Genomic DNA, 57,671 nt, shown 5'->3' with positions numbered 1-57,671 from the left:
TACATTGGCACATTCAATGCAAGACTTCAAAAAGTCTGAATTATTGTCTTTTATTAGCGATTTAAAATCATAATGACCACTAGTAGCTTTTAGTCCATTATCAGTAAGGATCTTTTTGAAATCTTTTGGCGAAGTGCCAAAAAATCCTTTTTCATTGGAAAATCCATAAGTTTCAACTTCTTTATACCCAGATTTAGCAACATGTTCCAAAACTTCTTTTACGTCTTTAGAAAATGCATCTCTCAAAGTGTACAATTGAAGACCAATATTTTTTGGTTTAGTTGAAAAGGCTAGGGAAGGAGCAATTGCCAATGCGCCTAAAGCCAAACCACTGTTAATTATAAAATCTCTACGTTTTATCATTGCTTTTATTTTTTAAATTATTAAATATCACAAATTGCAATTGCCTTTTATAGTGGTTCTTCTATCAAAACTTGTACTCATTTCTTCTATATTTAAATTACTTAAATTTTATTTACTGTTTTGTTTTTATCTTGAAATAAAAGAGCAAAAATCAAGAATACTGCAAAAGCAATTCCGGCAGGAATTATCCATACCATTTGCCAATTGATTGCTCCTTCAACAGTTTTATAATTATCCGTAATCCAACCTGCAACAGCAAACCCAATTAACATTCCAATACCATAAGTCGCTAAAGTAATTAAACCTTGAGCAGCACTTTTGTATTTTTCCCCTGCTTTTGAATTGGTATAAATTTGTCCAGAAACAAAGAAAAAATCATAACAAATTCCATGTAAAGCGATTCCAATAATAAGCATAAAACTCAAATCATCACCATTGCCATAAGCAAATAAAACGTAACGAACTGCCCAAGCAAGCATTCCCACCAAAATTGTTTTCTTGAATCCAAAGCGGGCAAAAAACACAGGAATGAATAATAGAAATAGCGCTTCGGATATTTGTCCAATCGCCATTTTTCCTGTTGGATTTTCAACTCCGGCTGCTGTCAAGAAAGGATGTGCGTTTTGATAATAAAAAGCCAATGGAATGCAAATTAGAATCGATGAAATGAAAAATATCAAGAAGTTTTTATCTTTTAAAAGTTTTAAAGCATCTAGACCTATAATATCAGAAATTTTAATTTTTCCCTCACTAACTTTCGGTGGTGTTTTTGGTAATGTAAAACTTAATAGACCTAAAACCAAAGCCGCAATTCCAGCCAAAAGGAAGGTATTTTTAAGTAATCCATTAGAAACAGCTTCAGTAGAATCCCAATGAAACAAGAAACTAATAGATAAACCTGCTAAAATCCAACCAATGGTTCCCCAAACTCTTATATTAGCAAACTCTTTCTCTGGATCATTCATTTGATTAAATGCCACTGAATTTACCAAAGCTAATGTTGGCATATATAAAACCATATAACTCAATACATAAACATAAAACGTCCCAACATCTGCTGATTGATACATTTGGTACATTAAAAATGCACCCGCCAAATGCAAGACACCTAAGATTTTCTCAGCATTAAAATAACGATCCGCAATCAAACCAATAATAAAGGGCGCAATGATGGCTCCCCAAGATTGGGTGGAAAAAACAGCTGCCGTTTCTGAACCAGAAGCTTTTAAATTGTTTCCTAAAAAAGTACCTAGAGTGACGAACCATGCCCCCCAGATAAAAAATTCCAGAAACATCATTACAGATAATTTAATGCGGATAGTTGTATTCATAAAAGAGGTTGATTTTTGGTTAGGTTAGTTTTGGAGCTATTATTTACAGCCAGTTGTGGTTTCCATCGTATTCCATTCTTTAATCATAATGTTACGATACCACACGTTATTCCCGTGATCTTGCAAAGCAATTTTCCCTTTTTTGAATGTTCCAAAAGCTGGCCAAGCAGCAAATTTACTTCCTGCAACCAGTGCTTTAAAATTATCGTCCCAAAGTACGGTTTCAACAACAATGACTCCGTTTAAAACGTAAGTCAGTTTTCCATTTTTACAAACAATTTCAGCGGTATTCCATTCTCCAACCGGTTTAACTGGTTCCGATTTACTTTGAATTAAATCATATAAATCTCCAGCTCGGTGTTTCGTTATTTTTCCATCCGGATGACCGTCATTATCCAAAACTTGCATTTCTAAACCAGTTTCATAGGTGTTTTTATATTTTTGCGCGTTTTCATTTATATAAAAAATGATTCCACTATTCGCATTTGGTGCCACTTTCCAGTCCACTTTTAAATGAAAATTTTCATATTCTGCATCAGTTACCAAATCTCCTCCTTGCCCATTTTTGGCTGCCTCTGGATCAAAATGCAAAACGCCATCTTCAACTTTCCATCCGGCACTAGCCGAAGTTTTTCCATAAGTATGCCAACCTGTTGTGGTTTTTCCATCAAAAAGAGGTTTGAATCCTTTTTGAGCTTGCATGGTTTGAAATAAAGTGAATACTAATACTGTTGTTATAATTTTTTTCATAATAGATAATATTTGTTTTTTAATGGACTCGAGCTATAGCGAACAGGCGAAGCAATATGGAATCGCCATTCTTTATTTTTGTATTTTAGAATCTTGGCGATTTCATGGGTTTACTATTTAATTTTATTTTTTTAAAAACTTAGGTTTTTCCAACCTTCTCTATAATTGCGTTTTACAAATTGATTGACATCATCTATATTGGTTACTTTCTTGGCTTCATTATCCCAAAGCAATTTTACTGAACGGCCAGGATAAACATCTTCACCTAAATACTCTTTGTGTAAATCATAACCTCTTACGGCAAGATTAGCCATTAATAAAGCTTCAGTTAAAGGGCCCGCAATTTCAAAAGGAGAACTCAATTCTTTTTTACCATATCCTGCAATACAACCTTCTATCCATTGTTTTTGATGACCACTGGCACCATCTTTTACTCGAGGATACTTCTCTGCAATTTTTAGATTTTCATTGCGACTTAAAGGCAATAGTCTTGGATTTTCACTATAAGTGTCACAAATCATTTTTCCTTTGGTTCCAATGAATAAAGTACCATTCCCACCATCACCAAATATTTCGTTTGCACCTAATTCTTCTGGACGTTCTGGTTGAATACCACCATCCATCCAATGCATTTTGATATCGCCTTTCGTTTTATCTGTTTTTGGAAATGTCAATACTACATGACTAGAAGGAGGACAACTTTCGGGGAAATATCCTCTTTTGAACTCATCAACATAAACGGAACCAACACTACATTGTACATCTTTGGCATATTTTAGATTCAAAACAGAAAAAGGTGCTTCCATCAGGTGACAGCCCATATCTCCTAATGCACCAGTTCCATAATCCCACCAACCTCGCCAGTTAAATGGCACTAATTTGTCTACATAATTTTTATTCGGAGCAGTTCCAAGCCATAAATCCCAATCCAATTCTTTAGGAATTTCTGTTTTTGCCGTTGACCATGGAATTCCTTGTGGCCAAACGGGTCTGTCTGTCCAGGCGTAAACCGTATGTACATCCCCAATTAAATCCGCATCGTGCCATTCTTTTAGGATTCTAGTACCATCATTGGACGAACCTTGATTTCCCATTTGTGTTACTACTTTATAACGAGCAGCCGCTTGAGTCATCATATGTGCCTCATAAATATCATGTGCCATTGGTTTCTGCACATAAACATGCTTGCCTAACTGCATAGCCGAAAAAGTTTGAATAGCATGATTATGATCGGGTGTAGAAACTGATACGGCATCAAAATTTTTATGCTCTTTGTCTAGCATTTCACGCCAATCCTTGTAAAATTTTGCTTTCGGTAAAGCTTTTACACTATCAGCGGCTCTGCGTGTATCGACATCACACAAAAAAGCTACATTTGCAAGTCCACTTTTCTCAAAAGAAGCAACATCTGACCTTCCTTTTCCACCAACACCAATACTTGCAATTAACAATCTGTCACTAGGAGCTACAAAACCTCTGCCCATGACATGTCTTGGAATAATCATAAAAGCAGCTGTCGCCAGCACACCTTTTTTTAGAAAATCCCTTCGAACAACCGATTCTGGTTCTTTATTTTTATTAAAGTCTTGATCCATAAAGTAGGTTTCAATTTATTTATTCAATGATAGAATGTATTTGGCAATTTTTTTAGCGTCATCTTTTTTTAATGCAGTATGGGCCGCCATGGGTATTGTGCCCCAAACACCAGAACCTCCTTTAATAATTTTATCCGATAAATAGTTGATGTTTTTGTCATTCATTGGATATTTTTTGGCAATATCCAAAAAAGAGGGCCCAATTACTTTTTTATCAATTTTGTGACAAGTGGCACAATCTTGTTTCTTCATTATTAACTCTCCTTCAGAAGCTTGAATATCTTCTTTACCACTATATCCTGTTGGAACTGATTCATAATTCGAGAAAGAACTCAAAGCTCCTAGAGCTATTATTGCAGCTAAAATTTTAATTTTCATATTGTATTAATTAAACAATTTATATTCCTAAATTTTTTCTATTAAGCTGTGAGTTTGTTTCAACAGCAGCAAAATCATCAAAAGCTTTATCAGTCACTTTGATAATATGTTTTTTTATAAATTCAGCTCCCTCACGAGCGCCATCTTCTTGATTTTTTAAACAACATTCCCATTCCATCACTGCCCAACCTTTATAATCATATTGTGCTAATTTGCTAAAAATGGTTTTAAAATCAATTTGACCATCACCAGGCGAACGATAACGACCTGCACGATTCAGCCAACTTTGATATCCTCCAAAAGTTCCTTGTTTTCCCGTTGGATTAAACTCGGCATCCTTCACGTGAAAAGCTTTGATTCGTTCATGATAAAAATCGATGTATTGAATATAATCCAATTGTTGAAGAACAAAATGTGAAGGATCATACAAAATACAAGCGCGTTCGTGATTGTTTACTGCTTTGAGAAACATTTCATAGGTTTCACCATCAAATAAATCTTCACCGGGATGGATTTCATAACAAACATCCACACCATTTTTATCAAATTCATTAAGGATTGGCATCCAGCGTTTAGCCAGTTCTTTGAAACCATCTTCAATTAAACCAGGTGGACGTTGAGGCCAAGGATGAAAATATTGCCACAATAGTGAGCCACTAAAAGTTGCATGCGCATTAAGACCTAAATTCTGAGAAGCTTTTGCTGCATAATGCAATTGTTGCACCGCCCATTCTTGTCTCGCTTTTGGATTTCCACGCAAGGCTTTTGGTGCAAATCCATCAAAAAAATCATCGTAGGCAGGATGAACGGCAACCAACTGACCTTGTAAGTGAGTAGAAAGTTCAGATATTTTTAATCCGTAGGAAGCGACAATTCCTGTAAGCTCATCAGCATAGGTTTTGCTTTCCGCGGCTTTTTTCAAATCAATAAAGCGGGAATCCAGAGTAGGTATTTGAATCCCTTTAAAATCCAGATTGGCAGCCCATTGGCAAATTCCTTCTAAAGAATTAAAGGGAGCTTCATCAGAAATAAATTGCGCTAAAAAAACCGCAGGTCCTTGCATTGTGGTCATTTGTTGTGATTTAAATTTTAAATTCAGTCCATTTTTGAGTTGATTTTCCCGAAGCGATAACATTTTCTATAAAAGCCATTCCTCGAACACCATCTTTTGCTGTTGGAAAATCAAGCATATTTGCAGTTGGTTCTTTACCTTCCAATTTTGATTGCAAAGTCAAAGCAAAGTTTTTGTATAGATTCCCAAACGCTTCCAGATATCCTTCTGGATGTCCACTTGGAATTCGAGTATTGAAAGCCGCTATCGGCGATAAATATCCGTTTCCAGTGCGATATAATTGAGTAGGGGAGTCTATCCACTTTACTACCAAAGTATTTGGTTCCATTTGATGCCATTCTAAGCCACCTTTTTCTCCATACACTTTAATTTTTAAGCTGTTTTCTTCGCCAGCAGCAATTTGGCTCGCTACTAAAATTCCATTAGCACCATTATCAAATTTAAGCAATACATTACCGTCGTCATCCAGTCTTCTCTTGGCAACGACAGTATTAATATCTGCGCAAAGTTGTGTGATTTTTAATCCTGAAATGTATTCTGATAAATGCGCGGCATGAGTTCCAATGTCGCCCATACAACCACTAATCCCGCTTTTAGACGGATCTGTTCTCCAAGCCGCCTGTTTGTTTCCACCGCTTTCAAAGTTTGTACTCAACCAGCCTTGAGGATATTCAACCATTATTTTTCGAATGTTTCCAAAATCATTCTCAGCTATCATGTTTCGAGCCTGTTTTACCATCGGATAGCCTGAGTAGGTGTGTGTCAAGCATAAATAAAGTCCAGTTTCTTTAACTTTTTGTTCCAATATTTTGGCTTCTGCTAAAGTCAAAGTCATCGGTTTGTCTAAAATGACATGAAAGCCATTTTCTAATGCCAGCATTGCAGGAGCAAAGTGGGCGTGATTTGGAGTCACTATAGAAACAAAATCCATTCTCTCATTTTTAGGTAATTTTGCTTCTGTTTCAATCATTTGGGTATAAGATCCATAACATTTATCATCTGCCAAACCTAATTCTTTACCAGATTCAAGGGATAACTCAGGATTGGAACTAAAAGCACCACAATGCAATTCGATTAAACCATCCATGTTGGCTGCAATGCGATGAACTGCTCCAATAAAAGCATTTTTGCCACCGCCAATCATTCCCATTTTTAATTTTTTCATAATCTAATACTCCAAAAATCTAGATATTTTTTTTCTTTAATTCTTTTACTGCGTAGTCACAAGCTCTGGCAGTTAAAGCCATGTATGTTAATGAAGGGTTTTGACAAGCGGTTGAAGGCATACAGGAGCCATCGGTTACAAATACATTGCTCACTTCATGCATTTGATTCCATTTGTTCAATACTGATTCTTTTGGATCATTCCCCATACGGGCAGTTCCCATTTCATGAATTGTCATTCCGGGATAGCAACCATTGTCATAAGGTTTTACGTTTTTCATACCGGCAGCTTCAAGCATTTCGGCAGCGTCATACATCATATCCTCACGCATTTTAGCTTCGTTTTCTTTGTATTCACAGTCGATAGCCAATACGGGTTGTCCCCATTTGTCTTTTTTTGAATGATCAATGTAAACTTTGTTTTCGTAGTAAGGCAGCATTTCACCAAAACCACCTAATCCCATTGTCCATGATTCAGCAGGCTTAGATAATATTTCTTTGAAATCACCACCAAAAGCTAATTCAGCCACTTCTTTGTGCCAATTTCCCCTACTTGCAGCGCCTTGATATCCAAAACCTCGTAAATAGTCTCGTTTATCTCCATTAAAATTTTGATATCTTGGAATATATATGCCATTGGCTCTTCGTCCGTAAGTGTATTTATCTTCAAAACCTTCAGCACTTCCTTCAGCTCCACATCTAAAGTGATGATCCATTAGATTATGTCCAAGATGGCCGCTACCATTACCCAAGCCATTAGGGTGTGCTTCAGAAGTTGAATTTAATAAAACAAAGGTTGAGCTTAAGGTAGAGCCATTTACAAAAACTATTTTGGCATAAAACTCCATACTTTCATTAGTCTCGGCATCAATAACCATTACACCTTTGGCTTTTTTGGTTTCTTTGTCATAAATAATATGATTGACAATAGAAAAGGGGCGAACCGTTAATTTTTTGGTAGCCATAGCTGCCGGTAAAGTCGACGATTGTGTACTGAAATAGGCGCCAAATGGACAACCTCTACTACATAAATTTCTATATTGACAATTCCCTCGTCCTAGATGGGGTACCGTTAAATTTGCAGTACGACCAATAGTCATAATTCTGGATTTATTATAATGCTTTTCAATGCGCTCCTTTACTGATTTTTCAACGCAATTCATATCCATAGGAGGTAAAAATTGACCATCTGGGAGCAAAGGCCAATTTTCATTTTGACCACTAATTCCAGCAAATTTTTCTACATAATCATACCAAGGCGCAATATCTTTATACCGAATTGGCCAGTCATTTCCGTGACCATCTTTGGCATTATCTTCAAAATTATGATCACTTAAGCGATAGCTCTGACGTCCCCACATTAACGATTTTCCGCCTACATGAAAACCTCTATACCAATCAAAACGCTTGTCTTCTGTGTAAGGACATTCTAAATCGTTTACCCACCAACTTTCATTGGCTTGGCTATAGGGATAGTCTCTGGTTTGTACTGGATGTGTTCGTCTTTGTTCTTCTGTCATTTTTCCAGCATAAGGTATTTCCCATGGAGCTTTCATCGCAGAATCATAGTCCTTAATATGCTCAATGTTCTTGCCGCGTTCTAACATTAGGACTTTTAATCCTTTTTCTGTTAATTCTTTGGCAGCCCATCCACCGCTTATTCCTGAACCTACAACTATTGCGTCATAAGTATTTTGTTTCTTTAAATCAGTATTGATATTCACGAGTCTCTTTTTTTGGATTTAATAAAAATATATTTGTAAACAACTTGACGTTAAATAGCAGCCCAAGCTTTTTGGCCTGGTTTGTATTCTGTAGCACCATCATATCGTCCTGGAATAGGCAAATATTCTCTAGCCATTGTACAACCAATTTCGGAAGAGAAATAACCTAATATGGTTAAATCTCTGGCAATCAAAAAGAAAGAAGGTTCTTTGTTGCTTTCGATAGCCTGTTGCGTCAATTCACTCATGAGTTGATTTTTTTCTTCAGTATTGAGACTCAAGAATTCTTTGTTGAATTTAGTTTTGCATTTGGCCAACATTTCTTCAAATCCATTTTTAAAGACAGCTTGCAATTTTGGAGGATAACAATCTTTTATAAGTAATGGTATGAAAGCACCAACGCCAGCAGCCTTTGCTCCTGGAGATGATGGAGTTGTCGGTAAAATAATTTCGGCAAATTCAGCCAAAATTTCTTCATCCGTGGCTGAAAAAGAATAGGTATTCCATTCGGGATCATAAACTGTAAAACTTTCAAATAAAACACCCATTGTTGTGGCAGAAATTGCTCCACCCATCAAATAAGCAATTTTTTTTAGTGCCTCTCGTCTTTCCATTTGCGAAATATTAAAAATATTATGTAATAGCTGTTAATAATGCAATTATCAATACATTACAATAATAAGCAAAAAACAAACATATTATTTTTTTACATGTTAATTAATTACAATAAATTAATTATTCGCAACTTTTATATTATTAAATCAAGTATTTAAAAAAATATAAAGCAGCAATCGACAAGAAGCAAGAAAAAATTCAAAGTTTTAAGAATGGATTTTTTAAATAAATAGGGTAAAATGAGAATTATAAGTTTTTTTACAACGTAAAAATCTTATTAAAAATAATGAAAAAGATCAAAATCTAATTTCATTGTGTTAAAACAACACAATACTAAGTTGTTTGATTCTCCGTATCGAATAACTGCACTTGACTTTTCAGTCTTTCAATCAATAAATTCATCATTCTTTTGTTCAAACTGGAAGAATTCTGAATATAAAGTGCATATTCATCAGTCGTAAAGAATGCGATAATCATTCCTTTCAAGGCATTTCGGAATTTAATGTCTTTTTGAATCGCATTTTCTATAATAGCCAATTTGTTTTCAACAGTTTTGGTATAAAAATCTCTTTTGTATTTGCTGATGTAATTCAAAAAGGAAGCGATAAACAAATCGTTCTGCAATTTCAAAATGGGCCTAAGTACTTCATTTTGAAACAACTCATCTGAAGACAATTGATTACTCACATTTCCCAATGATTCTCCTCGAATTTCTTTGATTAATTGATCTCTTTGATTCATCTTTTTTTCTTTAAAAATATAAAAATTACTGTTAGTAATGTCTTATTTTAGCATTATTAAATTAAAAAATATGCGCTTTCATACTAGAAAATGGGTAAAACCAGAGGACTTGAACCCTAACGGGACATTATTTGGTGGAAAATTATTGGCTTGGATCGACGAAGAATTGGCTTTATACACGATTATCCAATTAGAAAATTCCAGAATTGTTACTAAACACATGTCTGAAATTAATTTCAGAAGTTCTGCAAGACAAGGTGATATTATTGAAATTGGAATTGATGTGGTAAAATTTGGACGTAGTTCAATTGAATTAATATGTGAAGCCCGAAATATGATGACACGCGAAACAATCATTACCATAGACAGTACAACAATGGTAAATTTAGGCGAAGACGGAAAACCAAAAGCACACGGAAAAACCGAAATTGAGTATGTAAAAGACAGGATCGGTTAAAAGAGAGACTAAGTTTCTGAGTCGCTGAGTTTCTGAATCTTTAATAACTTTAAATAATTAATAAAATCTGCTTAAATCTATTGAATTTGCATTGCATTCAAATTCAGTAGATTTAAGCAGATTATTTTTTTTTAATTCGGTCTTATTCTAGGACTTAACAACATTTTCAGATGGCATTACAAAAATTTCCAAATCAAAGTAAGAAACTGAAGCAATAATATGATCAAATATGTCCGATTGGATGTATTCATAATTTTCAAAACGTTTGTCTTTAGAAAAAGCATAAATCTCCAGAGGAACACCATACGGAGTGGGTTGTAATTGTCTGCAAAGCATTAGCATTTCTTTATTCAATCCAGGATATTGCTGTAGGTATTGGGTAATGTATTTTCGGAACAAACCTAGGTTGGTTAAGTTGCGACCATTTATAGACAGAGTTTTATCAATTTTATTTCCTAAATTGTAGTTGTCAATTTCGCTTTTTCGAAGATTAATATAAGAAGTTAGAAGATCTATTTTTTTTAAATCAAGGAGTTCCTGATCTTCTAGAAAACGAATACTGCTTGCTTTGATAATAATATGTCGCTTGATACGCCTTCCGTCAGAGTTGAGCATTCCTCTCCAGTTTTGAAAAGAGTCGGAACTCAAACTATAGGTTGGAATCGTAGTGGTTGTATTGTCAAAGTTTCGAACTTTTACGGTAGCCAGATTGATTTCTATCACATCCCCATCGGCGCCATAACGATCCATCGTAATCCAGTCACCAATGCGTACCATGTCGTTTATTGCCACTTGAACACTAGCTACAAAGCCAAGTATTGTATCTCTAAAAACCAAAATAATCACTGCCGAAACAGCTCCCAAAATAGTTAACAATTCCTTTTGGTCAATATCAAAAAGCTTCGAAATAATCAGCGCAATTCCAAACATCCACAGCACAATCATGATAACCTGAATGAAACTGTCGATAGGCTTATCGCTGTATCTTGGCATTAATTTTAAATAATCACGTAGAGAATTAAAAATGGTTCTGATAATCCATAAAATCAGCAAAACGATATAAACCCCAACCGCTTTACCAAAGATGCTTTCCCAGTATTCAAATTTATCCAAAATCACTGGTACAGATCTAAATACAAAAAACAACGGAACCAAATAAGCAATATACTTAGCCGTTTTATTGGTCACCAATAAATCATCAAACTTCGTTTTGGTTCTTTGAGCGACAAGAGCCATGATAGTTACCAATATAAATCGGAAAACCACATACAATGCATAAGCTAAAAAACAAAGCAAAATAGTATTGAAAAACAAACTCAGATAAGTCGAAGAAGTTCTGCTCATTCCCCAATCTCTGAAAATAGGGTAGAGGAAGCTAAAAATGGAATGAATGAGTTTGTTCATATTTTACAAATATTTTTTCTCGATATAAAAAGTTCCAAACGGCAATAAAGATGCAATCAATATAATCCCAAAGACTTTATAATTCCAATTTTGAGACTTTCTCAACAAAAAAGCCAATAAAACATAACCTATAAATAATACACCATGACTCATTCCGATAGGATACAGCAATGTTTTGTAAAGTTCCATATTTGTTGGTTTAATAAAAAGCATATTCGAAAATAAAACCAAATAAGAGATACCTTCTAAAATGGCAGTAACCTTGAAAATTTTAAGCATTTGTAGTTGTTTTTGCAATTATAAGGGGCAAAATTAAGTAATAACATCCATTATTGCGGTATTCAATACCAAAGTAAATTACTTTTGTATTCTTAAACTTTGAAAATGAGCAAGCGCGATTTAAAAAAATATTTGAATGAACTCACTAAAGAGCAATTAGAAGAGCAAATTCTTGAGTTGTATGAAAAGTTCTCTCCCGTAAAAGTCTATTACAATTTTGTTTTCAATCCAAAAGAGGAAACACTGCTTAAGGAATGTAAACTCAAAATTTCGCATGAATATTTTCCACTGCAAACTAAAGGCAAAAGAAAAAAGCCAAAAATGAGACGCTCGGTAGCCCAAAAATACATCAAGCATTTTATACTTTTGGGTGTAGATCCCTTTGTTATTGCCGATGTGATGCTTTATAATATCGAAATTGCACAAACTTTTGCTTCAGAAAACATCATAAAGCAAGAATTATTTTATAAAAGTATGTTTAATTCATTCGAACAAGCCTCAAAATTCATCATTTCAAGTGGAATTTTCAATGAATTCAAAAATCGATTAATCGCCATTAGCGATGAAGCTTCAGATCAAAAATGGAAGAATGTCGCTGATTTCAAAACAAATATCGAACTTTTAGAGGACTAGATGTTAAATTTAGAAACAATCTTATTTAATCCTTCCTATATATTTTTAAAAAAAATTGGCTGAATAACTCTTTTTTAGGCGTATTTTTGCAAAAATCCAAAAATATACAATGCATCAAGAGACTTTAGAAATTGAAATTGAAGCCAAAAAAGAACTTTACGCTTACCAAAAAGGAGACATTGACGCCATATTTGAGCGTATCGACAATGCCCCTGCACAACATCATTTATTATACCAATTGCCTACTGGTGGAGGAAAAACTGTAATTTTTTCTGAAATCGTTCGCCGTTATTTATCCCAACACAACAAAAAAGTGGTGGTACTTACACACCGTATCGAGTTGTGCAAACAAACCTCTAAAATGTTGAAAGGATTTGACGTAAAAAACAAAATCATCAACAGCAAAGTAAAAGAACTTCCGGACCAAAATGACTATTCTTGCTTTGTGGCAATGGTGGAGACTTTGAAAAACCGTATCAATGACGAAAAACTACATTTAGACAATATTGGTTTGGTGATTATCGATGAGGCGCATTACAATTCCTTTAGAAAGTTGTTAAAATCATTCAAAAATGCATTTATACTTGGAGTAACTGCTACTCCTTTGAGTTCAAACATAAAATTACCAATGCACCAAAGTTATGATGAACTAATTGTGGGAGACACTATTAGCTCATTAATTGAAAATGGCTTCTTGGCAAAAGCCATTACCTATAGTTATGATGTTGGATTAACATCTTTAAAAGTAGGTATCAACGGAGATTACACCGTAAAATCTTCTGATGATTTATATACTAATATGGCGATGCAAGAAAAATTATTGCATGCATATACCGAGAAATCTTTAGGTAAAAAGACCCTGATTTTCAACAATGGAATCAACACATCCTTATATGTGTATGAGACTTTTAGAGAAGCAGGATATGGAATTCGTCACTTGGATAACACTAGCAGTAACGAAGAGCGAAAAGAAATTCTGCATTGGTTCAAGCACACTCCGGATGCAATTCTTACCTCGGTAGGGATTCTTACAACTGGTTTTGATGAACCAACTGTTGAAACGATTATTTTGAACAGAGCAACCAAATCATTGACTTTGTATTTTCAAATGATAGGTCGTGGTTCTCGAAAACTGCCTAATAAAGATGAGTTTTCGGTAATTGATTTAGGAAATAATGCCGCTCGTTTTGGATTGTGGAGTGATCCTGTCAATTGGCAACATATCTTTAAATCTCCTGAGTTTTACTTGGAGAATTTAAGAGACGACAGCGAAATCGAATTGCATTTCAAATACACGATGCCACCGGAATTGAGAGCCAAGTTTAGCAAAACAGCCGACGTAACTTTTGATGTAGATGAAGAACACAAACTAGCTATTGCTCAGAACTTAAGATCCAAAGTAGTTTTAGAAAAATCCATTGACCAACATGCCGCCATGTGTGTGGACAATACCGAAGAATTACAGGAAGCCAAAGCGCTTTCAAAAGAATTGGAAGCCGATATCGAATACCGTGTCAAACGTTTTTCAAAATGCCTTAGTCAATGTAGCAAGAACTACAGAGAATGGTTGATGGAGGATTATAAGCTAAAAATGACTTTATTAATAGGTAAAAAATACCGTGAAAAAGTCATGAACGAACTCGATTAATAAAAGATCAAATTTCAACGTAGAGACGCAATACAATGTGTCTCTATTTTGATTTATATAAATAATTTTTAGGAGCTATTTCCCGCTATCCGCTATATCTTTCCTTGCCTAAGGTGGCAAGAAAAGGATACCGCTTCTATCGGGGCTAAAACAACATTCTGCTATTCAAAAGCATTTTACAATTAAAAAACAAAAAGCATGTCAACACAATTCTCAGATTTAGGAGTTTCAACAGGAATACTAAAAGCGATTACCGAAATGGGAATTGTAACCCCAACCGAAATTCAGCAAAAAACCATTCCGCTATTGTTAGCAAACACTACCGATATCGTGGGACTTGCCAAAACAGGAACGGGAAAAACCGCTGCTTTTGGATTGCCTTTATTGCAATTAATTGATACGCAAGTACCAACAGTACAAGCCGTAATATTGGTGCCTACAAGAGAATTGGGACAACAAATTTTCAATAATCTGGAAAGTTATGCCAAATACCTTCCTGAAGTTTCCATAGCAGCCGTTTGTGGCGGAATCCCAATCAAACCACAAATCGAACGATTAAAAGCACCAACACATATTATCGTGGCGACACCGGGTCGTTTGATCGATTTGTTGCAACGTAAAGCCATTAGCCTAAAAGAAACCAAATTTCTCGTTCTCGATGAAGCCGATGAAATGGTTTCTATTCTTAAAGATGCCTTGGACGAAATCATAACCGAATTACCCAAAACCTACAGAACCTTTTTGTTTTCGGCGACTATGCCTGGAACTATTAAGCAATTAGTGCAGAATTACTTAAACAAAAACGTAGTTCAGGTAAGCGCGAGTATGGAAACTGTCGGTAACCAAGGGATTGATCACAACTATATTGTGGTAGATCCTATAGAAAAACTGGATGTTTTAATGCATTTCCTGAATTCCAAAGATGGAGAACGCGGTATTATTTTTTGTAAAACTAAAGCTGCTGTCAATAAACTAGCCAAAAACTTGGCAATCAACAGATTTTCTTCTGGAGCTTTGCATGGAAGTTTGTCACAAGGAATCCGTGACCGAATCATGGAGCAATTTCGTGAAGGGCACATCAATATTTTGGTGGCAACCGATTTGGCCGCAAGGGGAATTGACGTAAAAGAAATGGCTTATGTTGTCAATTATCATTTGCCTGACACCTATGAAAATTATGTTCACCGTAGCGGAAGGACGGCTAGGGCAGGTGGCAAAGGACTTTCGCTGACTATCTTACAACCCGAAGAAGTGGGAGAAATTGCCGATTTTGAAAAAGAATTGGGAATCCAGTTTACCAAATACAAAAAACCGTCTGTTGCAAGTATCGAAGAGAACAACACGCTTTTGTGGGCGAAGCAAATCTTCAAAACCAAACCCAATCACGACGTGGATACCGAATTAAAGACAAAAATAAAAACCATTTTTCATCACCTGACCAAAGACGAATTGATTGAAAAATTGTTAGCCAATTATATGTTGCAAAACAAAACTGAAATTACAGAAAAGCCTGTTAAAAAATTCAAAAACTAACATTTGCGCCTAATATAAATTGTACTTTTATGAGATCGTATTAAAATAATCTTTCTCATAAAAGTCTCAATATGCAAATAGTAATCATAGGCGGCGGTTTCGCTGGAATTAATTTAGCCAAGGAACTCACCAACCAAAAAGGAATTGAAGTAACCCTTGTTGACAAAAACAATTATAATTTCTTTCCGCCACTCATCTATCAGGTTGCCACAGGCTTTTTGGAACCCTCAAGTATCAGTTACCCATTCCGAAAGTTTTTTGCAGGTAAAAAGAACCTGCAATTCCGTTTGGGCGAATTGCAAAAAGTAATTCCAACCGAAAACAAAATCATCCTCAATAATGGCGAGTTGCAGTACGACCACTTGGTGTTTGCAACGGGAGCCGAAACCAGTTATTTTGGCATGGAAAATGTCAAGAAAAATGCCATTCCGATGAAAACCCTCAATGATGCCATCGAAATGCGCAATGCCTTATTGAAAAACCTGGAAAAAGCCGCCATTTGCAAAGACATCCACGAACGCAGAAAGCATTTGACCATTGTAGTCGTTGGAGGAGGCCCAACAGGAGTGGAAGTTTCCGGAATGTTTGCCGAGATGCGAAAAAACATTTTACTCAAAGAATACCCCGAATTACAAACCTCCGCCAGCAATATTTATTTAATCGATGGAGGAGATGCCTTACTGTCGCCTATGAGCTTGGAGTCACAAGCGGATACGCTCGAAGCAGTGACGCAACTTGGCGTCGTTGTCAAACTAAACACCCGAGTGGTCGATTACAAAGACGATACTGTTTTCTTTGCCGATGGAAAAACCATACAAACCAAAAACCTAATTTGGGCGGCAGGAGTTTCAGCGAGGGAATTTGAAGGAATCCCGATAGAAAGTTACGGTCGTGGCAAGCGAATGGCTACCGATGCTTTCAACAAAGTAAACGCTACCGAAAACATCTACGCTATTGGCGATACCTGCATCCAACTCAATGATGTAGATTTCCCGGGAGGTCACCCTCAAGTAGCGCAAGTAGCCATACAGCAAGGAGTGAATCTGGCAGAGAACTTCAAATTAATGGTTCAAAACAAACCATTAAAACCCTTCAAATACAATGACAAAGGTTCTATGGCCATCATTGGAAAAAACAAAGCTGTAGTCGATTTACCAAAACCAAAAATGCATTTCAATGGCTTTTTCGCTTGGATGATTTGGTTATTCGTGCATCTAATGTCCTTAATAACCTACCGCAACCGAATCAATACCTTTTACCATTGGATGATTGCTTACTTCTCCAAAGATCAATCATTGCGTATGATTATTAGGCCTGAGAAAAGAACGAAAGGGGAGGTGTAACACCAAACAGTTTTTCATTAAGTCTATAATTTCTGGTAAAAAAAGCTATATATTTGAGAAATACAAAGCAAAACTTAGCATAATATCCCAATTTGGATAGTCTCGCGCTAGTTAGCCACAATTACAGAAAAAATGAGCGAAATACACGTAAATCATATAAAAACTCATATCGAAAAAGAATTCAAAGACTTGATTGATCTGAGTGATGTTAATGCTAAAGGAGAAAATCTTGAAAATTTTTTCCTAACAAGATCACTAGCCGCCTATTCAATCCAACATCATACACAGGTTCCATTGAAAATTGCATCTGAATCAGTAGTTGATGGAGGAAATGACAACGGAATAGATGCAATATACTATGACGCTCAATCTAAATATTTATACCTTGTTCAATCTAAATGGATTCATAATGGTAAAGGTGAACCTGAAAATGGTGAAGTAAAAAAGTTTATAAGTGGTATTAAAGATTTACTAAACTTTAAATTTGATAGATTCAACAATAAAGTCAAAAAAAAGGAAATAATAATTCAAAATGCTGTTTGCGACCCTAAAACCAAATATCAAATAATTTTAACTTATACAGGGATTAATAACCTTGCGGAGCCTTCTAGACGCGATTTTAATGATTTACTGGAAGAGCTTAATGATGCAAGTGAATTAGTTTATTTATCTATTTTTAATCAAAAGAGAATTCATTCTTCTTTAGTCCATACAACGGAAAACATTCAGCCAATTGATCAAACTATACAATTAAAATATTTTGGAAAAGTTACAGAACCATATAGTGGTTATTATGGTCAAGTAAATGGGGTTGAAATTTATGGTTGGTGGGATAAATATCGCAAAAGATTATTTGCAAAAAACATTAGAGGTGTTTTAGGAGATACAGATGTTAATAAAGAAATTACAAAAACATTAGAAGAGAATCCAGAACATTTTTGGTTTTATAATAATGGAATAACTTTAGTAGCTGATTCAGTAGAAAAAAATATGGTTGGTGGGGCATCATCAGACTTGGGTCAATTTATTTGCGAAAATATAAGCATTGTAAATGGTGCGCAAACTGTTAGTTCAATTGGAAAATTTGGTGAAGGAGATACATCGAAATTAGATAAAGTTTTTGTTCCAGTTAAAATAATACAACTGAAAGACGCAGAAGAAAATTTTGGACAAAAAATAACAAAGGCAAATAATACTCAAAATAGAGTCAAAAACAGAGATTTTGTAACATTTGATCTTGAACAAACTAGAATAAGAGAAGAATTATTAATTGATGGTATAGATTACAGAATAAGTAGAGGAGAGTATGAAAAAAATGACCAAATTTCATTTGATTTAATAGAAAGCACAACAGCACTTTCCTGCTCTTCTAATGACATTTCAATTGTAGTTCAATTAAAAAGAGAAATAGGATTAATATGGGATGATTTAGAAAATGCTCCATATAAAAAATTATTTAATGCAAAAATCACAGGTCGCTATGTTTATAATTGTGTTCGTACTCAAAGATTAATAGAGCAAGCCATTAAAGAAAAAGAAAAATCTCTAATTTCAGGAAGAGATCAAAGTATATTAATTCATGGCAATAGAATAATATCATTATTGGTTTACAAAACAATAAACACAAAAAAATATGTTACTGAAAAATTTAATTTCGACGATCCAACTTTATTAGGTATTATGGAATCTAAAGTTAATGATGCTTTTGTGATACTTCAAAAAGTTATTAGTAATGAGTATGACAAGGCGATAATTGTAACTTTATTTAAAAATAAAACTAAGTGTCAAGATATAATTTCAAAAATAACTGCGACTAATTTTATGTAGAACCCGCTCGTGCCCGTTTGAATCACCCGATAGCGCGGATTTGCAATCCGTGCCCGCAATCATAAGACAAACTCCCCACTGGTGCTCATTTCTACACTTAATATTGTCATTCCGACGGAGGAGGAATCTCAATTTCTAAATCGACAAAGATTGATGCTTTTGACTGTGGAGCAACTTGATGAGATTTCTCCTCCGTCGAAATGACAAGTTTGCGGATTTTTGACGCAAAAAAAAGCTATTCTAAATTTTTATTCCCCATCAGGTTTATCAATTCCAATTCGGGCGCTCATCGGCACAGTCCAATCACTTGGTTTGCTTGGGTTTTTAAAAATATAATGAGGAACTGTCGGTTTTATATGTTTAGCAAGATCCAAACCTGCATTTTTAATATTCTGTACTATACATCGAGCCACTTCATTGGCACCAAAACTATTAAAATGGGTATTATCTGCCAAAGCACTTATTTGTCCGGGAAAAGTGTTCTCTGAATAATGAACGAAAGCTTTTTTTGAAAGTTGATTACCCCAGCTTTGGTATAAAGAAGTTGTCATTTTAGTAGCATCTATCAAAGGAACTTGCATCTCTTGAGCCACTTTTCGCATTGCATCTGGAAACTCGCCGTGAGTAGGCTTTAAAGTCCCATTAGGATTAAAATAACGTCTTTGTATTGGAGTTATCAATATTGGAGAACCTCCTTTATTCAAGGTTTTTACAATAATATCCTTTAATAAAGCGGTATACACTCCCGAAGCTCCTTTTCCATCTCCTGTTGCTTTTTCGTCATTGTGGCCAAACTCAATAAAAAGATAATCGCCTGGCTCCATTAAGTATAAAATTTTCTCTAATCGATATCCGGATTCAAAAGATCTTAGCGTCAAGCCTGAACAGGCATAATTAGCAATCACAACATCTGTCGTCAGATAATTTTGAAAAAACTGTGGCCAAGATGCCCATGGCTCCAGATCATGTTCCATAACGGTAGAATCTCCAGCCATATAAATTGTTGTAATTTTTGAAATAGGGGAGACTTTAATGCTTTGAACAATTGATGTCCCCAAAAACTCCAAGGTCAATTTCTCATCCCAATTCAGCCCCTTAATTTCAGCAGATTTAAGAGTAATGGTATTGTTTATATCAAATTTCGCAGTTCTTACATTGACTACAAAACGTACTGTTTTAGTTTCTTTTGCAGCAGTTTTAATTTCCCGCAGCATCAATCTTCTGGACTCCGCCTTTACAGTTGTAATTCCGCTGTTGCTGCCCCCAAAAACAACCTCCACACTATAATTCCCTTCTGGAAGATTTACCGAAAAATAAAATGGACTCTTAGCCGATATTGATTTTTCGTCAAATGTTACATTTTTATCAGATTGTAAATCAAATCCGTATCCAATAGCTTTAGTATACGCAATAGCTTTATTTATGACTGTACCGGATTTTTTATCAGCATTTCTACCAAAATTAAATTCTTTAATAGCTGCATTGTCTTGGGCATTGGCACAGAAAAAATGGGTCATGCATAAAAATAAAAAGATGCTTTTAAAGTGTTTCATAATTTGTGTTTCTTAAAATTCTTCGATATAAACTGATTGCTAATGTACAATGATTGCTCTTATTTTTATGAAATTCGATATTCATTTTCTGACTTAGTTGAAAAAAGCCTACCAGTCAATACACAAGGGTCTGACTGGCAGGCAGTTTAAAAAAAAAGACAGCATGGATTTGCACAAGAGCGAAAGCGAACTGACGAAGTAATCCGTGCCCGCAAAGTAAATCCAAATAAATGGTTTAATTTAGCTTCAAAACCTGAGAAGAGAACGAAAGGTGAGGTGTGATACTTAAGAAATAAAAACTGATATTCTATGCAAGATACTTCTATATTTAATTGTTAAAATTCAATTAAATTAAATTATTTTCAGCAAGATGATATCTATATATACCTTTTGAAAAACCAAAAAAATTAAACGAATTAATCTTCGAATTCTTAAAGAAATAAATAAACATATAACATTAAAAACCCCGATAGCGGATTTGCAATTCGTACCCGCAAAGTAAATCCGAATAAATGGTTTAATTTAGCCTCAAACTCGCTGTAATACCAAAACGTTAGCTAAAATTGTAAAAAACTCAAGAAACCTCAATTAACAATGATAAAATACTTACTATGCTGGCTTCCTATGGTTCTCCTTGCAGTTTTAAATGGCGCTGCTAGAGATTTATGGTATAAAAAATACATAAGTGAATTAGCTGCGCACCAAATTTCAACATTTACCTTAATTATTCTCATTGGAATTTATAGTTGTTCAGTAGTAAAATGGTTACCTCCAAATACGGCAAAGCAAGCATTAATTATAGGAATTGTTTGGTCAATCTTGACTTTGGCTTTTGAGTTTGGTTTTGGAATTATACTTGGAAGTTCTTGGAATGAACTATTATATGCTTATAATTTTACTGAAGGCCAAATTTGGGTTCTTATACCAATTTGGGTGGCAATAGCACCATACATTGCTTTTAGATTTATTTCAAAATAATTTCGAAGAATAATGAGTGCCTATTAGATTTTGTATTTGGCTTGATTTAAAAATAGTTTTTAATAGATGTCGTTACAAATCCGAAGATTAGGCTTAATTTAGCCAAAAAACAGCGATTGTAAAGAAACATTATGAGCAATGGCAATAAGCATAATACATACTATTTCAATATAATGACTCAACTAAATCCAATGGAAATCAAACAAAACTTCACGAAAATTCTCAAAAACAAATACATACCAACGGCTGAGTTTTACAGCCAAATAATTGACAGTTTACAAGACTATTCCATTTTTACATTAGATAATGATTTTATTATAAACAGTTGGAGTTCGGGTTCTGCAAAAATATTTGGCTACGAAACGGATGAAGTAATTGGAGAACCTTTTGATCTTATATTTACTGAGGAAGATTTAAAAAATGACGTTCCTAAGAAAGAGATTGAAGCTGCTTTAAAAGAAGGCAGGGCAACCGATAATAGATGGCACATTGCCAAAGACAAGAGCCTGTTTTATGCTTATGGATTGGTTTTTCCTCTCATAGGTTTAAACGGAGAAATGCTTGGATATGTTAAGGTTTTAAGGGATTTGACTGATAGAAAACAATCAGAGGATGCTATAAAAAATTACATCAAAGAATTGGAAGACCTTAACATTCATAAAGAAAGTGTTATGGCCATACTTTCACACGATTTGAGAAGTCCCTTGTCTGCAATTATAGGAACTGCAAAATATCTAAAAGAAAATTTTCGTAAAATGAATCCTGATACTGTGCAGGAAATGCTTGACTTGCTTCATAAATCATCAACGGATGAATTAGAAATGTTGGACTATTTGGTAGAATGGGCAAGAATAAAATATGCATCGGATACCTTTTCTCCAACAAAATTAAGACTAATCGAATACATTGAAAAAGTTTTTGATACTTTAAATGAAACGGCTTCCATAAACACTATAAATCTGCATCACGAAATCGAAGAGAACACCTCAGTATTTGCCGATAGTAAAATGTTGATTTCTATCATTCAAAATATCGTTTCAAATGCTATAAAACATACCGAAAAAGGTGGGGCAATTACGATTTCAGCGAAAAGGAAAGAGGATAAAATTATTGTTCAAATTAAAGATACTGGAATTGGAATGTCTAAAGAAATAATGGAGAAACTTTTCACTCCGCAAATGAAAACACTTTCAGAAAAAAGAATAAAGAACAAAGGAGCCGGCATTGGATTGTTGTTGGTAAAAGGCTTTCTAGAAAAAAATGGAGGTGAAATATGGGTCGAAAGTATTGAAGGTGAGGGTTCTACTTTCTATTTTACTTTGCCCATTGAGAAACCTTTATATAAAATAGGCAGTTCAGACGAAATTATGTTTGATGAAAGTGCTTAGTTTTTTTTGCTATTGTTCTTGATTTAGTTAAACTCAATGCCCCATCATAATCTCTTCATCACCAGTATTCACAATAGTTTCTTTGATTTTCCTTTTACCAATATTTAAAATAACAAAAGCAATAATCGTGGTGCAAGTCATTATGGCAACCATCGGTACCATTGAATCTTTGACAAAAATACCCACCGCAAAAGAAGATAAAGCTCCAATTCCCAATTGAGTTGCACCCATCAATGCCGAGGCACTTCCGGTATTTTTGGCAAATGGAGCAAGGGTCAATCCTGCAGTATTTGGATTGGAAATACCCAAACAAGCCAAAAACAGGAACAACATTGCAATAGTACCGTACAATCCTAAATCATCATTTATTGCCAAAATCAAAAAGGTCACACTGATTGCTATTTGAGCAACCAAAGCGCCAAAAATCATCTGTTCACTGGAGAATCTTCTCAATAATATGGAGTTTAATTGGCTTGAACCAATAAAACTTACCGACATAAAAGCAAAAATCCAACCATAAACCGTGGCATCTACTTTTAAGATATCCATAAACAAAATAGGTGATGCCGCAACATAAGTGAACAATCCTGAGAAAGCAATTGAACCCGTCAATGCATAGGTATAAAACTGTGGCACTTTGATAATCGCCACAAAATTATTAATGATTGGTTTCGGTTTCAATGAAATAGTAGGATCTGGTTTATGGGTGTTCGGCAAGCCTAATTGTGATGCGATTAACACAAAACCACCCAGAAACGCTAGGATAAAAAATATGGGATGCCAACCATAATAAGTTGTTACATAGCTTCCGATAGTGGGTGCCAACATTGGAGAAAGTCCAAGAACCAACATTAATTTGGACAAAACATTAGGTATTTCCTTAACCGGAAACAAGTCCCTAACCATCGCTACCGAAGCCACAGTAGCCGCACAACTCCCAACAGCCTGTATAAATCGAAGCCCTATAAACATATGGATATCAGCAACGACAGCACAGCCTAAAGAAACCAAAATATAAACTAGTAAGCCAATAAACAAAGGCTTTTTTCGACCGAAACGATCCAGTAACGGCCCATATAACAATTGCCCAAACGAAATCCCTATAAAATAACTGGATAAAGATTCGGAAACCATCGTTACTGAAGTATTAAGATCTTTGGCAATCCCCGAAAAACTGGGTAAATACATATCAATAGAAAATGGTCCAAGTGCGGTCATCGAACCCAAAATTAGTATCAGCTGAATGTATTTTCCTTTAGTCATAATCTTTTTTATCTTTTGCAAAGATAGCGCATAGAAATCTCATATTTCTCAATATTCCGAGGAACGATAACACTTGCAAAAGAAAATAACGATGCAATCTCATCAATATGTTTATCCAAGAATTGAGCTTTCCATTATTTTTACTAACTTTCTGTCTGTTTTTAAAATTAATTTCAAAGAAAGATTTTAGCAATAAATTACATGAATTATAATTAAGTTTTGAATTAAATAATCAAAAAAAATCTGTGCTAATCTGTTTGATCCGTACAATCTGTGACTAATTTTTTACCACGTAAGTAACATAGTCGACAAGCATCAAGTTTTAAACTTTAAAATATCAACCAATGGAATCAGAATTTTTTTTTTCTACAACCCCTAATTGTGAAATAGTAACTACGAGAATTATGAACTTTCCCATAAATCTTTGTTTTAAAGCTTGGACAGATCCAAATCATTTAAAAAATTGGTGGGGACCAAAGGGATTCACTAACACTTTCAATGAATTTGACTTGCGTCCAGGCGGCAAATGGAGTTTTATTATGCACGGACCAGACAAAGGAAATTATCCCAATGAAGTTGAATTTATAAAAATTGACGAACCCAATTTTATTGCTTGGAAACGTCATTCAAAACCGCTTTTTAAAATTTTGACAACATTTGAGGAAATATCTAGCGACAAAACCAAAATTGTTTTCAAAATGATTTTTGATACAGGGGAAGAAAGTAATAAATTAAGACCTTTTGTAGTTGACAAAAATGAAGAAAACTTTGACAGACTTGAAGTAGAATTGGTAAAAATGGCTTTATAAAATTATAAAACAAATCACTAAACTAAATACTGATCAGATAACTTTCTTTGTAGATTTTTTGGTAAATATCTTTACTGAACATAAAAAGCTGAGAAGGCTTTTTTGAAACACCCACTTGTTTTTCGTTTAACTCAATTAGATATTTCTTCGTCAGCAATTTTCTTCTAAAATTTCGATTGTCTATTTCAACACCCAATATGCATTCGTAAACATCCTGCAACTCTTTGATAGTAAACTTATCAGGTAAAAGTTCAAAGATAATAGGCTGGAATAATGATTTTGCTTTTAAGTCGGCATAAGCTTCATTGATAACCTTTTTGTGATCAAAGCCTAATTCGGGTAAATCATTTACGGGAAACCATTTTGGCTTGTGCTGATTGTTTTCTAAATCAACTTCATGGGTCTTTACCAAAAAGTAGTAAGCAATAGTGATGGTTCGTTGATTGAAATTCTCGCTTTTGGCCCAAATCAAATCTTTTTCATTCATCAAGCGGTTGGGATCTCCAAAAACCTTAAACTGTTTTTTATACAAATTATCCAATCCTGTAAGTTCTCTCAAAACACGAGTAGCCGTATCGTCTATGGTTTCATTTTCGAGGGTGTGATATCCGGTCAGCACATGGTCATTAACCAAAATTTCATGATTTTCCTCCGATTCTAAATAGCGGTCAAGCAGCAATACATTCAATGATTTTGTATTGGCATCAAAACCAAAAACGACACAGTCTACAGATATATTGGGGATTATTTGAGGTACCATTAAGGAAATGAGATATAGTTAATACAATTTACATGGATATCGAAACCTAGATTTGCTTAAACATTCATAAATACAAAAGTAATGATTTATTTATGATTGCATAATTTACATAAAAATCAGCAAAACTAGTATTAAACGTCAAATATACTTTATATGTAATTATGCATTTTTGTGCGTATATTTATTACATTAGTATTATTTAAGGTTATTTTTTGTATATTTTTTAAAATATTTAATTATTTTTTATTGTTGTATTAATATTATTTTTAGATTTGAAAAATAAATAGTCAAAATGACGTTTATTAAAATTACAAAAGACTATTTTTAAAATGAATTTTAATGTTTAATTACAACACCATGAAAACCACCCTTCTTTTACTTCTGATTTTGTTAATTTCTATATGTGGCTATTCACAAGTTGTCATAACAAACACTAACTTTTCATTGGGAACAACTGGTCGAATTGGTGTGGGTTTGTCACCAAACGGAGAAGGAAATATGTGGAAACCATTAAACCTTTCTGGACAAGGATCATTAGGAGGTCGTATGGAGCAAACAGACTATATCGATATATTGCCTGCCGTGCATTTTACACCAAAACTGATTGGAAAAGACAGTACCAATGTCACCTTTCAAATGCGTTTGGGAATGTACGCCGCCAACGGGCAATTTGTTGGCAATGTAAGTTCCCGTTCAAATGGCGGACTAACCTTTATTCTTCCTGAGGCTTTTGTTGAAGCCAGAAATATCATGGGAAGCAGATGGTCTGCTTGGGTTGGTTCCCGTTTTCGTCGCTATGATGACATTCATATCAGTGATTATTTTTATTTTGATGATCATTCCGCTCAGGGATTTGGTGTAAGCTATAAAAACACCGAATTAACAATGTTGATGCCAGCCTCCGCCGATTCTACAAATGTTTATCCTTATAATTATGAGATTACAGTTGCCGGCGCTACCAATCCCGCCATTCGTCAACGCATGGTTTGGATAGGGGAGCACAGCATTAACTTGAAAAACAATAGTATTTTGAAGCTTTTAGGGGAATTTCACTATGTTTCAGCCAATTCCAAAAGTGCTTCTAAAGTATATCCTGCCGATAACGGATGGGTGATTGGAGCGAAGTACAACAATCCATTTAAAACAAAATTACCCGGTTCCTTCAATCAGTTTTCAGCACGTTATGGTACAGGAATCGCTAACGGTGGTGACAACGGAAACACTTTTACTTGGGCTACTTACGGAGCACCTGACACAGGAGGAAAATATACCAATGCGTATTCCTTTACAACGGTAGAACATTTTTTACTGAATCTTACTCCGAAATTCAGTCTCAATGGATATGGTGTTTTTACCAAAAGTAAAGGCGGTTCGTCGAGCACCAATACAGACGAATACTTCAACGGAAATCAATTGTACAACCAGAAAACAGATTTTGTGGTAGGATTTAGAAGTTTCTTTTATGTGACCAAGTGGTTGCATTTGATTGAAGAAGTACATTACGCTGTTCGAAAAGACGGTGATAATCCTGAAGCCGAAATGTGGAAATTTTCATTTGCACCAACGATTGTTCCATTAGGCAAAAAAGATCCTTGGAGTCGTCCGCACATTCGTTTGGTTTGTACGCTTGCTCACTACAACGATTACGCCCGTGACCACAATTATTCACCTTATTTACAAGTGAACCAAAAAAGCTGGGGAACTTATGTCGGGGTTAAAACAGAATGGTGGTTGTTTTAAAAAGAATAACTTTTCAATTCAATAATAACTAATTTAAAACTATATAATTATGCCAATTTTTGGAACTACAATTTTATCTTTTATTCCTACCTGGAGTACTGATGGCGGACGTTATGCAATAGAAAAAACTGCTGAATATGGTTTTGATATGCTTGAAATTATTTTGCCCGCTTCATTGGATTTTAATCCGAAAACTACCAGAAAATTGCTGGAAAAACACGACATAACAGGGCGCTGCACCTTGAACTTGCCACCCGATTGCCACATTCCTTTTCATCCTGAACAAGCAATACGAATCATCAAATCAGCACTTGATAAAGTAGCCGAAATGGATGGCGATTTTTTGGGAGGTGTACTGCATTCAGCTATTGGAACATTTACCGGAAACCCTTGCACGCTAGATGAAAAAGTAATTCTGCTGCAAGTTTTCGAAGACGTTGCCAAGTATGCTGGACAACGCAATATTACAATTGCTCTGGAGCCAATTAATCGCTACGAAAGTTATGTATTTACAGCTGCAGATGAAGTTTTGGATATGATCGAACATCTTGATCAGCCCAACATAGGACTGCATCTTGACACCTTTCACATGAACATCGAAGAAAGCAATTTTTACGATCCCATTATTCGTGCCGGAAATAATCTAAAGCATATTCACATCACCGAAAGCGACCGAGGTATGATTGGTGAAGGCAATGTTCATTGGGATGATTTCTTCAAAGCATTGGCAACCATTAACTATCAAGAACCATTGGTGCTCGAAAATTTTTCATCACAAATCACAGCATTGGTCGGACCAACATCTTTGTGGAGACCTTCAAAGTACAATTCAGAGGATCTTGCCAAAGGAAGCCTTTTATTCATGAGAGAAATGGTCGATAAATGGTATAACAAATCATTAAACCGAATTAAAGTAACTATCTAAAAATATTGTTTTACATATAAAATTTAAAAAAAATGGAAAAGAAATTAAAAGGTGTCAGTTTTGGAGAAATCCTTTTTGATGTTTTTTTGGAACACAAAAAAATTGGGGGAGCACCACTAAATGTAGCATCACGATTAAGTTCATTAGGAGCTGATATTGCTATGATCAGCGGCGTGGGAAATGATGAAAACGGAAAAATACTGGTTGATTATTTGAAAGACAAGGGAATAAACACAGAGTCTGTACAAATTAATGATACGTATTCAACAGGAATTGTCAATGTAATTTTGAATGAAAAAGGAAATGCTTCCTATGATATCAATTATCCAGCAGCTTGAGACAAAATTGAAACGTCTGCCAAGAATATTGTAATCGTCAAAAACGCCGATTTCTTTGTTTACGGAAGCTTATCTTCTAGAGATTCTGTTTCCAGAGACACACTAAAAGAACTTTTGGCGGTAGCAAAATACAAAATATTTGATGTGAATTTGAGAAATCCACATTACACTAAAACAAATGTTTTGGACTTATTGAATGAGGCTGATTTCTTGAAGTTTAACGACGATGAATTAAATGAAATTTGCGAGGATTTGAATTCAAATAAAAAGTCTTTAGAGCAAAATATAAAATTCATTGCAAAGAAAACAAACACTAATACCGTCTGTGTTACTTTAGGTTCTCATGGAGCTGTATTGTATTACAAAAATAAATTCTACCACAATTCAGGTTTTAAAGTAAATGTTGTAGACACTGTAGGTTCTGGAGATTCTTTTTTAGCTTCATTAATCATCATGCTTCTTAACGGAAAAGACCCGCAATATGCCATTAATTTTGCCAGTGCAATTGGATCAATTGTCGCCCAAAGTGAAGGCGCAAACCCTGTAATTTCGCAATCTGAAATAGATGAATTTTTATGCGGATTTGAACAAACTGATTCTATAGTTGAAGAATCAAATGTATTTTCAATTAACTAAACAACCATAACAATGAACCTATCCAAAAAAATCCCTGTAGTTAGTAAAGAATTTGTTTTTCAATTTATTATAATAACCATATTATTTGCCCTTTGGGGAATTGCGAATGATTTAACAACACCGATGGTTTCTACTTTTAAGAAAGTAATGCCGGAACTTTCCAATACGCAAGCATCCTTGGTGCAATTTGCTTTTTATTTTGGCTATTTTTTTATGGCTTTGCCAGCAGCTTTATTCGTTAGAAAATTCAGTTATAAATCAGGGATAATACTTGGTCTGATACTGTATGCGACGGGCGCTTTTTTATTCTATCCAGCAGCGCATTATCAAAGCTATACTTTCTTTCTGGTATCGCTTTGGGTAATTACTTGTGGTTTGGCTTTTTTGGAAACTACATCAAATCCATTGATTTTATTCTTGGGAAATAAAGAAACAGCAACACAACGTTTGAATTTAGCCCAGGCATTTAACCCAATCGGAGCCATAACAGGATTGGTAATGGCGCAATTCTTGGTAATAAAAGAAATAAAATCGGATGATTACACCCCTGCAGCTTTCAAAGCTTTAAGTTCAAATGAGTTAGCAAGTATTCGCGAAAATGATTTGAGTATTATCAGTATTCCATATATTGGATTAGGATTTTTCGTGTTAATAATCTTAATTATTATCGCTTTAACCAAAATGCCAAAAACAGCACATGAAGATAAAATGTCAATATCAGAATCCTTCAAAAAGTTATTTGCCAATAAAAATTACAAACATGGTGTGATAGCTCAAGCTTTTTATGTTGGTGCCCAAATTATGTGTTGGACTTTTATATTTCAATATGTAGATAACATCAACAAAACTTTCGGATTGGAATTAACGGCCACATATTACAACATAACAGCCATGATTTTATTTTTAATCGGACGATGGATTGGGACTGGTTTAATGAAAAGCATAAATCCTTCCAAAATATTAATGGTATTTGGTATTTGCGGAGTCTTATGTGCTACGGGAGCGATTGTATTGCAAGGAATGGCAGGTTTAATTTTTTTGGTTTGTATTTCTATTTTTATGTCCATTATGTTTCCAACCATTTACGGAATAGCATTAAAAGATATGGGCGACGAAGCGAAAATTGGTTCGGCAGGATTGGTAATGGCTATTGTTGGCGGTGCATTGATGCCCGTTCTGCAAGGAAGTATTTTAGATTGGGGTGGCTCAGGATTTTCAGATGTTAAGATTTTAGGATTTATACCAGAGGTAAATTTTTCTTTTATTTTGCCATTAATCTGTTTGTCAGTTGTAGCATACTATGGTTATAGTACATATAAATCATCCAAAAAAGTATTAATAATCAATGAATTTGAAAGCATGGACATTGTAAACTCTGCAATTTAGTTTCATAATTAAGGTTTAAAAAGATTAATTGTTGTTTTTATAAAGAAACGAACGGTGAAGGTTTTGCTGTTCGTTTCTTTGCATTTAAAATTAGCATTATACCTCGATTGGGTCATTTTTTTTAATGGTCATAATTTGAACTATAATTTATATTATGTAAAATAGAATGTATTGAATACTCCACTACTTTAGCATATTGCTTTGTTTGCATTTATATCTAATAGAAAATAATCAAGATATGCTCCTATCTTGTGTAAGTTTCTTAATATGTTTCATAAAAAGGTTGGAGTTATAAAACTTCTTTATAAACAAGTTTTGTCATTTGGATCAAGCGAAGCTACTACAGTTTTATTTAATAAAAATATATTGTCAATCGGTGAATCATCCGATTGTAGTGACGAAATTATAGCAGTAAAATTTTTATTTGAAGATACATAATCTAAAATAGCTTTATTGAATTTAAAATTGATAGAGTCCTATTGTACAGTAGTTCCTTTGTTTTTATTAATTATACTTATTTTCTTACTAAAATAATCCAAAAAATACATAAAAAAAGCCCCACATTGCAGTGGAGCTTTCTATATTCAAAAAATCAAGAAATTATTTTTTCTCTGATTTTTCCATTTTAGCTTTCAATGCAGCTAATACATCATTGTTATCTCCTAAAGTAGCAGCTGGTGCGTTTGTAGTAGAGGCAGATGAAGTATTTTCAGTAGCAGCTTTCACGTTTTTCTCTTCTTCTTCACGGAAGATAGCAGTGTGAGAAGCAACTACTCTTTTGAATTCTTTGTTGAATTCAATTACTTTGAAATCAGCAGAATCACCTTTTTTCAATTTCTTACCGTCTTCTTTTTCAAGGTGACGAGTAGGAATGAAAGCAACGATATCTTCACCGAATTCTACAGTAGCTCCTTTGTCAACGATTTCAGAAATTTCACCTGTGTGGATAGTTCCAACTGCGAAAGAATCTTCGTATTGATCCCAAGGATTAGCAGTAGTTTGTTTGTGACCTAAAGATAATTTACGTCCGTCAACATCTAATTCTAATACAACTACATCTAATTTCTCACCAACATTTACAAATTCAGATGGGTGTTTGATTTTCTTAGTCCAAGATAAGTCAGAGATGTAAATTAATCCATCAATTCCTTCTTCTAATTCTACGAAAATTCCAAAGTTTGTAAAGTTTCTAACGATACCTGTATGTTTAGAACCTACTGGGTATTTAGAAGTAATGTCAGTCCAAGGATCTTGAGTTAATTGTTTGATACCTAATGACATTTTACGGTCATCTCTATCTAATGTTAAGATAACAGCCTCAACAACATCTCCAACTTTCACGAAATCTTGAGCAGAACGTAAATGAGTTGACCATGACATTTCAGAAACGTGGATTAAACCTTCAACACCTTCAGCAACTTCGATGAAAGCACCGTAATCAGCGATTACAACTACTTTACCGTTTACTTTGTCACCAATTTTCAAATCAGCGTTTAAAGCATCCCATGGGTGAGCGTTTAATTGTTTCAATCCTAATTGAATTCTTGTTTTCTCATCATCGAAATCAAGGATTACAACGTTTAATTTTTGGTCTAATTCAAGAACTTCACTTGGGTGGTTGATTCTACTCCAAGAAAGGTCAGTAATGTGAATTAATCCATCAACACCACCTAAGTCAATGAACACACCATAAGAAGTAATGTTTTTAACAACACCTTCTAATACTTGTCCTTTTTGTAATTGACCGATGATTTCTTTTTTCTGTACTTCAATATCCGCTTCAATAAGCGCTTTATGAGAAACAACAACATTTTTGAATTCGTGGTTGATTTTTACCACTTTGAATTCCATCATTTTGTTTACATATACATCGTAGTCTCTAATTGGCTTAACGTCAATTTGAGATCCTGGTAAGAAAGCTTCAATTCCGAAAACGTCAACGATCATACCACCTTTAGTTCTGCATTTTACAAAACCATTAACGATTTCTCCTGTTTCGTTAGCCGAAATAACTCTATCCCAAGATTTGATAGTACGTGCTTTTCTGTGAGATAATACCAATTGACCAGTTTTGTCCTCACGGATGTCAATTAATACTTCTACTTTGTCACCTACTTTTAAAGCTGGGTTGTAACGGAATTCGTTTAATGAAATAACACCTTCCGATTTTGCGTTGATATCAACGATAACGTCTCTATCTGTGATTCTTACAACTACTCCTTCAACTACTTCTTCTTGGTCAGTTGCAATAAAAGTTTTTGATACTAGTTCTTCGAATTCCAATAAGTTTTTCTCATCTACTGCATCGATACCTTCTTCGAAGTTATGCCAGTTAAAATTTGCTAAAAACTCTTCTTGTGATTTTAATTGTTCAGACATGCTGATAAAAAATTTGTATTCTGTTTATCTTGAGTTTCTCAAAGCGATAGAAAAAACAGAAGTTGTTTTACATAAATTGTTGATACCTAAAGGAAACTCCTATCCACCAAAAGGTGTGCAAAATTAATTCTTTTATTTAATATGGCAAAATATTTATAGAGAGATATTTACACAAAACGTTAAACAGTCCAAAAAAAGGTTTAGGAGCGAATGATTAGGCTTATTTATTGACACTGTTCCCGCTATCCGTTACAATCTCCCGAAAAAAGGGGAGGATTTTCACTACTATCGGGGCTATACAGGTTATATTGTGGTTTTTTAATTAATAACAAATAATCAAACTCAAGTTTCAAGCATTTACAAATTAGCACTTAAGAATAAAAATCCTAACTAGTTTTAAAACTAATTAGGATTGATTTGTATGTTTTATAAAGACTTGTTTTTAATGACTCAAGTTCTCTGCTTCAACTTCATTAGGATTGTGTTCGTGTTTAAACAAAATCGCAAAAGCTATTGCAATAACCAACGAATAAATCGCAAAAGCCAACCAAATGCTATGCCAATCTTTCATCATAATTACGTTTTGCAACAAACCATCTGTAGAAACCGAATTTCCTTGACCTTTTACAAATTCCAACATCTTTGGATTTGCAACATCGGTTTGTAAAAAAGAAGCTAATTCAGTTGTTGTGCTAAAAGATTTCGTAAAAAAACGGTCAATAGCCCATCCAGAAGTAAAACTCCCCAATATTGCTCCTACTCCATTGGTCATCATCATAAACATCCCTTGAGCCGAAGAACGATTTTTAGCATCCGTATGCGTTTCTACAAATAAAGAACCTGATATATTGAAGAAATCAAAAGCCATTCCGTATACAATACATGACAAAATAATCATCCATAATCCTTGAACAGGATCTCCAAATGCAAAAAGCCCAAAACGCAATACCCAAGCCAGCATACTAATCAGCATTACTTGTTTGATTCCAAAACGTTTCAGGAAAAACGGAATTGCCAATATAAATAAAGTCTCTGAAATTTGAGAAATAGACATAATAATAGTGGAATATTTCACTACAAAAGAATCTGCATATTTCGGAAAATGTTTAAATTCATCCAAAAATACATCGCCATAAGCATTTGTAAGTTGTAAAGCCCCTCCCAAAAACATAGAGAAAATAAAAAACAATGCCATTTTATAATTGGCAAATAATTTGAAAGATTCTAATCCTAATGTTTCCATCAAAGACGCATCTTCTTTGATTAGTCGTTGTGGTTTACATTTCGGTAAAGTAAATGAATAAATACCCAATGCAATAGCTGCAATTCCTGCGATATAAAATTGATAAGCAGTCGCTTTATTTCCAGTTAAGTTGGTAATCCACATCGCTACAATAAAACCTATAGTTCCAAAAACACGAATGGGAGGAAAACTTTTAACTACATTCAATCCATTTATTTTTAATGCGTTATAAGAAATCGAATTACTCAAAGCAATAGTTGGCATATAGAAACACATTGCCAAAAGCATGATGTAAATAAAAGTCGTTGGAGTAGTAACTTCGGGCAAGTAAAATAAAACAAAGCCATATAAAATATGAAGTCCTCCGTATAATTTTTCAGCATTAATCCATCTATCGGCAATAATACCTGCAAGTGTTGGCATAAAAAGCGAAGCAATTCCCATTGTTCCAAAGACCAAACCAAATTGTGTTCCTTCCCAGTTTTTGGTACCAAACCAATAATTTGCAATTGTAATCAACCATGCTCCCCAAACAAAAAATTGAAGAAAACTCATTAGTACCAATCTGTTTTTAATTCCCATAGGATGAATTGTGTTTTAGTATTTGTAGAATTTTGTGGCGCGTAAATCTACCATTAATATTGATATTAACAAAAAATTTATAAGCTATTAATTACCTCATTTACTAACTCCAAAACAACGTCAAATTGTTCTTTTCTATCCAAATATGAATTATCCACTTCAATGGCATCATCAGCCATTACTAAAGGCGAGTCATCTCTATGAGTATCAATATAGTCGCGTTCCACTACATTCTTTAAAACTTCATCGTAAGAAACTAAATCCCCTTTTGCCTGTAATTCATCAAAGCGTCTTTGTGCACGAGTATCTGCTCCAGCCGTCATAAATATTTTGAGTTCAGCATTTGGAAAAACAACGGTTCCAATATCTCTACCATCCATAACTATTCCTTTTTCTTTCCCCATTTCCTGCTGTTGCTCTACCAATTTTGAGCGTACTTCTGAAATGGCGGCTACCCTACTCACAAAACCAGAAACCTCCAAAGTTCTAATTTCAGTCTCCACATTAACATCGTTCAAATACATTTCGGCAAAACCCAATTCAGAATTGAATTTAAAACTCAGTTTTATGGAAGGCAAACTTTTTATCAATTTCTCTTTATCCAAAAAATCTATTCCAATACAATTGTTTTGCATCGCAAATAATGTCACAGCGCGATACATAGCACCAGTGTCTACATACACATATCCCAAATGTTTGGCTAAAGTGCTTTTTCCGGTGGATGAAAATCCGTCTATTGCTATGATTATTTTTTTCATGTTTTTATTTTAAAAGTAAGTTGTATGTATTATTCTATAATCCTTTATTTCATGAACCTTTGCTCGATCATCTTTCGTCTTTTATCTTGCTTCTTTACTTCTTTTTATGAAAATTATTCTCCAAAATTAACAATCAATCCAAATAAACTTGTATTTCCTGCCAATGTATATTTGGAATAGGAATAATTGAATTTTAATTTGTTTAATTTAAGACCAAAACCCAATGACAATCCCGAAAAATTGCGTTGGTCCTGAATTTGCAATTCCGCGGCTCTTCTAAAATTATATCCCAATCTCAGATTAAAGGCTTTTTTAGGAAAAAGCTCGACACCCAAAATCATGTGCCGTAGCGCATTGTTAAAAACGGATATTTTTTCTTCGGAGACACTGCCCTCAATACTTGTTTGTGAGTTCACAGGATTGGAAAAAGCCAAATTCCATTGTTGTAAATTTTCGAGTGTAAAATGCCAGCGGATTGGGACATGCTCCAGTTCCTGGGAAACACCCGCAATGATTTCAAAAGGTAATTTTTCTCTGGTGGCGTCGTAGGTAGTAAATTGAGTTCCAATATTCATTAAAGTTAAAGCCCAATTCACATCATTTTTTTCGTCAATATATATCATTCCTAAATCTACAGCTGCTCCAAATGAACTGTAATTCTCTAATGTCGATCCAATCAGTTTAGCATTGGCACCTAAATGGATATCGGTATACGGAATATTGTACGCATAACCCAAAGAAAGCGCAATTTCACTTCCAGTAAATGAACTGGTTGGCAAACCATTCTCGTCATATCCGTCAAATTTTCCGTAATTGATATAATTGATGCCTGCTTGAAATGTTTGCAAATGCTGGTCATACGTATATGCATATGAAGTGGTACCATATGTTACTTCTTGGTAATAATTACCATAATTTAGAGACAGGTGATTGTCCATTTCTTGGTTAATAGAAGCAGGATTAAAAAGGGCTTGATTGACATCTTCGTCATAAATAGTAATGACTTTTCCGCCTAATGCCGTTTGTCTCGGTGAAGTAATTAAATCCAAAAACTGATACGTGTACTTCCCTCCTATTTGTCCGTAAGTAACGGAACAAATTAAGAATAAAAAGAAGAATACAGTTTTTTGGGACATACAATATTTGAAAAAGAAAAGTTTAACACTCCTCGACATCTATCGAGATCAAACATACGAAAATAACATCTAAAAAAGCATAAAAATCAAATTCCAAATTCCAATGGCTCTGATTTGATTCAGATTTGGAATTTGGAATTTTAATCCCGAAAGCTATCGGAATGATTTTTTTTAAAAAATTATTTCAAGTCTTTTGCGTTTTTAACTTTGTCTTTAGTAATAGCAATTTCTAGAACTTCGTTCATTTCCTTCACATAATGAAACGTAAGACCTTCTAAATATTCAGGTTTGATTTCATCGATATCACTTTTGTTTTCATGACAAAGGATGATTTCTTTGATATTAGCTCTTTTTGCAGCCAATATTTTTTCTTTGATACCGCCAACTGGCAATACTTTTCCCCTCAAAGTGATTTCTCCTGTCATTGCTAGGTTTTTCTTTACTCTTTTTTGAGTAAATAAAGAAACTAACGATGTCAGCATTGCGATACCGGCACTTGGACCATCTTTAGGAGTTGCGCCTTCTGGAACATGTAAATGAATGTTGTATTTAGTCAGTATTTCTGGATTCAATCCCATTAATTCGGCATTGGCTTTAATGTACTCGAGAGCAATAGTAGCCGATTCTTTCATTACGGTTCCTAAATTCCCGGTAATAGTCATTGTTCCTTTTCCAGGCGAAAGTAATGATTCAATAAATAGAATATCACCACCAACACTGGTCCAAGCTAATCCTGTAACAACACCAGCAACTTCATTGTTTTCGTATTTGTCACGTTCTAATCTTGGTACGCCCAGAACTTTTATAATATCTTCATCGGTTACTTTTTTATTGTAATCCTCCTCCATGGCTACTGATTTGGCAGCATTACGAACGATTTGTGCAATTTTGTTTTCCAATCCACGAACACCCGATTCACGAGTATAACCTTCTACAATTTTTTCCAATTGTTTTTTGCCAATACTCAAATCTTTGGGCTTCAATCCGTGTGCAGCTAATTGTTTTGAAAACAAATGTTTTCTTGCAATTTCTACTTTTTCTTCAATGGTATATCCTGACATTTTGATTACTTCCATACGGTCAACTAATGCAGGTTGAATTGCTGACATATTATTGGAAGTGGCAATAAACATCACTTTAGATAAATCGTAACCCATTTCAAGGAAATTATCATAAAATGAACTGTTTTGTTCTGGATCTAAAACTTCCAATAATGCAGAAGATGGATCTCCATTATGGCTTGAAGACAGTTTGTCTATTTCATCCAAAACAAACACAGGATTTGATGTTCCTGCTTTTTTTAAACTCTGAATAATTCTTCCCGGCATAGCTCCAATATAGGTTTTTCTATGACCGCGAATTTCGGCTTCATCGCGTAAACCTCCCAATGAGATACGTACATATTCTCTTCCCAATGCTTCGGCAACAGATTTACCGATAGAAGTTTTTCCAACTCCTGGAGGTCCTGTTAGACAAATGATTGGTGACTTCATGTCATTTCTCAATTTAAGTACAGCCAAATGTTCAATCATTCTCTTTTTGACATCTTCTAAACCAAAATGATCTTTGTCTAATACTTTTTGAGCATGTTTCAAATCAAAATTATCTTTAGAAAATTCGCCCCAAGGCAATTCTAAAAACAATTCTAAATAATTTCTTTGAATACCAAAATCAGGAGCTTGTGGATTCATTCTACGCATTTTAGACAATTCTTTTTCGAAATGTTTTTGCGTTTTTTCGTCCCATTTTTTGGTTTTGGCTTTCAGACTCATTTCGTCCATTTCTTCTTCCTGCGAAACGCCTCCCAATTCTTCTTGAATGGTTTTCATTTGCTGGTGCAGGAAATATTCTCTTTGCTGTTGGTCTAAGTCAAAACGAACTTTGGATTGAATATCATTCTTCAATTCTAGTTTTTGCAACTCCACATTCATATAACGCAAAGTTTCCAATGCGCGGTCTTTTAATCCATTGATTGACAACAAATCTTGTTTTTCTTTTACAGATAAGTTCATGTTTGAAGAAACAAAACTGATCAAAAAGGATGGACTTCCAATATTTTTTATTGCAAAAGTAGCTTCTGAAGGAATATTCGGACTTTCATTTATAATTTGAACAGCCAATTCTTTTACAGAGTCAATGATAGCATTAAACTCAGAATCTTTTTTAGCTGGTCTTTTTTCTGGTACCTCTTTAATTTTAGCTTTTAAATAAGGCTCTTCTGAAACCATTTCGGCCAATTCAAAACGCTTTTTTCCTTGAAGGATAACCGTAACATTACCATCAGGCATTTTTAAAACGCGAAGAATACGGGCTACAGTGCCAATTTTATGAACATCATCAAATGAAGGATCTTCATCCTCTTCATTGATTTGAGCCACTACTCCAATTACTTTTCCGGCAGCATTAGCATCATTAATCAATTTGATTGATTTGTCTCTTCCTGCCGAAATAGGAATAACTACTCCAGGGAATAAAACCGTATTGCGTAAAGGTAAAATAGGTAAAGAATCGGGTAATTCTTCGTTATTCATTTCTTCCTCATCTTCTGGAGTCAATAATGGAATTAATTCGGCTTCAGAATCAAATTCTTGAAGTGACAGATTGTCAATAGTAAGTATTTTATGATTTGACATAGTAGTATTTAAGTCTTTTTGTCATTAATTTTTTAAATCGGAACGCAAATATAAGGTATCGCAACAATATTTTGGGCTAATATCGATGTATAAATACAGTATAATATTGAGCTATAAAATAAGGCAATCATTATGCCAAAAGGTATTAATCGATACTCAAGATTTTTATTATTTTGTTTAAGTATAAAAATTAAAGGAATGGCTATAAATAAAAAGCATAAAAAAACCCAAAAAATAATTTTGGGTTTTTGATTTAAATTTTTAACATGTTATTTTATAACATATGATTTAAGTTCACAGACAGCCCCATTAGTTTCCATCTTTATTACACCAACATTTTTAGCAATCCAATAATTTGTTACAGTTTCAGAACTAGCTTGTCCGGTAATAGAAGCTTTTTGCGTAAAACTAAATTTGATCACATCTTTATAATTTATAGTATTTACCATTAAAGTAGATCCTCTTTCTAAAATTTTTCCAGTATAATTTACAGTTGTTACCATCGCTGGGAAATTTGGAATATTATAACTTGTAGTATTTGAATATGTGCCACTCCAAGTTTGATTAACTTCCAAATAATCTTTAAAAAAAATAAATTGATATCCTGTCATCTTACCAGTATAACCAGCATAATCAATATTAATTTCCCCCATTTTAATGTAATAATCGCCATTATTTTTCTTAAGCCATACTGAACCTTGTGCACCAATTGAAGACGTAGCACCAATCATTTGATCAAACTTATAATATTTTGCACCATCTATTTCATCAATACCTATTATTTTTATATTGGTTTCTTCCCCATTTTGAGTGAAAACCCAATTATTATCTACCGTTGTTGGCCAATAATCCCCAGTCGAATTTTCGGTAGTTGAATCATCATCTGAAGAATTATTAGTGCATGCGATAAAAGAGAACGTTATTAAAAACGTTAATAAAAACGAAGTTGTAAATTTTTTCATAAATTGGTTTTATATTTATAAGTCAAAAATAACATTATTTTTATTACTAAAAATAATGTTATTATGTTTTTTTTGAACTTAAATATTAGTTTTTTTTAATTATCGAAAAAAAATCACAAACTGTAACAAACCAAAAACTTTCATGTCTTTACTACAAATCATAACTATTTAATTGAATCTGACCAGTCAAAATATCGAAGAATTAATTTCGCTTTGCAAAGAGAACAATCAGAAAGCACAATTTGAGATTTATAATCGCTATTGCAAGGCGATGTATAATGTGGCCTATCGAATTGTGAAAGACGAGCATTTTGCCGAAGACGTCATGCAAGAAGGCTTTTTGAAAGCATTTACCAAAATAAATGATTTCAAGCAAGAAGTAGCCTTCGGCGCTTGGTTGAAACGAATTATAGTCAATTACAGTATTGATTTTTACAAAAAGAATAATCAATTTAAAACAGAAGATTTTGAAAAAACACTTTATAAACTAGAAGAATCAGATAATGATTGGGAAGAGAAATTAGATTTTAATAATTTAAAAGTCAAACAGGTTTTGGACGCCATTCAGTCCTTAAAATACAATTACAGCATGGTTCTTACTTTATTCTATATTGAGGGTTATGATCAAGAAGAAATAAGCGAAATTCTTAAAATTAGTTATGCCAATTGTAGAACAACATTGAGCAGAGCTAAAGAAAGTTTAAGAAAAAAATTAAATGAGATATGAAAATGAAAAATGAAAAATTAGATCAATTATTTGAAAATTTAGAAAATCAATGGGATGTTCATGAAATGGATAGCCAACATAAAAATCGGTTTTCAGAAAAATTAACCCTTAAAAAAAGAAAAAGGAATTTTGGATTTATCTATGCCATAGCTGCATCTGTGGTTGTTATGTTAGGAATTACAATGTTTTATACGAACAATGAAAAACCGAAAGAATTAAAATTTGCCTCTAAAGAAACCAAGCAAACCGATTCGATTTTTACAGTTTTGATTGAACATCAGTTAGATCAGATTAAAGCCAAGAAATCACCCGAGAATGAGAAAATAATTAGTGATGCATTGCAACAGATGAAATCGCTGGATAGCGATTATGAAAAAATCAAACATGAATTGGAAGCAAATGGTGAAAGCAAACCCATTATTTATGCCATGATTAGTAATTTACAAACCAGAATTTCATTTTTGCAAAATGTTTTGCATCATATTGAAGAAACAGAAAAACTAAAAAAATTAAATGATGAAAAAACAATATAACATACTGATATTATTATTTTTAATTCCTTTTTTAGGATTTTCGAATGATGATTTTACTTTCACAAAGCAAAAAAACATCAGCAAAGCTTATGTCGTAAATAGTGACGCTGGAATCAATATTGAAAATTCTTATGGAAGTATTTTCGTCACTACATGGAATGAGGATAAAATAGAAATTGAAGTCTTCATTAAGGTTAGTGGTGATAATGAAAAATGGGTAAACGAAAAATTAGCGGGAATTGATGTGGATTTTATTGGTTTAAAAAGCATGGTTACCGCCAAAACGGTTTTTACAAGTACCAGTATCAAAAACAATGGAAGAAACAATAATTTTGAAATCAATTACACCATTAAAATCCCGAAAAACGGAACCGTAAAACTGAATAACAAGTACGGAAATATTAACAGTACGGATCTATTTTCCACAACTGATATTAATTGTAAATATGGGAAAATTAATTTGGGCAAATTAAACGGAAACAGCAATACAATCTATATTGGATATTGCTCTAATTCAACTATTGAATATTTGAAAAGTGGGGCGATTACCTCTAAATATTCAGGATTGAAAATGAATGAAGTAACTAAGCTTGATTTACTTTCCGATTATTCTGAAATTGAGATTAACGAAGGCAATGATGTAAAATACAACAGTAAATACGGGAGTGTCAAAATTAATAAACTCAATTCATTGGATGGAAATGGAAATTATTTGACTATTGATATTGGTTCACTTTCTAATCAATTGAAATTAAATACAAAATATAGTAACATTTCAATTGATGCCATTCAAGCGAAAGCCAATAATATAAATATTGTAGCCGGATATACAGGTGTAGATATTGGTTTCCAGCCAAATTATGTTTTTGATTTTGATATATCGGTAAGATATGGCGATTTTAAATATGACAATGAGTTGAGCGTGAATTCAAAAGAAGAAACCAATTATACTAAAAGAATTAGTGGTTTTTTTAAGAAAAAAGGTGAAAATAAAATTTCAATCACTTCTGATTATGGCAATGTGAAATTGTATAAAAAGGAAGTTCAATAGGAGTTTCAATCATATTATCAAGTTCAAAATCAATCAATAATTTTAATCAATAAAAAATGAAAAATTCAATTCTAGTAATCATTTTTAGCGCTTTGTTTTTTACAACAATTGCAAATGCACAATGGTCAAATAAAAAAGTAAAAGGAAACGGAAAAGTAGTTACCGAGAAACGAATGACAGCAGGATATGACGAAATAAATGTTTCTGGCTTTTTTGATGTGCTTTTGGTTTCTGGCGCTGAGGGCACAATATCCATTAAGGGAGAGGGAAATTTACTTCCTTATATAAAAGTGGAAGTCGAAGGAAATGTGTTGAAAATTTATACTGACAAGAATATAAATATTAGTACGAACAAAAATATTATCCTAACTGTGCCATTTGATCAAATAAGTTTAGTTTCGTTATCTGGTTCAGGAGATCTTAAATCCAAAAACACTATAGTTGGTTCTAAATTCGTTGCTAAATTATCAGGCTCCGGTGATATGACTTTAGATGTTAAAACTACTGATTTTGAAGCAAATATAAGTGGTTCCGGAGATGTAGTTTTGACTGGAAATTCAGATAATTTTACTTTCAAAATATCGGGTTCTGGAGATGTTGACGCAGCTAATTTAATTGCCAAAAAATCAAATTTAACAATTTCTGGGTCGGGTGATATGAAGGTAAATTGCATTGAGAGTTTAATTGCAAGAGTTTCGGGTTCTGGAAACATAAGTTATAAAGGTAATCCTGATATCAAAGACACCAAGGTGAGCGGCTCTGGTGAGATTGTAAAAATGTAATAAAAAAATTGCAAATTATAGTTTGTAAAAAATTTCCGCAGATTCGTAGATTTTGTGTAATCTATGAATATGCGGTAATTTTTTTGTGATCTCTGTCCAAAAAAATAATCTGTTGTCGAAATCTATAAACTTTTGACACTAATAGTTTATAAATTACTAGTCCTCTTTTGGGGAACACGTCTCAATAAAAAGACACTAATAACAAAAAAGACAGCCAAAATAACAATTGCCATTCTCGGGCTTCCTGTTATTTGATCAATAATGCCATAAACACACATCCCAATTACGATTCCTATTTTCTCAGCAACATCATAAAAACTAAAGAAGGAAGTAGTATCATCAGTATCAGGTAATAATTTTGAATATGTGGAACGTGACAAAGATTGAATTCCTCCCATTACAAATCCTGCAACTGTTGCCATAATATAAAAATGCATAGGCAGTGTTATAAAAAATGCAAGGCCACAAAATACGGCCCAAACACTATTAATTGCAATTAAGGTTGGAATATTTCCAAATTTTGCCGACGCTCTTGATGTCAAAATTGCTCCAGCAACAGCTACTAATTGTATAAGTAAGATACAAATAATTAATCCAATGGTACTTTCTTCTTTTGATGACCATTGAATTTCCTGTGCACCAAAATAAGTAGCAACCAACATTACAGTTTGTACTCCCATACTGGAGACAAAAAATCCTCCTAAATACCGTCTCAACGCAATATTTTCATTTAATAAAAACCAAACCTTTTTCAATTCTTTGAATCCGTTAAAAACAATCGACTTAGTTAATTTGCTATTGACATTTTTATTTCCTTTTGGCAAATAATAATAGGTATATTGACTGAATAATATCCACCACACTCCTACCATTATAAAAGAATAACGCATAGCATTATCTCTTGCTACTTCTGGAATTCCTGAAATATAAAACAAGCTAGGTTTCATAATCATCGCTAAATTGATGACCAATAAAAGCACACTTCCTATATAGCCTAATGAATAACCTTTGGCACTAATTTTATCTTGCTGCTCTACAAAAGCAATATCTGGCAAATATGAATTATAGAAAACTAAACTTCCCCAATAACCTATTAATCCTAAAAAATAAAATGCTAGTCCAATATAAATATTTTCAAGATTAAACCAGTACAATCCCATACAGGATAATGAACCTACGTAACAAAAAAATTTCATAAATGATTTTTTATTACCAACATAATCAGCTATACCCGATAGTAGAGGAGAAATAAAGCAAATAACTAAAAATGCAGCTGCTGTAATAAAACTAATTAAAGCCGAATTTTTCAAATGAAGTCCAAAAACATCAATGTAATGATCACGATTTGAAAATAAAGCCTCATAAAATATTGGAAATACAGCCGAAGCAATTGTGAGTGTGTAAACAGAATTTGCCCAATCGTAAAATGCCCATGCGTTCAATAACTTTTTGCTTCCTTTTGCTAAATCTGCCATATATCTTTTTTTTATTTGCGAATTTATTTATTTTTTGGTTGGTATGACCAAAAACAGCACTTTTTCATACATTAATTTTTCAACAATAAATTATTACTAATATTGTTTTCAATATGATTCGCAAAAAAAGCTACTCCTAAAAAGAATAGCTTAAATAGTTCTAAAAACTCAATTAATTAAACTTGATAATTATTTATAAGCAGCATTAACTTTTGCTGCAGTAGCTTTTGCTTCAGGAATCAATACTTGTAAATTCGCCATTCTCGTAGCATCAGAAGGGTGTGTACTAAGAAATTCCGGTGGTGATTGCCCTCCAGGCTGTGAAGCCATTCTTTTCCAAAAAACAATAGCATCATCTGGATTGTAACCTGCAATAGCCATCAAAGTAAGTCCAATTTTATCGGCTTCGCTTTCATGACTTCTGCTAAATGGTAGCATTACTCCCACTTGTGAACCCAATCCATAATATTGTTGCCACATTTGTTGCTTTTCAGCAGATTGTTGACCTGTAGCAACTGCAACTCCTACGGCACCCAATTCTTGTAATTGTGAGGCACTCATTCTTTGTGCTCCATGATTTGCCAAGGCATGAGAAACCTCATGTCCCAAGACTGTTGCTAAACCAGCTTCATCTTTAGTTATTGGTAAAATACCTGAATACACAACGATTTTTCCTCCAGGCATACACCAAGCATTAACTTCTTTATTATCAATTAACTTGTATTCCCATTGATAACCATTCAGATATCCAGATTGTCCCAGATAGGCTAAATATTTTTCTGCAGCTCTTTTAATCTTTAATCCAACTGTTTCTACCTTTTGTGCATCAGCAGTTCCAGAAATTATTTTATTCCCCTTCAAAAAAGTTCCATATTGTTGAAAAGAAGATGGGAATAATTCACTGTTTGAAACAAAATTAAGTTCTTTCTTTCCTGTAATCGGGTTAGTGGCGCAAGAATAGGATAAACCAATTACAACTACACTCATTAATAAATATTTTTTCATGATCTAATTTTTAAATATCTATACAAAAATGCAACTTTGTATTCGTTTTATATTTATACAATTATAGTTAAAAGTTTCAACTTTCCTTTTATTATTAAAAAAGAAAACACCTATTGAATAAAAATAATATTTATTGAATCGGTGTTACTTTATTTTTTAAATCTATGATATTTTAAAAATGATTACGCTTAGCGGAGGAAGTAATAAAGCAGTAGAATATTCTTTTCCATCATAAGGATTGGTTTCTATGCTTAGTTTTTTAGTATTTTTAATCCCACTACCACCAAAGTCAATGTCATCACTATTGAAAATTTCCACAAGTTTACCTGCTTTTGGCAAACCTATTCGGTAATTTTCTCGTACTACCTGAGTAAAATTGAGGACAACTATTAAATCATCTTTAGGATTGTTTCCTTTTCGAATAAAAGACATCACTGCATTCTCATGATCTGAATAATTAATCCACTCGAAACCTTCTTGACTAAATTGTTTTTCATGCAAAGCTGGCTCTGTTTTGTACAATTCATTAAGCTTGGTAATCACTAATTTTATACCATTATGGAAGGGATATTGCAATAAATGCCAATCTAAACTGCTTTCGAAATTCCATTCGCTGCTTTGTCCAAATTCCGCTCCCATAAATAATAATTTGGTTCCTGGATGTGTAAACATATAGCCGTATAGTAGTCGCAGATTTGCAAATTTTTGCCATTCGTCTCCGGGCATTCTACCTAGAATAGATTTTTTGCCATAAACCACTTCGTCATGTGAAAGAGGCAGCATAAAATTCTCAGTATAGGTATAAGTCATCGAGAATGTCAAATCATTTTGATGGTATTTTCTATAAACAGTTTCTTTTTGAAAATATTCTAATGTATCGTGCATCCAACCCATCATCCATTTCATTCCAAAACCCAATCCACCCATAAAAGTCGGTCTGGAAACCATTGGAAAAGAAGTGCTTTCTTCAGCTATTGTTTGCACTCCTTCATAATTTGCATAAACAGCCTCATTGAAGTCTTTTAAAAAACTAATAGTGTCCAAGTTCTCTCTTCCGCCATAAATATTAGGTTCCCACTCCCCTTCTTCTCTGGAATAATCCAAATACAACATCGAAGCAACGGCATCTACTCTAAGTCCATCAATATGATAATGTTGCAGCCAAAAAAGCGCATTACTGATTAAAAAGGAACGAACTTCATTTCGACCATAATTAAAAACCAAACTTTTCCAGTCAGGATGATACCCTTTTCTACGGTCAGGATGCTCAAATAAATTGGAACCATCAAAAAAACCTAACCCATGAGCATCATCTGGAAAATGAGAAGGAACCCAATCTAGAATTACGCCAATTCCAGCTTGATGTAATTTGTCAACTAGAACCATAAAATCCTGAGGTTCTCCAAAACGGGATGTTGGTGCAAAATAACCTACTAATTGATAGCCCCAAGATGGGTCGTACGGATATTCCATAACCGGCATAAACTCGACGTGTGTAAATCCAGTTTCTTTTACATATTTTACCAATTCATCAGCAAATTCCAAGTAAGTCAAAAATCTATTCTCTTCACCATGTCTTTTCCATGAACCCAAATGAACTTCATAAACCGAATAAGGTTTATCTAGATCATTATGCTCTTTACGGGTTTTCATCCACTTGCTATCTTTCCACTTATGATCAAGTCCCCAAACAACTGAGGCTGTATGTGGTGGTTTTTCACAATAAAAGGCAAAAGGATCAGCTTTTTCGGTAATTATTCCGCCGTTATTAGATTGTATCTTGTATTTATAAGTTGTTCCTTTTTGTATTCCAGGAATAAATCCTTCCCAAATACCAGATGAATCCCAGCGCACTTGCAATTCATGTTCTCCTTGAATCCAGAAATTAAAATCACCGATAACGGAAACTGTTCTAGCCGATGGTGCCCATACAGCAAAATAAACTCCTTTTACTCCATCAACTTCAATAAGATGTGCGCCTAATTTTTCGTAAAGTCTAAAATGTTTCCCCGCTTTGAATAAATCAATGTCAAAATCTGTAAAAAGCGAATAGGTTTGTACTTTGTTCATTTTTGTGTTTTTATTTTTTTGTTGAAATTGTAATCAACTTATTTCTATTAAAAATTCATTATACTGGCAATTCCCCTCAGAGGAATTACAGACCATCGAGGTCTTGAATTTAATTCATAACCCAATTCATAGATCGCTTTTTCCAAAAGACAATATCGTAATAAAAAATCTATTTCTTTTTGATACCCAATATTTAGATTCCCCCCTTGAGCGACTTCTGTGTAGGTATTAAGAAAAACACCTACAAAATATTTGTATAAAATTTCTCCAGCTTGAAAAAGTTCATTTTGTTCATATGGATATTTATCATTACTATTGAAGATAGTGGCATAAATGGCATAATGGAAAGAGCGAAACATTCCTGCGACATCTTTTAATGGGGGCTGTTTTACTTTTCGATCTCGAATAGTACTTTCGGGTTCTCCTTCAAAATCAAGAATATAAAAATCATCACCATTCACTAAAACCTGGCCTAAGTGATAATCGCCATGAATACGAATCCTTTCTGATTTCATTTGTGTCCAGTCAAAATCAAGGAAAGCTTTTCTAATTTCTTTTTTATGATCCAAAAACTTATTGGCTAATTCTAAGGCTAAACCATCCAATTTATGCAAATTGTTTTCTAAAATATTCAAACGATTTTGAAACTGATAAGTTAATCTGTTTTTTAGCCAAACGGAATAATCACCATTATATGTAAGTGGTGTAAATGCTGTTTCATGAATGTCACTTCCTAGTGCGATATGCATTTCAGCAGTTCTTGTCGCCAAGGTTTGAATTTTTAGAAAAATATTTAATCCAGCCCAGTCAATAATTTCGTGAGGGACATCGTTTAATTTCAATCTTTTGAATAAATCAATATCTGGAAGTTTACCGATTGAAATTTTTTTGGTATTCAAATTGTCAAAAATCCGATCAACTTCTTCTAGCATATATTTCCATGCATCTCCTTGATTGGGAACCAATTCCTGCATTAAACCAAGTGTGATATTTCCGTCGGACGATACTATGCTAATGCTTCCTGTATATGCCGGGGAATGTTTAAAATTCATTCTCTCAGTAAGAAAACGACTAATTTCATAATCGGGATTCATACTGATGTAAATTCTTCTGAAAATTTTCAAAACCAGATTGTCATTGTATACTATGGAAGTATTGCTTTGTTCCACTCCCATAAAATGAGATGAAATATACTCTTTAGTGTGCAGCGCTTTTCCTTTATGAAAGGTAACTGTTGAATCTTCATTTTTTTTGGAATGAATAATTTTATCAAAAAGCAATTTTCTAAAATCTTCTTGATGTAATGCATCGACCAGATAGCCTTCTTGCTCATTCATAATTACAGGAGCGATAATTGTATTGGTGTCTAAATCTTCTTCAGACATAAACGCCAAAGGCATAAAGTAATGTTGGTAAAATGCTTCCTTAAAATTAACTTCTAGTAAAACGCCGTAATAGGTATTGTCATTTGAAGAAATTTTAAAAGAATGTACGATCTCAATATATTTTAAGGTACTGGCTTTACCTCCATACCATCTTTTATTGATAATGTAATTTTCTAAAATATCGGAAGCGAAAATTTTAATAAAACTTTCGTCTTCAAGAGCATCTTTCCAATCTGTATGGAATACAAATGGGTTTTGATATTCGGCTTCGTTAATTTTATCTACCATTATTTCTGAATTTTAAATAGATGAAAAGGTAATTCGGGTGGAAGCTCTACATAGTTCCATTCATTATCCCATGAATAGCTATTTCCAGTTATCAAATCTGATACTTGAATGTGTTGTTTCCCTATTTTTTCTATAGGAATTCGAATCATTGCTTTTCCTATATTATGTGCATCTAAGCTTACAACCATTAAAGTTTCATTTTGCATATCATCATCAAACTTATAATATGCCAACACTTGCTCATTATTGGTATTGCAAAAAACAATATTATTAGTTTGTTGCAACGAAATTTGTTCTTTTCTAATGGTATTGATTTTAGTAATTAAGGTCGTTAGTTTGTTTTGAATACTCCAATCCCATTTGTAACATTGGTATTTTTCAGAATTTAAGTATTCTTCCTTTCCAGGAGCCATTGGTGTACTTACCATATATTCAAAAACAGGGCCGTAAATTCCAACATTTGAACTTAATGTGGCTGCCAGAAAGTATTTTTGCAAATGCACTGATTCATTTCCATTTTGCAACGCAAAAGGATTAATGTCGGGCGTATTGGGCCAAAAATTAGGTCTGTAAAATTCTTTTTGTTCGGATTGGGTTAATTCTTCCACATATTCTGTCAATTCTTTTTTAGAATTTCTCCAAGTAAAATAAGTATACGATTGACTAAAACCTTGTTTAGCCAATTCGTTCATGATTTTTGGACGTGTAAAAGCTTCTGCTAAAAACAAAACATCAGGATGTTTCTTTTTGATTTCTGATATCAACCAACCCCAGAAATAAAAGGGTTTTGTATGTGGATTATCAACTCTATATATTTTGATATTACATTCTTCAATCCAAAATAAAGCAACATCCAATAGTTCTTTCCAAAGATTTTTCCAGTCCGAACTCTCAAAATAAATAGGTTGAATATCTTGGTATTTTTTAGGGGGATTCTCGGCGTATTGTACAGTTCCATCAGGTCTCCATTTGAACCATTGCGGAAAATCTTTTACATAAGGATGATCTGGAGCTGCTTGTAAGGCATAATCCATCGCTATTTCAATTCCTAAATCTTGAGCTTTTCTAACCAATTCTTTGAAATCTTCAATTGATCCTAATTCAGGATGGGAGGATTTGTGTCCACCGTGATGAGAACCAATTCCCCATGGCGAGCCAACATCACCATATTCAGCATTGGTGGCATTGTTTCTACCTTTTCTATTCACTTCACCAATTGGATGAATTGGAGGGAAATAGAGTGTGTCAAATCCCATTTCGGCAACTCGAGGTAGTAATTTTTCACAATCTTTAAAAGTACCATGTTTCCCGTCTTCTTCTGATGCTGAACGTGGGAAAAATTCATACCAAGTACTGAATAATGCTTTTTTTCGATCTACATATACTTCTAAATCAATCGATTTATTTTGTAAAAAACGTACTGGGTACTTTTTGAAAATTCGAATCAATTCTTCCGATGTAGTTTCTCGAACAGCATTGTCATATTCGGATTCTGTTGCGAAATAATAAACGAGTCGATTGAGGTACTCATTTTCAGAAGCATCAACAGTATTCAGAATGGCTCGCACATATTCTGCACCTTCCAATAGTTCGGATTTAACATATTGATTATCGTTGATTTTACGCTCGGTACCATGCTGCCAGTTCAATGCATAGTCTACCCATCCCTCTACAAAATAGATGTATTTCCCTTGTTTATCAACTTGAAATTCAGCAAACCATTCGTCATTATGAGTGGGTGTCATTCGAACTTCTTGCCAATTTGCTTCAGATTCGTGTTTGAATTTTACACAACATTGAATTACATCATGTCCATCAGAAAAAACATCTGCGGAGACAAGTATTTTTTGACCTATTATTCTTTTGATTGCAAAGCTACCACAATTCAGTTGTGGCAAGACATTTTCTATAATTATACGGGTTTGGTTCTGCATGGTATTAGTTAAATTGAACATGTAATTTAGTAAATATTAAATATTTACAAAAATTAATTTTAAAAATTATATATATTATATTAATTTGATGCGATAAGCTTTGTTTTTTATGAATTACATAACAAATTAAAGAAATAACTCTTTTTCTTTTGTCTTATTGATTGTGTTTTCTCTAAAAGCCAGTCACACCAAATCGAAGTACAATAAATTGTACTGCCTATTTGGTGTAGCTAGTTCAAGTTGAAATAAATCTGATTTTCGTTATTTATTAGCAGATATTTTATTTTATAATAAAATTATTTGGAATTATAGCTCCTTTTCGGATTACCACAATTCCTTCTTTTACACAATACAATTCGTTTGATGTATCGGGTAAATGCTTGCCTCCTTTTACGTATACATCATTACCGATTCTACAGTTTTTGTCCACAATGGCATTATCTATAAAACATCTTTCACCTATACCAATTAATGGTATTCCGTTTTTGTTATCTTCATTAATGTCATCAATGTTTTGGTAAAAATCATTACCCATTACATAACAGTGCTGAATTACTGTGTCCTCGCCTATTCGAGATCTATTCCCAATAACAGATTTGGTAATTGCTTTGGCATGAATAATACATCCTTCGGAAATTAATGACCTTTCTACCATTGTTTTATGAAACTTGGAAGGCGATAATAAACGAGGTCTAGTATAAATTTTATTGTCGTTATCGAATAAATTGAATTTTGGAATATCATCTGTCAAACCAATGTTGGCCTCAAAAAAGGAATCAATATTACCAATATCTGTCCAATAACCTTCGTATTGATAACTTAGCAGTTTTTTATTGCCAACAGCCTGAGGGATTATTTCTTTTCCAAAATCTTTAGTTTCTGGATTAGACATCAATTCAATTAATAGTTTTCTGTTAAAAATATAAATTCCCATGGAAGCCAAATAATGTTTTCCTTGGCTTTTCATCTCATCGCTAACCTCCGATTTCCAATCGGGTAATAACTCCTTTGCAGGCTTTTCTATAAAACAATCAATACAACTTTCTGAATTGGTTTTCAATATTCCAAACTCAGGGGCATCTTTGTCATTTACAGGTAAAGTAGCAATAGTAATATCAGCTTCGGCATCGATGTGGGCCTCAAGCATTGCATTAAAATCCATCTGATACAACTGATCCCCTGAAAGAATTAATGCATAATCAAATTCGTGGTTTAAAAAGTGCGGCATACACTGTCTTACTGCATCTGCAGTCCCTTGAAACCAGGTTGGATTATCGGGTGTTTGCTCAGCAGCTAAAATATCAACAAATGACTGACTAAAAATACTAAAGTTGTAAGTGTTCTTAATATGGGCATTCAAAGAAGCTGAATTGAATTGTGTCAGCACAAACATTTTATAGATGTCTGAATTCATACAATTTGAAATTGGAATATCAACCAATCTGTATTTTCCACCAATCGGGACCGCTGGTTTTGATCTTCTTGCAGTTAAGGGATAAAGTCTTGAACCTTGACCGCCTCCTAAAATAATAGCGATAACTTTTTTTCTTTTAGCTTTCATATCTCTTTGAAATAATTAAATTATATAATCCTATATATTCTTGGCTGACAATTTGCCAAGAATGGTTTGTATTCATTCCTTTGATTCTAATTTGATTGAAAATGTCTTTACTTTTATATAAATCGACTGCTCTTTGTATGGAATTGCAAATCTCCTCAGCAGAAGCTTCATTATGACAAATTCCATTTCCATTATTTTCGAAATCAGTAACAGTGTCTTTTAGTCCTCCAGTTCTTCTCACTATTGGTATTGTTCCGTATCGCAAAGCATACATCTGATTTAATCCGCAAGGTTCCACACGTGATGGGATTAAAATAAAATCGGAACTGGCATACGTTTTATGGGCTAATTCTTCATTATAACCTATGTAAACATTATAATTTCCACCAAATACAGCTCGTAATTGTGTTAGCTGGTTTTCTATTTCTACATCGCCATTTCCTAAAATTAATATATTAATTTCTTCTTTAAATATTGTCAACGCTGATGTAACTACCTTTGGAAGTAAATCAGCTCCTTTTTCATCATACAATCTCCCAATAAAGCTAAAAAGCGGTTTTGATGGATTGATATTGAAAAGCACGCACAACTGCTCTTTATTTTTTTGTTTTCCTTCGTTCAGAGTTTCTATTGAATAATTAACATCTAGAATTGTATCTTTATTGGGGTCCCAAACATCAATATCAATTCCATTAAGAATTCCTTTTGATTTGTGGCGAACCTGTTGAAATAATGTCTCCAGTCCATTATCCGAATTATTTATTTCATTGAGATAGCTTGGCGAAACAGTTGTTATTTCATCGGCACATTTTATTCCTGCGGCCAAGGAATTGATACAATTTCCCCATTCTAATTCTCTTACATGAATCAAATCAAATTCAGGTAAATAATATAATTTATTAAAACTAAATATACCTTGGTACAAACCGTTATGAATGGTTATCAGTGTGGATATCTCTTTTAGCTTTTCATATTTTGGACAATATTTTTTCATAAAAGGGATTAAACCAGTATGATGATCGTGACAATGTATGATATCAGGAATTGAACTCCGTCCTGAAATCCAGTCTAATGTCGCAATTTGAAAGGATAAAAACCGTTCTATATCATCTCTGTAATTATAAATATTGGGTCTGTCAAAAAGTTCCAATATTTCTATTAAATAGAGTTCGAAACCTAATTTATTTGATGATTCTTTCAATACGCTAAAAGGAAAATTAAAGTTTCCTAATTTTAATTTGCCCCAATGAACACATTCAAAATCATTTTCTAATCGAAATGCCGTTTGATAACAAGGGATGACTACGCGGACTTGATTTTCTGAGCTGTTTTCATATTTTGGCAATGCTCCTATTACATCGGCTAAACCACCCACTTTTGCCACGGGGTAACATTCTGCTCCAATGTGAAATATTTCCATGAATTACCTTTCGTTTTTGCTTAATGACGATCTTTCTATACACCTCATTTAGTTACAAATTTTAAAAAATTAATACTTTTATCGTGTGAAATTAAATTATATTAACATTAAATTTATAGTACTTTTATGTTTTTTTAAATTTAGTTAAAAAAAAGTAATATTTAAAGAGTTCTCTTAATTTTATCAATATGACAAAAAACACCTCGAATCATACCAAAACTTTGAAAATTCCCAAGATTATAATACTATCCGGTAAGTTTATTGCTTTTTTGTCTACCAAATGGGTTACTGTTTATGCATCAAAATTGTTTACAACCCCAATAAAACATAAAACTCCAAAGCGAGAAATTGAAATGGATCAAAAGAGCATTCAGAAAATGATTGATGTTCCATCGATAAATAGAAAAGTCAATGTGTATGAGTACGGAAATGGTGGTAAAAAAGTATTATTGGTCCACGGGTGGTCAGGAAGAGGAACACAATTATGTAAGATTGCTGACGAACTGATAAAAGTTGGTTATGCAACTGTTAGTTTTGATGCACCAGCACATGGCAAATCGCCAGGCAATTCAACAATCATGGTTGACTTTATTGCTTCAGTTATGGAAATAGACAAACAATTTGGACCCTTTGAAATTGCTATTGGTCACTCCTTGGGTGGAATGACAGTTATGAATGCTATAAAAGAAGGATTTCAAATAAAAAAAGCAGTTATTATTGGAAGCGGTGACATTGTAAAAGATATAACAGATGATTTTATTAAAAAAATGGGATTAAAACCCGAAATAAGTAAATTATTATGCGAACGATTTGAAAGAAAATATGGCGGAAGAATGGATGATTATAGCGCATATAAGGCAGCTGATATGAGTTCGATTCCAACTTTGGTTATTCATGATGAGAATGATCCAGAAGTGCCCGTAAAAGCGGGTATTAACATTCATAAACATCTTATAAACGGTGAATTAATGTTGACCAAAAGATTAGGCCATAGAAAGATACTGGCTGATCACCAAGTAATTGAAAAAATAATTAATTTTATAAAAAATTAAAATTATGAATTATCCTTTTGTGAAAACAGAGAAAGAATGGGAAGATGAATTGGGTGCAGAACGCTATAGAATTCTTCGTCAAAAAGGAACGGAATATCCCCATACAGGCAAATACAATTTACATTTTGAAAATGGTGTTTATTGTTGTGGAGGTTGTGGTTCTCCCCTATTTGAAAGTAATTCTAAATTTGACGCTCATTGTGGTTGGCCATCATTTGATGAATCAATTCCTGGAAAAGTGGAATATATTGTTGACAATACACACGGAATGAAACGTACTGAAATTGTTTGTGCTAATTGCGGCGGACATTTAGGACACGTTTTTGAGGATGGTCCAACAAAAACGGGTCAGCGGTATTGTGTAAATTCGTTGTCCGTAGATTTTAAAGAAAAATAATTGTTTCAAAAATGGATTTAAACAAAAAATGCTTTACAATCCTGTAAAGCATTTTTTATTTGATCTATAATTTTTTAGAAAGCAACATTCCATCTTGGTAATTTACCATTTTCATCTAGAAAGTTTTGCAAAACTTGTCCCTCAACGCTAGTTGGAATCGATTTTGCCGAATCATTAAAAGTTTCAAACCAAAAAACTTCCAATGTATCGATATTTTCTTTTTTCATTTGAGCAGGCCAAGAATATTTTCTCCCTGTTTTTGCAAATTGATGACCGTTTACAATTTTATCGTATAAACCACCATTTTTACTTTTCAAGGTACCATCATTCTGAACGGTTCCTGTAGAACCAATCATTATTAACTCTTTGTCAGCATAAACAACAAAAACTCCACTTCCGGCTTCTGAAGCATTACAAACAGCTTCTAAATTATCTTCCTGTGAAAACGTAAAACTTCCTTTTACTGTAAACTTTTCTAATTCTTTGTACATATTTTTTATAATTAAAAAAATGCCTCACAAAATCGTGAGGCATTTTGGTATTTCATTTTTAAACAATTGAATACTAACCTAGTACTTCTTTTACTTTCTTTCCTATTTCAGCAGGTGAGTCAACAACGTGAATTCCGTTCTCTCTCATAATTTGTTTTTTAGCTTCAGCTGTATCGTCAGAACCACCAACAATTGCACCTGCATGTCCCATTGTTCGTCCTGCTGGAGCAGTAACTCCTGCAATGAAACCTACAACTGGTTTACGGTTACCATCGGCTTTGATCCATTTTGCAGCATCAGCTTCTAATTGACCACCAATTTCACCAATCATTACAATACATTCTGTTTCTGGATCGTTCATCAATAATTCTACAGCTTCTTTTGTAGTAGTTCCAATGATTGGGTCTCCACCAATACCAATAGCAGTGGTAATTCCTAATCCTTGTTTTACAACTTGATCTGCAGCTTCATAAGTCAAAGTTCCAGATTTAGATACAATCCCTACAGTACCTTTTTTGAAAACGAAACCTGGCATAATTCCAACTTTAGCTTCACCTGGAGTGATAACACCTGGACAGTTTGGTCCAATTAATCTAGCATTTCTTTCTTTAACATAGCTATTTGCTTTGATCATATCAGCAACAGGAATTCCTTCAGTAATAGCGATGATTACTTTTATTCCAGCATCAGCTGCTTCCATTATAGCATCTGCTGCAAAAGCAGGTGGTACAAAAATAATAGTTGTATCGGCTCCAGCTTGTTCTACTGCATCTTTTACAGTATTAAAAACAGGAAGATCCAAATGTATTGTTCCTCCTTTACCAGGAGTAACACCTCCAACAACATTTGTACCGTATTCAATCATTTGAGAAGCGTGAAAAGTTCCTTCGCTACCTGTAAATCCCTGAACAATTATTTTTGAATCTTTATTAACTAAAACACTCATGATATATTTTTTATGTAGTTTTTAAAATTGTGACGCAAAAGTAAGGCTTTTGTAATTATTTTGTACTTTTTTTTAAAATAAAAATAATTACATGACTTGACTCATTTGATAACCTCTGTATAATTTATTATCTTTTATCTCCCATATAATCATAATATGAGCTAAAAACATTTCCTCCCTTGGATTTTCTATCGTTTTTACATAATGTGAAAAACGTACCGAAACGGT

General features: G+C 33.6%; 49 protein-coding genes and 1 pseudogene (2 of these 50 running past the window's edge). 19 read left to right on the top strand and 31 right to left on the bottom strand.

The genetic code is table 11. The features are described from left to right. The 10 genes from KZH69_RS15645 to KZH69_RS15600 form a co-directional block, all read right to left on the bottom strand. Window positions 1-363, bottom strand: partial view of a sugar phosphate isomerase/epimerase family protein gene (locus KZH69_RS15645; RefSeq protein WP_219318414.1) — the 5' end (the start) only. It extends 510 nt beyond the left edge of the window; the window shows 363 of its 873 coding nt (coding positions 1-363); the start codon lies at window positions 361-363; its stop codon lies off the left edge, out of view. Between the two features lie 101 nt (window positions 364-464). Beyond that, entirely contained in the window at window positions 465-1,694 is a 1,230-nt protein-coding gene (locus tag KZH69_RS15640; RefSeq protein WP_219318413.1) for a nucleoside permease, read from the bottom strand. A 39-nt stretch (window positions 1,695-1,733) separates the two neighbouring features. After that, a complete protein-coding gene (locus KZH69_RS15635; protein WP_219318412.1) occupies window positions 1,734-2,444 on the bottom strand; it encodes a 3-keto-disaccharide hydrolase in 711 nt (236 codons plus the stop codon). A gap of 131 nt (window positions 2,445-2,575) precedes the next feature. Further along, the gene (locus KZH69_RS15630) at window positions 2,576-4,039 is read right to left on the bottom strand and encodes a Gfo/Idh/MocA family protein (RefSeq protein ID WP_219318411.1); all 1,464 of its coding nucleotides are present in this window, start codon (window positions 4,037-4,039) and stop codon (window positions 2,576-2,578) included. A gap of 15 nt (window positions 4,040-4,054) precedes the next feature. Continuing rightward, complete coding sequence (locus tag KZH69_RS15625; protein WP_219318410.1) at window positions 4,055-4,417, bottom strand: c-type cytochrome; 363 nt, start codon at window positions 4,415-4,417, stop codon at window positions 4,055-4,057. 19 nt (window positions 4,418-4,436) lie between these two features. Further along, the gene (locus KZH69_RS15620; RefSeq protein WP_219318409.1) at window positions 4,437-5,489 is read right to left on the bottom strand and encodes a sugar phosphate isomerase/epimerase family protein; all 1,053 of its coding nucleotides are present in this window, start codon (window positions 5,487-5,489) and stop codon (window positions 4,437-4,439) included. A gap of 10 nt (window positions 5,490-5,499) precedes the next feature. Further along, window positions 5,500-6,654: a Gfo/Idh/MocA family protein gene (locus tag KZH69_RS15615; RefSeq protein WP_219318408.1), complete on the bottom strand. Its 1,155-nt coding sequence runs from the start codon at window positions 6,652-6,654 to the stop codon at window positions 5,500-5,502. 19 nt (window positions 6,655-6,673) lie between these two features. Further along, on the bottom strand, window positions 6,674-8,377 hold the full coding sequence (locus tag KZH69_RS15610; protein ID WP_219318407.1) for a GMC oxidoreductase: 1,704 nt from the start codon (window positions 8,375-8,377) through the stop codon (window positions 6,674-6,676). Window positions 8,378-8,427: 50 nt separating this feature from the next. Continuing rightward, entirely contained in the window at window positions 8,428-8,991 is a 564-nt protein-coding gene (locus KZH69_RS15605; protein ID WP_219318406.1) for a gluconate 2-dehydrogenase subunit 3 family protein, read from the bottom strand. Between the two features lie 334 nt (window positions 8,992-9,325). Next, window positions 9,326-9,733, bottom strand: a complete 408-nt coding sequence (locus KZH69_RS15600) for a glyoxalase (protein WP_219318405.1) — start codon at window positions 9,731-9,733, stop codon at window positions 9,326-9,328. Window positions 9,734-9,803: 70 nt separating this feature from the next. Between KZH69_RS15600 and KZH69_RS15595 the strand changes: the two genes are divergently transcribed. Next, window positions 9,804-10,190, top strand: coding sequence for an acyl-CoA thioesterase (locus tag KZH69_RS15595; RefSeq protein ID WP_111410862.1), 387 nt, complete (start codon window positions 9,804-9,806; stop codon window positions 10,188-10,190). A 147-nt stretch (window positions 10,191-10,337) separates the two neighbouring features. Here the strand turns inward: KZH69_RS15595 and KZH69_RS15590 are convergent, their stop codons facing one another. Both KZH69_RS15590 and KZH69_RS15585 read right to left on the bottom strand, forming a co-directional pair. After that, on the bottom strand, window positions 10,338-11,594 hold the full coding sequence (locus KZH69_RS15590; protein WP_219318404.1) for a mechanosensitive ion channel family protein: 1,257 nt from the start codon (window positions 11,592-11,594) through the stop codon (window positions 10,338-10,340). A 3-nt stretch (window positions 11,595-11,597) separates the two neighbouring features. Further along, complete coding sequence (locus KZH69_RS15585) at window positions 11,598-11,873, bottom strand: DUF3817 domain-containing protein (RefSeq protein ID WP_219318403.1); 276 nt, start codon at window positions 11,871-11,873, stop codon at window positions 11,598-11,600. Window positions 11,874-11,978: 105 nt separating this feature from the next. On the opposite strand from KZH69_RS15585, the gene KZH69_RS15580 reads away from it, so the two are divergent. The 5 genes from KZH69_RS15580 (at window position 11,979) to KZH69_RS15560 (ending at window position 18,857) form a co-directional block, all read left to right on the top strand. After that, complete coding sequence (locus KZH69_RS15580; RefSeq protein ID WP_219318402.1) at window positions 11,979-12,506, top strand: DUF6155 family protein; 528 nt, start codon at window positions 11,979-11,981, stop codon at window positions 12,504-12,506. Between the two features lie 109 nt (window positions 12,507-12,615). Then, window positions 12,616-14,154, top strand: a complete 1,539-nt coding sequence (locus KZH69_RS15575; protein ID WP_219318401.1) for a DEAD/DEAH box helicase — start codon at window positions 12,616-12,618, stop codon at window positions 14,152-14,154. 198 nt (window positions 14,155-14,352) lie between these two features. Continuing rightward, complete coding sequence (locus KZH69_RS15570) at window positions 14,353-15,687, top strand: DEAD/DEAH box helicase (protein WP_219318400.1); 1,335 nt, start codon at window positions 14,353-14,355, stop codon at window positions 15,685-15,687. Between the two features lie 71 nt (window positions 15,688-15,758). After that, a complete protein-coding gene (locus KZH69_RS15565; RefSeq protein WP_219318399.1) occupies window positions 15,759-17,030 on the top strand; it encodes an NAD(P)/FAD-dependent oxidoreductase in 1,272 nt (423 codons plus the stop codon). A 132-nt stretch (window positions 17,031-17,162) separates the two neighbouring features. Next, window positions 17,163-18,857: an AIPR family protein gene (locus tag KZH69_RS15560; RefSeq protein WP_219318398.1), complete on the top strand. Its 1,695-nt coding sequence runs from the start codon at window positions 17,163-17,165 to the stop codon at window positions 18,855-18,857. A 248-nt stretch (window positions 18,858-19,105) separates the two neighbouring features. Here the strand turns inward: KZH69_RS15560 and KZH69_RS15555 are convergent, their stop codons facing one another. Continuing rightward, window positions 19,106-20,410, bottom strand: a complete 1,305-nt coding sequence (locus tag KZH69_RS15555) for a rhamnogalacturonan acetylesterase (RefSeq protein ID WP_219318397.1) — start codon at window positions 20,408-20,410, stop codon at window positions 19,106-19,108. 594 nt (window positions 20,411-21,004) lie between these two features. Between KZH69_RS15555 and KZH69_RS15550 the strand changes: the two genes are divergently transcribed. Both KZH69_RS15550 and KZH69_RS15545 read left to right on the top strand, forming a co-directional pair. Further along, complete coding sequence (locus KZH69_RS15550) at window positions 21,005-21,388, top strand: hypothetical protein (protein ID WP_219318396.1); 384 nt, start codon at window positions 21,005-21,007, stop codon at window positions 21,386-21,388. 191 nt (window positions 21,389-21,579) lie between these two features. After that, a complete protein-coding gene (locus KZH69_RS15545) occupies window positions 21,580-22,776 on the top strand; it encodes a PAS domain-containing sensor histidine kinase (RefSeq protein ID WP_219318395.1) in 1,197 nt (398 codons plus the stop codon). A gap of 33 nt (window positions 22,777-22,809) precedes the next feature. Here the strand turns inward: KZH69_RS15545 and KZH69_RS15540 are convergent, their stop codons facing one another. Beyond that, window positions 22,810-24,039 carry a multidrug effflux MFS transporter gene (locus KZH69_RS15540; protein ID WP_219318394.1) on the bottom strand — a complete coding sequence of 410 codons (1,230 nt, stop codon included), beginning with the start codon at window positions 24,037-24,039 and terminating at the stop codon, window positions 22,810-22,812. A 344-nt stretch (window positions 24,040-24,383) separates the two neighbouring features. Here KZH69_RS15540 and KZH69_RS15535 point away from each other — a divergent pair, with 344 nt between their 5' ends. Then, window positions 24,384-24,848, top strand: coding sequence for an SRPBCC family protein (locus tag KZH69_RS15535; RefSeq protein ID WP_219318393.1), 465 nt, complete (start codon window positions 24,384-24,386; stop codon window positions 24,846-24,848). Window positions 24,849-24,870: 22 nt separating this feature from the next. On the opposite strand, the gene KZH69_RS15530 is transcribed toward KZH69_RS15535, so the two are convergent. Continuing rightward, complete coding sequence (locus tag KZH69_RS15530; RefSeq protein WP_219318392.1) at window positions 24,871-25,608, bottom strand: NUDIX hydrolase; 738 nt, start codon at window positions 25,606-25,608, stop codon at window positions 24,871-24,873. A gap of 357 nt (window positions 25,609-25,965) precedes the next feature. On the opposite strand from KZH69_RS15530, the gene KZH69_RS15525 reads away from it, so the two are divergent. From KZH69_RS15525 to fucP, 4 genes and pseudogenes are all read left to right on the top strand, one after another. After that, entirely contained in the window at window positions 25,966-27,348 is a 1,383-nt protein-coding gene (locus KZH69_RS15525) for a carbohydrate porin (protein ID WP_219318391.1), read from the top strand. A 49-nt stretch (window positions 27,349-27,397) separates the two neighbouring features. After that, window positions 27,398-28,273, top strand: coding sequence for a sugar phosphate isomerase/epimerase family protein (locus KZH69_RS15520; RefSeq protein ID WP_219318390.1), 876 nt, complete (start codon window positions 27,398-27,400; stop codon window positions 28,271-28,273). 32 nt (window positions 28,274-28,305) lie between these two features. Next, window positions 28,306-29,247 (top strand): annotated as a pseudogene (locus KZH69_RS15515) (carbohydrate kinase family protein). A gap of 12 nt (window positions 29,248-29,259) precedes the next feature. Beyond that, window positions 29,260-30,633 (top strand): L-fucose:H+ symporter permease, encoded by a 1,374-nt coding sequence (fucP, locus tag KZH69_RS15510; protein WP_219318389.1) that lies wholly within the window; start codon window positions 29,260-29,262, stop codon window positions 30,631-30,633. A 600-nt stretch (window positions 30,634-31,233) separates the two neighbouring features. Here the strand turns inward: fucP and rpsA are convergent. The 6 genes from rpsA to KZH69_RS15480 all read right to left on the bottom strand — a co-directional run bounded on the left by rpsA (window position 31,234) and on the right by KZH69_RS15480 (window position 40,326). Continuing rightward, complete coding sequence (gene rpsA, locus KZH69_RS15505; protein WP_219318388.1) at window positions 31,234-33,012, bottom strand: 30S ribosomal protein S1; 1,779 nt, start codon at window positions 33,010-33,012, stop codon at window positions 31,234-31,236. Between the two features lie 442 nt (window positions 33,013-33,454). After that, the gene (locus KZH69_RS15500; protein ID WP_219318387.1) at window positions 33,455-34,837 is read right to left on the bottom strand and encodes a nucleoside permease; all 1,383 of its coding nucleotides are present in this window, start codon (window positions 34,835-34,837) and stop codon (window positions 33,455-33,457) included. A gap of 77 nt (window positions 34,838-34,914) precedes the next feature. Continuing rightward, entirely contained in the window at window positions 34,915-35,595 is a 681-nt protein-coding gene (gene cmk, locus KZH69_RS15495) for a (d)CMP kinase (protein WP_219318386.1), read from the bottom strand. 113 nt (window positions 35,596-35,708) lie between these two features. After that, window positions 35,709-36,731, bottom strand: coding sequence for a type IX secretion system protein PorQ (gene porQ / locus KZH69_RS15490; RefSeq protein WP_219318385.1), 1,023 nt, complete (start codon window positions 36,729-36,731; stop codon window positions 35,709-35,711). Window positions 36,732-36,910: 179 nt separating this feature from the next. Beyond that, a complete protein-coding gene (lon, locus tag KZH69_RS15485) occupies window positions 36,911-39,364 on the bottom strand; it encodes an endopeptidase La (protein ID WP_219318384.1) in 2,454 nt (817 codons plus the stop codon). A 269-nt stretch (window positions 39,365-39,633) separates the two neighbouring features. Next, on the bottom strand, window positions 39,634-40,326 hold the full coding sequence (locus KZH69_RS15480) for a hypothetical protein (RefSeq protein ID WP_219318383.1): 693 nt from the start codon (window positions 40,324-40,326) through the stop codon (window positions 39,634-39,636). Window positions 40,327-40,498: 172 nt separating this feature from the next. Here KZH69_RS15480 and KZH69_RS15475 point away from each other — a divergent pair, with 172 nt between their 5' ends. The 4 genes from KZH69_RS15475 to KZH69_RS15460 are packed head-to-tail and all read left to right on the top strand — an operon-like array spanning window position 40,499 to window position 43,419. Further along, window positions 40,499-41,053 (top strand): RNA polymerase sigma factor, encoded by a 555-nt coding sequence (locus KZH69_RS15475; RefSeq protein ID WP_219318382.1) that lies wholly within the window; start codon window positions 40,499-40,501, stop codon window positions 41,051-41,053. Between the two features lie 2 nt (window positions 41,054-41,055). Further along, window positions 41,056-41,586 carry an anti-sigma factor gene (locus KZH69_RS15470; RefSeq protein WP_255558144.1) on the top strand — a complete coding sequence of 177 codons (531 nt, stop codon included), beginning with the start codon at window positions 41,056-41,058 and terminating at the stop codon, window positions 41,584-41,586. Then, on the top strand, window positions 41,570-42,637 hold the full coding sequence (locus tag KZH69_RS15465) for a DUF4097 family beta strand repeat-containing protein (protein ID WP_219318380.1): 1,068 nt from the start codon (window positions 41,570-41,572) through the stop codon (window positions 42,635-42,637). Before KZH69_RS15470 ends, KZH69_RS15465 begins: the two co-directional genes overlap by 17 nt. Window positions 42,638-42,693: 56 nt before the next feature. After that, window positions 42,694-43,419, top strand: coding sequence for a head GIN domain-containing protein (locus KZH69_RS15460; protein ID WP_219318379.1), 726 nt, complete (start codon window positions 42,694-42,696; stop codon window positions 43,417-43,419). Window positions 43,420-43,565: 146 nt separating this feature from the next. Here KZH69_RS15460 and KZH69_RS15455 read toward each other — a convergent pair whose 3' ends face one another. The 7 genes from KZH69_RS15455 to KZH69_RS15425 form a co-directional block, all read right to left on the bottom strand. Then, on the bottom strand, window positions 43,566-44,894 hold the full coding sequence (locus KZH69_RS15455; RefSeq protein WP_219318378.1) for an MFS transporter: 1,329 nt from the start codon (window positions 44,892-44,894) through the stop codon (window positions 43,566-43,568). 189 nt (window positions 44,895-45,083) lie between these two features. Next, entirely contained in the window at window positions 45,084-45,899 is an 816-nt protein-coding gene (locus tag KZH69_RS15450) for a M48 family metallopeptidase (protein ID WP_219318377.1), read from the bottom strand. Between the two features lie 162 nt (window positions 45,900-46,061). Then, window positions 46,062-47,969 (bottom strand): 1,4-alpha-glucan branching protein GlgB, encoded by a 1,908-nt coding sequence (gene glgB / locus KZH69_RS15445; protein WP_219318376.1) that lies wholly within the window; start codon window positions 47,967-47,969, stop codon window positions 46,062-46,064. A gap of 47 nt (window positions 47,970-48,016) precedes the next feature. Continuing rightward, window positions 48,017-49,642 carry a maltokinase N-terminal cap-like domain-containing protein gene (locus KZH69_RS15440; RefSeq protein ID WP_219318375.1) on the bottom strand — a complete coding sequence of 542 codons (1,626 nt, stop codon included), beginning with the start codon at window positions 49,640-49,642 and terminating at the stop codon, window positions 48,017-48,019. Next, window positions 49,642-51,576 (bottom strand): alpha-1,4-glucan--maltose-1-phosphate maltosyltransferase, encoded by a 1,935-nt coding sequence (locus KZH69_RS15435; RefSeq protein WP_219318374.1) that lies wholly within the window; start codon window positions 51,574-51,576, stop codon window positions 49,642-49,644. Before KZH69_RS15435 ends, KZH69_RS15440 begins: the two co-directional genes overlap by 1 nt. A 280-nt stretch (window positions 51,577-51,856) precedes the next feature. Then, entirely contained in the window at window positions 51,857-53,137 is a 1,281-nt protein-coding gene (locus KZH69_RS15430; RefSeq protein WP_219318373.1) for a glucose-1-phosphate adenylyltransferase, read from the bottom strand. Next, complete coding sequence (locus tag KZH69_RS15425; RefSeq protein WP_219318372.1) at window positions 53,127-54,557, bottom strand: glycogen synthase; 1,431 nt, start codon at window positions 54,555-54,557, stop codon at window positions 53,127-53,129. Before KZH69_RS15425 ends, KZH69_RS15430 begins: the two co-directional genes overlap by 11 nt. Before the next feature lie 188 nt (window positions 54,558-54,745). On the opposite strand from KZH69_RS15425, the gene KZH69_RS15420 reads away from it, so the two are divergent. Both KZH69_RS15420 and msrB read left to right on the top strand, forming a co-directional pair. Next, window positions 54,746-55,609 (top strand): alpha/beta fold hydrolase, encoded by an 864-nt coding sequence (locus KZH69_RS15420; RefSeq protein WP_219318371.1) that lies wholly within the window; start codon window positions 54,746-54,748, stop codon window positions 55,607-55,609. A 4-nt stretch (window positions 55,610-55,613) separates the two neighbouring features. Beyond that, window positions 55,614-56,006, top strand: a complete 393-nt coding sequence (gene msrB / locus KZH69_RS15415) for a peptide-methionine (R)-S-oxide reductase MsrB (RefSeq protein WP_219318370.1) — start codon at window positions 55,614-55,616, stop codon at window positions 56,004-56,006. Between the two features lie 74 nt (window positions 56,007-56,080). On the opposite strand, the gene KZH69_RS15410 is transcribed toward msrB, so the two are convergent. The 3 genes from KZH69_RS15410 to KZH69_RS15400 all read right to left on the bottom strand — a co-directional run. Next, entirely contained in the window at window positions 56,081-56,497 is a 417-nt protein-coding gene (locus KZH69_RS15410; protein WP_219318369.1) for a hypothetical protein, read from the bottom strand. Window positions 56,498-56,570: 73 nt separating this feature from the next. Beyond that, window positions 56,571-57,443: a succinate--CoA ligase subunit alpha gene (gene sucD, locus KZH69_RS15405; RefSeq protein ID WP_219318368.1), complete on the bottom strand. Its 873-nt coding sequence runs from the start codon at window positions 57,441-57,443 to the stop codon at window positions 56,571-56,573. Between the two features lie 87 nt (window positions 57,444-57,530). After that, on the bottom strand, window positions 57,531-57,671 hold the end of the coding sequence (locus KZH69_RS15400) for a nuclear transport factor 2 family protein (protein ID WP_219318367.1). 222 nt of this gene lie beyond the right edge of the window; only the last 141 of its 363 coding nucleotides appear in the window; its start codon lies beyond the right edge, outside the window; its stop codon occupies window positions 57,531-57,533.

It is taken from the genome of Flavobacterium taihuense, from assembly GCF_019351435.1.
Classification (GTDB): Bacteria; Bacteroidota; Bacteroidia; order Flavobacteriales; family Flavobacteriaceae; genus Flavobacterium; species Flavobacterium taihuense.
The sequence above is the reverse complement of the archived record's forward strand: the minus strand, read 5'-3'. Positions and strand labels throughout refer to the sequence as shown.

Excerpts from the sequence above, each read along its gene's own strand:
- KZH69_RS15640 (WP_219318413.1), bottom strand. The coding sequence starts at position 1,694 with ATGAATACAACTATCCGCATTAAATTATCTGTAATGATGTTTCTGGAA.
- KZH69_RS15635 (WP_219318412.1), bottom strand. The coding sequence starts at position 2,444 with ATGAAAAAAATTATAACAACAGTATTAGTATTCACTTTATTTCAAACC.
- KZH69_RS15630 (WP_219318411.1), bottom strand. The coding sequence starts at position 4,039 with ATGGATCAAGACTTTAATAAAAATAAAGAACCAGAATCGGTTGTTCGA.
- KZH69_RS15625 (WP_219318410.1), bottom strand. The coding sequence starts at position 4,417 with ATGAAAATTAAAATTTTAGCTGCAATAATAGCTCTAGGAGCTTTGAGT.
- KZH69_RS15620 (WP_219318409.1), bottom strand. The coding sequence starts at position 5,489 with ATGACCACAATGCAAGGACCTGCGGTTTTTTTAGCGCAATTTATTTCT.
- KZH69_RS15615 (WP_219318408.1), bottom strand. The coding sequence starts at position 6,654 with ATGAAAAAATTAAAAATGGGAATGATTGGCGGTGGCAAAAATGCTTTT.
- KZH69_RS15605 (WP_219318406.1), bottom strand. The coding sequence starts at position 8,991 with ATGGAAAGACGAGAGGCACTAAAAAAAATTGCTTATTTGATGGGTGGA.
- KZH69_RS15600 (WP_219318405.1), bottom strand. The coding sequence starts at position 9,733 with ATGAATCAAAGAGATCAATTAATCAAAGAAATTCGAGGAGAATCATTG.
- KZH69_RS15595 (WP_111410862.1), top strand. The coding sequence starts at position 9,804 with ATGCGCTTTCATACTAGAAAATGGGTAAAACCAGAGGACTTGAACCCT.
- KZH69_RS15590 (WP_219318404.1), bottom strand. The coding sequence starts at position 11,594 with ATGAACAAACTCATTCATTCCATTTTTAGCTTCCTCTACCCTATTTTC.
- KZH69_RS15585 (WP_219318403.1), bottom strand. The coding sequence starts at position 11,873 with ATGCTTAAAATTTTCAAGGTTACTGCCATTTTAGAAGGTATCTCTTAT.
- KZH69_RS15580 (WP_219318402.1), top strand. The coding sequence starts at position 11,979 with ATGAGCAAGCGCGATTTAAAAAAATATTTGAATGAACTCACTAAAGAG.
- KZH69_RS15575 (WP_219318401.1), top strand. The coding sequence starts at position 12,616 with ATGCATCAAGAGACTTTAGAAATTGAAATTGAAGCCAAAAAAGAACTT.
- KZH69_RS15570 (WP_219318400.1), top strand. The coding sequence starts at position 14,353 with ATGTCAACACAATTCTCAGATTTAGGAGTTTCAACAGGAATACTAAAA.
- KZH69_RS15565 (WP_219318399.1), top strand. The coding sequence starts at position 15,759 with ATGCAAATAGTAATCATAGGCGGCGGTTTCGCTGGAATTAATTTAGCC.
- KZH69_RS15560 (WP_219318398.1), top strand. The coding sequence starts at position 17,163 with ATGAGCGAAATACACGTAAATCATATAAAAACTCATATCGAAAAAGAA.
- KZH69_RS15555 (WP_219318397.1), bottom strand. The coding sequence starts at position 20,410 with ATGAAACACTTTAAAAGCATCTTTTTATTTTTATGCATGACCCATTTT.
- KZH69_RS15550 (WP_219318396.1), top strand. The coding sequence starts at position 21,005 with ATGATAAAATACTTACTATGCTGGCTTCCTATGGTTCTCCTTGCAGTT.
- KZH69_RS15545 (WP_219318395.1), top strand. The coding sequence starts at position 21,580 with ATGGAAATCAAACAAAACTTCACGAAAATTCTCAAAAACAAATACATA.
- KZH69_RS15540 (WP_219318394.1), bottom strand. The coding sequence starts at position 24,039 with ATGACTAAAGGAAAATACATTCAGCTGATACTAATTTTGGGTTCGATG.
- KZH69_RS15535 (WP_219318393.1), top strand. The coding sequence starts at position 24,384 with ATGGAATCAGAATTTTTTTTTTCTACAACCCCTAATTGTGAAATAGTA.
- KZH69_RS15530 (WP_219318392.1), bottom strand. The coding sequence starts at position 25,608 with ATGGTACCTCAAATAATCCCCAATATATCTGTAGACTGTGTCGTTTTT.
- KZH69_RS15525 (WP_219318391.1), top strand. The coding sequence starts at position 25,966 with ATGAAAACCACCCTTCTTTTACTTCTGATTTTGTTAATTTCTATATGT.
- KZH69_RS15520 (WP_219318390.1), top strand. The coding sequence starts at position 27,398 with ATGCCAATTTTTGGAACTACAATTTTATCTTTTATTCCTACCTGGAGT.
- fucP (WP_219318389.1), top strand. The coding sequence starts at position 29,260 with ATGAACCTATCCAAAAAAATCCCTGTAGTTAGTAAAGAATTTGTTTTT.
- rpsA (WP_219318388.1), bottom strand. The coding sequence starts at position 33,012 with ATGTCTGAACAATTAAAATCACAAGAAGAGTTTTTAGCAAATTTTAAC.
- KZH69_RS15500 (WP_219318387.1), bottom strand. The coding sequence starts at position 34,837 with ATGGGAATTAAAAACAGATTGGTACTAATGAGTTTTCTTCAATTTTTT.
- cmk (WP_219318386.1), bottom strand. The coding sequence starts at position 35,595 with ATGAAAAAAATAATCATAGCAATAGACGGATTTTCATCCACCGGAAAA.
- porQ (WP_219318385.1), bottom strand. The coding sequence starts at position 36,731 with ATGTCCCAAAAAACTGTATTCTTCTTTTTATTCTTAATTTGTTCCGTT.
- lon (WP_219318384.1), bottom strand. The coding sequence starts at position 39,364 with ATGTCAAATCATAAAATACTTACTATTGACAATCTGTCACTTCAAGAA.
- KZH69_RS15480 (WP_219318383.1), bottom strand. The coding sequence starts at position 40,326 with ATGAAAAAATTTACAACTTCGTTTTTATTAACGTTTTTAATAACGTTC.
- KZH69_RS15470 (WP_255558144.1), top strand. The coding sequence starts at position 41,056 with ATGAAAAATGAAAAATTAGATCAATTATTTGAAAATTTAGAAAATCAA.
- KZH69_RS15465 (WP_219318380.1), top strand. The coding sequence starts at position 41,570 with ATGAAAAAACAATATAACATACTGATATTATTATTTTTAATTCCTTTT.
- KZH69_RS15460 (WP_219318379.1), top strand. The coding sequence starts at position 42,694 with ATGAAAAATTCAATTCTAGTAATCATTTTTAGCGCTTTGTTTTTTACA.
- KZH69_RS15455 (WP_219318378.1), bottom strand. The coding sequence starts at position 44,894 with ATGGCAGATTTAGCAAAAGGAAGCAAAAAGTTATTGAACGCATGGGCA.
- KZH69_RS15450 (WP_219318377.1), bottom strand. The coding sequence starts at position 45,899 with ATGAAAAAATATTTATTAATGAGTGTAGTTGTAATTGGTTTATCCTAT.
- glgB (WP_219318376.1), bottom strand. The coding sequence starts at position 47,969 with ATGAACAAAGTACAAACCTATTCGCTTTTTACAGATTTTGACATTGAT.
- KZH69_RS15440 (WP_219318375.1), bottom strand. The coding sequence starts at position 49,642 with ATGGTAGATAAAATTAACGAAGCCGAATATCAAAACCCATTTGTATTC.
- KZH69_RS15435 (WP_219318374.1), bottom strand. The coding sequence starts at position 51,576 with ATGCAGAACCAAACCCGTATAATTATAGAAAATGTCTTGCCACAACTG.
- KZH69_RS15430 (WP_219318373.1), bottom strand. The coding sequence starts at position 53,137 with ATGAAAGCTAAAAGAAAAAAAGTTATCGCTATTATTTTAGGAGGCGGT.
- KZH69_RS15425 (WP_219318372.1), bottom strand. The coding sequence starts at position 54,557 with ATGGAAATATTTCACATTGGAGCAGAATGTTACCCCGTGGCAAAAGTG.
- KZH69_RS15420 (WP_219318371.1), top strand. The coding sequence starts at position 54,746 with ATGACAAAAAACACCTCGAATCATACCAAAACTTTGAAAATTCCCAAG.
- msrB (WP_219318370.1), top strand. The coding sequence starts at position 55,614 with ATGAATTATCCTTTTGTGAAAACAGAGAAAGAATGGGAAGATGAATTG.
- KZH69_RS15410 (WP_219318369.1), bottom strand. The coding sequence starts at position 56,497 with ATGTACAAAGAATTAGAAAAGTTTACAGTAAAAGGAAGTTTTACGTTT.
- sucD (WP_219318368.1), bottom strand. The coding sequence starts at position 57,443 with ATGAGTGTTTTAGTTAATAAAGATTCAAAAATAATTGTTCAGGGATTT.